The following is a 55,660-nucleotide window of genomic DNA, read 5'->3' as shown; positions in this document are numbered from 1 at the left end:
CCGTTCGAAAATTTCGAGCTCGAGCCCGAGCGCGCGGTCGCCGGCATTGGCGATCTTGGCTTCGATCTCGCCGAGTTCGGAGGTGGTGAAACGCACCTGCCCGGCCAGCGTCTGGCGGTGGATGAAGGTCGCGTTCAGCGGCGCCTGCATCAGCTTGTCGCCATGCTGCGCGGTAACCTCGACGAAATAGCCGAGTACGTTGTTGTGGCGGATCTTGAGACCCTTCACACCGGTGTCATCGGCATAGCGCGCCTGCATCGCGGCGACCACGAGACGCGAGGCGTCGCGCAGATTGCGGGTCTCGTCGAGCGCAGCTTCGAAGCCTTCACGCACGAAACCACCATCGCGCTTCAGCAGCGGAAGATCGTCGGCCAACGCCCGCGCAAAGGTCGCGGCGAGTTCGCGCGATGGCCGGCGCAGGCCGGTCATCGCGGCGGTGATATCCGCTGGCAGATTGTCGATGACGCCGAGACGATCAAGCACCTGATCGGCGGCAAGCACACCATCACGCAGACAGGCGAGATCGCGCGGACCGCCGCGACCGACCGAAAGCCGCGCCAATGCGCGCGACATATCAGGCGCAGACTTCAGGGCCGAGCGTAGATCGTCGCGCAGCCCGCTGTCCGATACGAAACTCGTGACCGCATCGAGCCGGCGGCCGATAGCGACTTCATCGGTCAGTGGCGCGGCGAGACGCTGCGCCAGCAGGCGCGAACCGGCGGCCGTCACGGTGCAGTCGATGGCATCGAGCAGCGAGCCCTTGCGCTCGCCTGATAGTGTCCGCGTCAGTTCGAGATTGGCGCGGGTCGCGGGATCAATCGCCATGGTGGTGCCGACCGCTTCGTGGGTCGGCGGCGACAGCGGCACGCGTTTGCCGACCTGCGTGCGCTCCACATAGGTGACGCACGCCGCCGCAGCGGTCGCTTCCAGCCGCGACATGGCGCTGAGGCCGTCCATAGTGGCGACGGCAAAGTAATCGCACAGCCGGCGTTCGGCGGTGGCACCATCGAACACGTCACGGGTCAGCGGCGTCACCGCCGGCAATTCGCGCAGCAACTGGCTGAGATCAGGATCGCTGTAGAGCGCGTCCGTAACCAGCACCTCGTTGGGATTGATCCGCGCCAGTGTCGCACCGAGTTCGCCTGTCGCACATTCGGTGACAATGAATTCGGCAGTCGAAATATCGATCCAGGCCAGACCGATGCGATCCGCACCGCTTGAGCCCTTGCTGCGCGCGATCGCCAGCAGATAGTTGTTCGCCCGGGCATCGAGCAGGTTTTCTTCGGTCAGCGTGCCGGGCGTCACCACGCGCACGACGTCGCGGCGGACCACGCTCTTGTTGCCGCGCTTGCGCGCCTCGGCGGGGTTTTCCATCTGCTCGCAGACGGCGACGCGGATGCCGAGCGCGATCAGACGATGCAGATAGTCGTCGGAGCGCTCCACCGGCACGCCGCACATCGGGATATCCATGCCCTGATGCTTGCCGCGTTTGGTCAGCACGATGCCCAGGGCGCGCGAGGCGACCTCCGCATCCTCGAAGAAGATCTCGTAGAAATCGCCCATCCGGTAGAACAGCAGCAGGCCGCGATTGGCGGCCTTGATCTCGAGGTACTGTTCCATCATGGGAGACACTTTTGCGGTGTCTTCCACGCGGGGAGCGGGTTCTGGGGCGGTAATGGGCTGCTGGATCGTCATGGCGCCGGACGCTAGCAAATTTTGCTCCGCCGATCCCACCCGCGGCTGTCGCAAACCATAGTTTTCCCCACCGTGGCGAGGCAGTTGACAAGTCAACTGCGATTTCATATCCGCAGTTCTCAAGGGAATTCTTTGAATTCCCAGGGACAACGCAGCCATCCAGCAGCGGCATTTGACCGGGTCAGCGGGGGTTCTTAAAACCACCGCGAAAATCCGGCAATCGAGCGCGGATGCAGTCTCCAGGGAGAGAATTGATGAGCGATGTCTTCATTTGCGACGCCGTCCGCACCCCCATCGGCCGTTTCGGCGGCTCCCTTGCCAAAGTTCGCGCCGACGACCTCGCCGCCGCCCCCATTAAAGCCCTGATCGACCGCAATCCCGGTGTGGATTGGGCTGCCGTCGAGGAAGTCTATTTCGGCTGCGCCAACCAGGCCGGTGAAGACAACCGCAACGTCGCCCGCATGGCCGCGCTGCTGGCCGGCCTCCCCGATTCCGTCCCCGGCGCGACGCTAAACCGTCTTTGCGCCTCCGGCCTCGACGCCGTCGGCGCCGGCGCCCGCGCCATCCGCGCCGGTGAAATCGATTTCGCCATTGCCGGCGGCGTCGAATCCATGACCCGTGCGCCATTCGTGCAGGGCAAGGCCACCGAAGCCTTCTCCCGTTCGGCGGAAATCTTCGACACCACCATCGGCTGGCGCTTCATCAACCCGCTGATGAAGGAAAAATACGGCGTCGACGCCATGCCTGAGACCGGCGAAAACGTCGCGCAGGATTTCCAGATCTCCCGCGCCGACCAGGATGCCTTTGCGATCCGCTCGCAGCAGAACGCCGGCAAGGCGATCGCTTCGGGCTATTTCGCCGAAGAAATCATTCCGGTGATGGTGCCCGGCGGCAAGGCCGGCCCGATCGCCGTCGACAAGGACGAGCATCCGCGCCCCGAAACCACGCTGGAAGGCCTCGCCAAGCTGCGCCCGATCGTCCGCAAGGACGGCACGGTCACCGCCGGCAACGCCTCGGGCGTCAATGACGGCGCCTGCGCCATGATCCTCGCCTCAGGCGCTGCGGTCGAGAAGCACGGCCTCAAGGCCCGCGCCCGCATCCTCGGCCTCGCCTCGGGCGGCGTCGCGCCGCGCATCATGGGCATCGGCCCCGTGCCGGCGACCAAGAAGCTGATGGAACGCCTTGGTCTTAAGATCAGCGACTTCGACCTGATCGAGCTCAACGAGGCCTTCGCATCGCAGGGTATCGCCGTACTGCGCCAGCTTGGCGTCAAGGAAGATGCTGATTTCGTGAACCCACACGGCGGCGCGATCGCGCTCGGCCACCCGCTCGGCATGAGCGGCGCGCGCCTGGCGATGACGGCCGTGCACGGCATGGAGAAGCGCGGCGGCAAGCTCGCGCTCGCCACCATGTGCGTCGGCGTCGGTCAGGGCGTCGCCATGGCGATCGAGAAGCTGAACTAAAAAACTACATCCACAAGCAAGCCGCCGCGGGATCCGCGGCGGCCAAAGGGGAAACCAGCATGACGCTAATCTATCCCGTCGAGAGCAATGCGGCGCACGCGCCGCGCCTCTCACCCGGCTACAAGAGCACCATCAAGCGTGCCCCGCAGAAGCAGCGGATATTGATGCCGCACACGCTGTCGGAGACGACGGGACCGGTCTACGGCCACGAGACCGTGCGCCCCGGCGATCATGACCTCACCACCATGCATGCGGGCGAGCCGCTCGGCGAACGCATCATCGTGCACGGCACGGTGATGGACGAGGACGGCCGCGGCGTACCGAACACGCTGGTCGAACTCTGGCAGGCCAATGCCTGCGGACGTTACGTGCATGTCTGGGACCAGCATCCTGCGCCGCTCGATCCGAACTTCACCGGCGCCGGCCGCACCGTCACCGACGCCGCGGGCAACTACAAGTTCGTCACCATCAAGCCCGGCGCCTATCCGTGGGGCAATCACCATAATGCCTGGCGCCCTGCGCACATCCACTTCTCGGTGTTCGGCCACTCCTTCGTCTCGCGCCTCGTGACGCAGATGTATTTCCCGAACGATCCGCTGTTTCCGTTCGACCCGATCTTCAACTCGGTCACCGACGAAAAGGCACGCCTGCGCATGGTGTCGGACTTCGACCTCGACGTCACCGAGCCCGGCTGGGCGCTGGCCTATCGTTTCAACATCGTGCTGCGCGGCCGCAACGCCACCCCGACGGAGAATCACTGATGCCCGGAATTACCCCGTCGCAGACCGTCGGCCCGTTCTATGCCTATGGCCTGACGCCGAACGGCAAGTACGCCTGGAACGACGCCTTCACCAGCAACCTGCTGACACCCGACGTCACCGGCGACAAGATCCGCATCGAAGGCGTGATCTATGACGGCGACGGCAAGGTTGTGCCCGACGCCGTGCTGGAAATCTGGCAGGCCGATGCGCAGGGCCGCTTCGCCGATCCGCAGGATACCCGCGGGCTGCCGAATTCGAGCTTCAAGGGTTTCGGCCGCTCCGGCACCACCGATGCCGGCGAATATTCGTTCGACACCATCAAGCCAGGCGCCGTGCCGGGCATCGATGGCAAAGAACAGGCGCCGCATATCGTGATGGCCGTGTTCGGCCGCGGCATGACGATGCAGTCGATGACGCGTATCTATTTCGAGGACGAAGCCGCGACGGCTGATGATGCGGTGATGAACCTCGTCCCGGCCGACCGCCGCGCGACGATCATCGCGAAGAAGACGGCGCCTGGCGTGTATCGGTTTGATATCCACCTGCAAGGCGACAACGAGACGGTGTTCTTCGACGTGTGATGTCTCTCTTATCCCTCCCCCAAAGCGGCGCAGCCGCGCAGGTGGGGAGGGTGGATCGACCGCGAAGCGGTCGAGACGGGTGGGGAGCCACACACGGCGTCCTCGCTTGGGGAGAGACCCCACCCCGGCCTATCGGCCGACCCTCCCCACTGCGTCCAGCTTCGCTGGACTTGAGGGAGGGAAACCATCAGCGTCTCCGCTTCAATTACTCCATCACCGCCGGATGCTCGTCCGCACCCGGCTTCGCCGCTTGCGCGCGCAAGGTCGCCTTGGACGAGCCGATGATCAGCGCCATCGGGATCGCACAGAGCGTCACCAGCATCACCATCTGATAATCCAGCCCGAAGGCGATGATCGTGGCCTGCAGCGTGACGATGGCGTCCATCATGGCGCGGCCGCTATCGGTGGCGAGGTTGATCGCGCTGGTCACATTGGGCATCTGCAGCGCGTTGTTGAACGGCGTGACGTGCTCCACCAGCACCGCATGGGCCATGCGAGTGCCGGAAGTGAGTTGCGCGATTACGATGGAAATGCCGATCGAACTCGCGACATTGCGCAGCAGCGTGAGCATTGAGGTGCCGTCGGTGCGCAGATGATTTGGCAACGTCAGGAACGCCACCGTGGACAGCGGCACGAAGACGAGACCAAGGCCAAATCCCTGCGCGATGGAGACGACGACGATCTCCGGCACGCCGGTCTGGTCGGTCCACATCGACGTAAAGAACAGCGACACCGACATCAGCGCCATTCCCACCATGATCAGTGTACGCGCCTCAACATATTTCATGATGCGCCCGACCAGCATCATCGCCACGAAGGTGCCGGAGCCACGCGTCGCCAGCAGCAGACCTGCCGTGAGGATCGGATAGCCGATCACGTTCTGCAGATAGGGCGACGACAGTGCCATGGTCGAATACAGCACCAGCCCCATGACGGCCATGAACACGCAGCCGCCGACAAAATTCTTGTCCTTGAAGATCGCGAACTGGATGAACGGCTTCGAGGTCGTGAAGGAATGCGCGAAGAAATAATAGAAGCCGATGATCGAGACGATCGCCTCGATGACAATTTCATTGGATTCGAGCCAGCCGAGCTGCTCGCCTCGGTCAAGCGCGAGCTGCATCGCACCGATGCCGATAGCCAGCGCGCCGAAACCGAACCAGTCGAATTTCAGTTCTGCATTGGTCTTGGTCTCGTCCATGAAGGCCAGCAGGCCAAACACCGTGATGATGCCGAAGGGCAGATTGACGAAGAATACCCAGTGCCAGGAATAAGTTTCGGTCAGCCAGGCGCCCAATGACGGCCCCATGATCGGGCCGAGCATCACGCCCATGCCCCAGATCGACATCGCCTTGGCGCGCTCATGCAGCGCGTAGCTGTCGAGCATCACCGCCTGCGACAGCGGCACGAGTGCCGCGCCGAACACGCCCTGCAACAGGCGAAAGCCGACCATCTGGTTGATGTCCTGCGCGAGGCCGCACAGCACCGAGGCGACAGTGAAGCCCGCCGAACAGACGATGAAGATCTTCTTGCGACCGAACCGGTTGGCGATCCAGCCGACGGGCGCAGTCATGATCGCCGCGGCAACGATATAGGAGGTCAGCACCCAGTTGACCTGATCCTGCGACGCCGACAGCGTGCCCTGCATATAGGGCAACGCAACGTTCGCAATCGTGGTGTCGAGCGCCTGCATGATAGTCGCGGTCATGGCGCAGATCGTCACCATGTTCCGGCGAAAGCCGGGGACCGCACTGGGAGATGGCGCCGACGTGCTCATGGGATCAGTCCTGAGCAGCCTTGGCCGATGACAGGCCGAGCAGGCCCGCCAGCGAACGATGGTGTTCGGTGTCGATGGTCGTGTAAGTGCTCATGCCGGCCTTCAGCCGTTTCACGAACGGATCGTTATAGTCGAGATAGATCCGCACCGGCACGCGCTGCACGACCTTGACGAAATTACCCGTGGCATTCTGCGGCGGCAGGATCGCGAATTGCGCGCCGGTGCCAGGGCTCAGCGAACCGACAGTGCCCTTGAAGGCATGGTTCGGGAACGCATCGACATCGATCTCCACGGTCTGGCCGACGGCGATGTAAGTGAAATCAGATTCCTTCAGATTGGCATCGACCCATGGCCTGTTGTCGTCGATCACCGTGAGGATCGGCGTGCCGGCCATCGCGAAGCGGCCGAGCTGGATGTTATCGACCTGCGTCGCGACGCCGGAGATCGGCGCCTTCAGCACGGTGTGGTCGAGATTGCGCTGCGCCTGATCGAGCGCCGACTGCGCCTGCGCGTAAGGCGGGAACTGAGCCAACGGCAGGTCGGGATTGCCGAGCAACTGATTCATCGAGGTCGCGAGCTGCTGCCTCAGGAGTTCGAGCTGCGCCTTCGCGGTCACCGCCGCAGTCGCCGCATTGTCGAGATCGAGCTGCGAGCCGAAGTTGCTCTTGACCAGGGTCGACTTGCGTTCGACGTCGCGCTGTTTGAAGTCGACACCCTGCTGCGCCAGATCCTGCATCTGGCCATAGATCTTCACATTGCTGACGAGGTTGTCATAGGTGGTTTTCGCCTGCGCCAGCTTGGCCCTGGCATCGTCGAGCGCCAGCCGGAACGGGACCGGATCGATCTCGAACAACACATCGCCTTCTTTGACATGCTGGCCTTCGCGCACCACGACATTGTCGACCTTGCCGGAGATATCCGGCGTGATCAGCACCTTCTGCGCACCGACATAGGCATCGTCAGTGCCGACATAGCGACCGCCCGACAGATAGAAGGCGACGCCGCCAACAAGAACGATGGCAGGCAGTACGACCAGCAGCAACGTTCGCCGATACCGCTTCAGGAAACCTTTCGCGCCCTGACGCTGCGCGGTCGCGGCGCCATCGGATCCGCCCTCGGGCGCATCCTTGTCGGGAAATTTCAGCACGGGCTCAGCCATAGACTTGTTCCTTGGTCTTTGTGGCTGCGGGGCTCAGCGCAGCGCGGATATTGTCTTTGATGGTTTCCAGATGCGCGACCAGCTGGTGCATGTCGGCCTCGCTCACGCCGCCGAACGCGACCTGCATCAGGTTGCCGCGCAGCACCGCCAGCTTTGCCGTCAGCGGGCGCGCTGCCTCGGTGAGATAGAGGCGCTTGATGCGGCGGTCGGTATCGTCATTGCGGCGTTCGATCAGGCCGCTGTCGCAGAGCTTGTCGATCAGCCGCGTCAGGCTGATCGGCGCCATTTCCATGGCGTCGGCGAGATCGGTCTGTTTTTGCCCCTCATTGCGCTCGACCTTGGCGAGCACCGCCCATTGGGCGCGGGTCATGCCGAACTGGCGCGCTTCCTTGTCGGCCAGCAGCCGCAACATGCGCTGGGTCTCGAACAAAGCGGACAGGAAATCGGTGCCGGTGTCAGGCTGGCAGGACATGGAGGCGCTCCGTAAACTTAGCTTATTATAAGCAAGCTTATGAATAACGCATCGGTGGACGATACGATGCAGCCCCGCGACAAGCGCATGGCTAGATCTCCCGGACCTCCCCAGAATGGGCGGCACAGCAAAAAGCCCGGCACGAGGCCGGGCTTGAGGTCGTCAGGAGGGTCGAAAGGGTCAGTATTTGGCCACAACAGCCGGGCTGAAGGCGTAATTGATGCCGGCGCGGAAGACGTGGTCGTGGAAGCCGACCGAGGTCTGGTTGGCTGTCCCCCCGAAATAGGTCGCCGAACCCAGATCGAGATAGAGATATTCGAGCTTGGCCGACCAGTTGGTGCCGAACTTCTTTTCCAGACCGGCGCCCAGGGTCCAGCCGACACGGGTCTGCGATTCCGACAGCAGCGTGCCGGGAATCGTCACGGCGGCGCTGGCCGGTGTCGTGCCAGCAGAGCCTGGCCCGAAGATCTGACCCGTTACTGTCGTCTGGGTGGAATATTTGACCTCACCGACAACCAGACCGCCAGTACCGTAAAGCAGCAGGTCCGGTGTCGCCAGCAGGCCGACCCGGCCGCGGAATGTGGCGAACCACGGGAAGCTCCATGAGCTGTTTGCCGAGGTCAGTGCGAGCAGATTGAAGTCACCGCCGGGCAAGGTGGTCCGCAGCGAACTCACTGGAGAGTTCGCGCTGCCACGTTCACCAGTCCCCTGGATATCGGCTTCGAGACCGACGACCCATGTGCGGTCGAGCTGCCAGTTGTAGCCGATCTGGCCGCCGCCGAGGCCGCCATTGACGTCCTGCTTGACCGGCGACGCAAAGGCGGTGCCCGGCAGGAAAGTGGCGTCGCCCTTGCCCCAGCTGTAGCCGCCGTTGAGGCCGACATAAAACCCGGTCCAGTTGATGCCGGGGTCCACCAGAACCGGCGCCTTGGCGTACATGCGGGGCGACAGATCCGCAGCGCCCGCGGTCGACGAAAACGCCATGATGGCGAGGCCTGTAGCGGCCAATACGGTACGTTTCACCATCAGTCTCCTCAACAACAGATCAACAAAGGCAGGCCCAAGGCCCTGCTTCGATGATGTGTAGTTGAATGAGACATCAGCGACTTGGAACGGACGCGACGCGGCAGGACTGGGCGAGACTGGCACCGCAATTCGCTCTGCTTGTTGCGTTCAAGCCACATGGCGCATCGCGAACTATCAAAAGAGAAACCGCCCAAAGACGCAGTAACGCGATGAATATGAACGCGATCCGTACTGGCACGACCAAGATGTAGTTCAATGCTTACAGGACTGATCCTCGTGACTTCAGGGCCCGGTCCCGAAACGCCCGATTCATTAATCGCGGCTGCTTCCGAAAATCTGCCGACACCGCAGCTCCAATTCGGGCGCCTGACATTCAACGTCGAATCCCCTCTTCCGACGGACACCCCGTTTTCAACCGATACTGCATTGCACAGGTTGCCCGGCGCGATTGTTTTTATCGGCACAGGATTTCCGGCGAACGACCGCATGCCGGATGCTGCGACTGCGTCACCGCCTGACGATGTTGTGTTTGCAGTCGTTCTGAAAGGTCGGGCTCGCGCATCGCAGCATGGCCGCGAAGAGATCATCGAGCAGAACCATGCGGTCTTGATGACAACCAGGGACGCCGGTTGGCATACGTCATCTTGTGAGACGCAGCATCTGATCGTTCAGATCGACCGTGCTGCGCTGTCGATCAAGGTGCCCAATCTCGGCGCCTGGCTCATGCGACCTGTCCTCCTGGAGGCTCGGACGTTGCGGCTAATGATGGCGCATTGTCAGGAAGCAATCGACCTCGACGGGTCCGCCCCCACCCATCTTCAGCACCATGTCGTGGCCGATCTGTGTAGCCTGATCGCACTTCTGACAATCGGTTGCGAGAACCGCTCCGAGACATCTCCACCTTCCAGCACCCGCATGCTGCGCTTGCAGGCGATCAAGGCAGCCATCGAAGCAGGCCTCGGAAATCACGACCTCTCGGCCGAAACGCTGGCGGCGGCTCAGAAAATCTCGCCGGACTATGTCCGCAAGCTGTTTCGCGAACACGGCCTCAGCCTGTCTGAATATTTGCTCGAACGGCGTCTGGCCCTTGCTCATGCATTGCTACTCGACCCATTGCGGGCCGATGAGCGGATCGGGAAGATCGCGGACGAGGCCGGCTTCAACGATTTGTCGTATTTCAACCGGACATTCCGGCGCCGATATGCCACCTCGCCATCGGATCTGCGCAGAAGCGCGACTTGATCCGGTACGGTATACTCGTTCAACCTTTGCAATCGACCGGTCGGCGCCCCATCTGGAGGGAACGCTCGTCGTTTACCGCAGGATTTGGTGTAAGATTGGGGCCCAGCGCCAAAAAGACGGGCACAATCACAGCCAACGGGTTAAGCTACCTCCATATGGCAGTTCCAAAACCAACTTTCCCTGCTCCTGGCCACGATCACGACCGCTGTACGGCGGACGCGATGCATCATGCCGAGCATGTCTGTGCGGCCCGGTCGCAAAAGCTGACCCCGATCCGCCGGCAGGTGCTTGAAGCGCTGCTCGCAAGCCATCGGCCGCTTGGGGCCTACGAGATCATCGATGAGTTGGCCAAGACCACTTCGCGTCCGGCGCCGATCACCGTGTATCGCGCACTTGATTTTCTCATGGAGAACGGCCTCGTTCACCGCATCGAGAGCCGCAACGCCTTTCTGGCCTGCGCGCACGACCACGGCACAGCCTCGATGGTCGCGTTTCTGATCTGTGACCAGTGCGGGTCGGTCGGCGAAGTGCCCGCAACGAAGGTCGCGCAGAGCCTGAATGATGCCGCACGGACGACTGGCTTCGTCCCGAAACTGTCTGTTGTCGAAATCACCGGAACCTGCGCGCACTGTCAGGCGTGACGATCCCATAACAACACGGCGACAAGCCGGGCCCGAGGCTTCATGTCTGCAGAAGTGATCATCAGTCCACCCGGCGGACGCGCACTCACCGCCGGCGCCATCGCCCTTGTGCTGATGCTGTGCCTGACCTGGGGCTTCAACCAGATCGCCATCAAGCTGGTGCTGCACGATATCCCGCCTTACACGCAGGCGATGCTGCGCTCGGCCGGCGCGCTGCTGGTGATCCTGGCCATTGCGCGCATGCGCGGCGTCAAGTTGTTCGAACGCGACGGCACGCTGAAAGCGGGCCTGTTTGCCGGCGTGCTGTTCGGCATCGAATTCGTGCTGATCTTTCACGGCCTGCAATTCACGACGGCCTCGCGCGCCGCGGTTTTCCTCTACACGATGCCGTTCTTCGTGGCCTTCGGCTCCTATCAATTCCTGGGCGAACGCCTGCGCCCGGTGCAATGGGCCGGACTCGCGGTGAGTTTTGCCGGTGTCGCCGTGGCGATCGGCGTCCCGCAGCCCGATGTCACTACTGATGTGCTGATCGGGGATCTGATGATCGTCGCCGGTGCGGGGCTATGGGCCGCGACCACGCTGGTGGTCAAAACGACCCCCTTGCTCTACGTCGCGCCTGAAAAGGCATTGGGATACCAGGTCGGGCTATCTGTCCCGATTCTGGGCCTGGCGGCGCTGCTGGCGGGCGAGACCGTGACCCGGGTTCCCGGTCCTCTGGCGCTGTCCCTGCTCTCGTTTCAGGCCTTCTGGGTGGTCGGATTCACGTTTTTGCTCTGGTTCGGGCTGATCAAGACCTATTCCGCCAGCAAATTGTCGGCTTTTACCTTCATCACCCCTTTGTTTGGCGTCGCGGCGGGCTATCTCATCATGGGCGACCATCTGACCCCCGCCTTCGGCCTCGCTGCGCTATTGGTCATCGCCGGGCTGGTTCTCGTTAACCGACCGGTCAGGGCCTAGACCACTAACGCATTGCTGGATGTCATCTAAATCTGATATTCGAGACCCCATGAACAAGATTGAAATTCCGTCTGATATCGCCGGTCCGGCGCCCCGGCACCTCACCACACAGGTCATGGTTGGCAACGTCGCTGTCGGCGGCGGCGCCCCGATCGTCGTGCAGTCGATGACCAACACCGACACCGCCGACATCCAGGGCACCATCGACCAGGTCGCAGCGCTGTCGCGCGCGGGCTCGGAAATGGTCCGCATCACCGTCGACCGCGACGAGGCCGCAGCTGCCGTTCCGCATATCCGCGAAGCACTCGACAGGCAGGGCATCACGACGCCGCTGGTCGGCGACTTCCATTACATCGGCCACAAGCTGCTCGCCGAATATCCGGCCTGCGCCGCGGCACTCGACAAATACCGCATCAATCCCGGCAATGTCGGCTTCAAGAGCAAGCGTGACAGCCAGTTCGCCGACATCATCGAGATCGCCAACAAGAACAACAAGGCCGTCCGCATCGGCGCGAACTGGGGTTCGCTCGATCAGGAACTGCTCACCAAGCTGATGGACGAGAACGCGCTGTCCGCGAATCCAAAGGACGTCCGCGCGGTGACGCGTGAAGCGATGGTGCAGTCGGCATTGCTGTCGGCGGCCCGCGCCGAAGAACTCGGCATGCCGAAGAACAAGATGATCCTCTCCGCCAAGGTCTCGGCGGTACAGGACCTCATCGCGGTGTATCAGACGCTCGCCTCGCGCTCCGACTATGCGATCCATCTTGGCCTGACCGAAGCCGGCATGGGCTCGAAGGGCATCGTCGCCTCCTCGGCCGCGCTGGGCATCCTGCTGCAGCAGGGCATCGGCGACACCATCCGCATTTCGCTCACCCCCGAGCCCGGCGGTGATCGCACGGTGGAAGTTCAGGTTGCGCAGGAACTGCTGCAGACCATGGGTTTCCGCACCTTCGTGCCGCTGGTCGCAGCCTGCCCGGGTTGCGGCCGCACCACGTCGACCACGTTCCAGGAACTGGCGCGTTCGATCCAAGATTTCATCCGCGACTCGATGCCAGGCTGGAAGACGCAGTATCCCGGCGTCGAAAACCTCAACGTTGCGGTCATGGGCTGCATCGTCAACGGCCCCGGCGAATCCAAGCACGCCAATATCGGCATCTCACTGCCCGGCACCGGCGAAAGCCCCGCCGCGCCAGTGTTCGTCGACGGCGAGAAATTCCGCACCCTGCGCGGCCCAAGCATTGCGGCCGACTTCAAGGCGCTGGTGATCGACTATATCGATCAGCGCTACGGCGCCAACGCCAAGGCACCGGAAGTCGTGACCGCGGCCGAGTAATTCAAGCAGCTGCTCCAAAATCAGCCGGCGACCGGATCATCCGTCGCCGGCTTTTTTCGCCGTATGACGGACATGAAGGATCACGACTTCATCCAAGCCTTCGTCAACTGCATAGAAGATCGAAAACGGATAGCGCACGATCGGCAGCATACGGGCCTCGTCTTCGCTCGTAGCCACACCTGTGAACGGGAATTGTTCGAGTTGTGTGCAAACCCGCTCGATACGAGCCACAACGGCACGTGCAGCCGCCTCATTGCGCTCGGATATATAAAGGAAAATCTCTTCGAATTCGATCAGGGCGGTCTTAGACCACCTGACTTTCATCAGCGAAAGCGATTGAAGAGAGCCGCAACTTCTTCTTCGCTAGCCAACTGGCCAGCTCGCATTTCAGCAAGACCGCGGAGCACGGCAGCCCGCTCTTCGTCATTCAATTGGTAGACACCGACGTGCTTTGCCTCGATCTCATTGAACGACGTCAAAAACTCTTCCTGCGCCTCTTCCGGCCAGGTGGCGACTTGTTCAAGGATGAGTTCGATATCCTGACGGGTCATCGATTATGTTTAGCACATTTTTGCTGCCATGGCGATAATTTCAATCTATAGTTTTATTTTAGGATACAGCACGCGAAGAGGCAGTCTTGCGTCTCGGCAATCGCTTATTCGGATTGGCACCCGGGCCGAACGCTACGGTCGCCGGCGCCTTTTTCTTTCTTGTCTCCTCAGCCTCTTCCAACGCTCAGATGTTTGGCCTGCCCGGCCGCTTCACGCGGCCTGACATCGCGCCATCACAGCAGACGCCGCCGGCGGCGCCCCCTCAGGTGCCGAAGCGGACCGGCAACGCTGCAGCTCACTGGGGACCACTCTTCAAAGCCCAAGTGGAGCGATGCTGGAAAAAGCCCGGTGGTGGCGGCAAGGAGCCGATCGAGGCAATCTTTGTGATCAAGCTGAATCGCGATGGCATGATCGATGAGGCGCGCCCGATATCCATCACCTCGACCACGCCCTATAGCAAGGCGTATCAGATGAGTTGCATGCGTGCGCTCGAGAACTGCCAGCCCTACAGGCTTCCCGATGCCTATTACGACGAGTGGCGCTTCTTCGAGCCGGTCTTCACCGAGCGCATCCGCTGAGCAACGCTACAGCGGAATCCACCGGAACTCGCGGTTGCTCAGCCCCGCTTCTTCCAGATCCAGATCGCGCTCGATGCGGCGGCGGCTCTCGTCGGTAATCTTGCCGTCGCGCAGTTGCGCGTGGATGAATTTGCGCTCGGCCTTGATGAGTTCGCGCACCAGATCGATGCCGACCGCCGAGACGTCGACGTCAGGATCGAGCTCGCCCGGCAACTGGTTCGAGCGGCTTTCATGGCGCGCGCGCAGCAGTTTCACGACTTCGTCCGAGAGTTCACGATCGTCGGTCATGGCATCGAGCCGCGCCAGGGCTGTCGCCAGTGCCTCGCGGCGCGTAGCGAGTTCAGCCTCGTGCTCGGCGATATATTCCTTGCGGCCGATTTTGGTCACGCCGAGCCACTTCACCACGATGGGCAGGCACAGGCCGAAGCCAACCAGCGTAATGAGAATGATGTTGAAGGAGACGAACAGGATCAGGTCGCGCGACGGAAAGCCTTCGTTCGAGACCAGCGTGAATGGCAGCGCCAGCGCTGCGGCGAGCGATACGGCACCGCGCACGCCGGTGAAGGCGACGACGAAGGTCCATTGCCAGTTCGGCGCGGGATCGCGCTTGCGCAGGTCCGCGCTGAGCCAGCGCGGCACATAAATCGCTGCATAGACCCAGACAAAACGCGCCACGATGATCACGACGGTGACGAGCACCGTGGCCCACATGATCTCTGCGAACGGAAACGCCTTCGATTTCTCGATCAGCGCCCGCATCTGGAAGCCGGTCAAAAGGAACAGCAGACCCTCGACCAGATAGATCACCAAGTCCCAGAAGAAGATGCCCTGCAGACGCGTCGCCGCCGAGATCAGCAGCGGGCCGTTCCAGGAAATGTAGAGACCGCAGGCCACAGTGGCGATGATGCCGGAGCCGCCGAAATGTTCGGGAATGAGATAGGCGACATAGGGTGTCAGCAGCGACAGCGTGATCTCGACCTGCGGATCGCGCGCGCGGTGACGCATGCGCAGGCTGATCCAGCCGATGGCGAGGCCGAAGACGAGTTCGCAGGCGAGAATGGCGACGAAGGTACCGGCCGCCTTCGGCAGCGAGAACGCCCCGGTGGTGATCGCCACCACTGCAAAGCGATACAGGATCAGCGTCGTCGCATCATTGGCGAGACCCTCGCCTTCCAGCACCACCAGAATGCGGCGCGGCAGGCCGATTTTGCGCGCAATCGCCAGCGGCGCCACCACGTCCGGCGGCGCGACGATGGCGCCGAGCAGGAAGCCGACCGACCACGGCAGCCCGATCAGAAAATGCGTCGCGGTGGCGACGAGGCACGCCGTGAAGATCACGCAGCCGACGGCCAGGAGCGTGATGATCCGCAGATTGGCGCGGAATTCGCGCCAGCTCATGGCGACGGAGGCCGAATAGATCAGCGGCGGCAGCACGCCGAGCAGCACCACATCCGGCGGCAATTCGATCGATGGCATGCCCGGCACGAAGGCCAGCGCAATGCCGGCCAGCAGCAGCAGGATCGCGGGGGCGATGCTGATGCGCTTGGCCAGCCACGCGGTGCATGCGAGGGCGGCGATCAGGACCAGGAAAATCTGAAACTTGGCTTCCACGCGGCGGCATCCTCTACACGCCTAATTTGCCCGGATGGGAAGTGAGGTCAATGTATCCGTCATTGCGAGGAGCGAAGCGACGCGGCAATCCAGAAACCACAAGCTGAGGAAGACTGGATTGCTTCGTCGCAAGAGCTCCTCGCAATGACGGCTGAGAGGTCGAGCCTAGATCGCGCTTGCCGCGATATTGACCATCAGCGCCACCAGCGCCGTGTTGAAGATGAAGGAGACGATGCCGTGGGCCGTGGCGGTGCGGCGGATGGATTTCACGGTGATGCCGACGTCGGAGACCTGCGCAGTCATGCCGATGACAAAAGAGAAATACACGAAGTCCCAATAATCGGGCTGTTCCTTCGTGTCGTCATCGCCAGACGGAAATGCCAGCCCGCCGGGCTTGGCTCCGCGATAGAATTGATGGGCATAATGCAGCGAGAACGTCGTGTGCACGGCGGCCCAGGACGAGGCGATGGTGACGATCGCCAGCGTCAATTCCCAGCCCGTGCGATGGCCCTCGCCAAGTTCGAACACGATAGCCGCGATGCTGGCGAAGGCGCCCAGGGCCGCCACCAGCAGGATGATGAAACTGCCATCGTCCTGCAAGGCGGCGTTGCGGCGGATGTGTTTCTGACCGCCGCTGCGCAGCATCATGCCGTAGACCAGCATGAGATAGAACGCGATGAACACGTCCCAGCCGATCAGCAGGCGCGTCACCAGCCGCAGCGAGGATGGCAGCACGAAGAACGCGACGATGCCGATCAGAAGCGCCAGAAACGTGCGCGGGCGGCCGTAAACGACGCGGAGCGGCGCCGGCATCTTGCGAAAACGGACAAGGAGCTCATCGAGATCCTTGCCCGTCTCCGACATGATCAGGTCTTCCTTAGTTCTTGCGCTCGGCCACGAAGCGCGCGGCGGCGCGCAGCACGTCGCCCTTGGCACCGAAGATCGACAGCGATGCGTCGGCGGTGGCGATCAGATCGGCGACACGCTTCTTGGCGCCTTCGACGCCAAGCTGCGTCACGAACGTCGTCTTGTTGAGCGCGGCATCGGCGCCTGCGGGCTTGCCGAGCGCCGCGGCGTCGCCTTCGACGTCGAGAAGATCGTCGGCGATCTGGAACGCTTCGCCGAGCGCGCGGCCGTAATCGTCGAGCGCCTTGTATTCCTTCTGCGTGGCCTGGCCGAGCAGCGCGCCGGCAATGACGCCGTAACGCAGCAGCGCACCGGTCTTCATCTGCTGCACGCGGGCGACGTCCACAGGCCCCTTGTCGCCGAAGCGGCCTTCGCCGGCGAGATCGAGCATCTGGCCGCCGACCATGCCGCCCAAACCAGCACAGCGGGCGAGAGCTCGGGTCAGCAGCAGGCGCACCGTCGCATCCGAATGAATTTCATCGCGGGTGACGATGTCGAAAGCGAGCGTCAAAAGCGCGTCACCGGCGAGGATTGCGGTGGCGTCGTCGGTGGCCTTGTGCAGGGTCGGACGGCCGCGGCGCAGGTCGCTGTTGTCCATGGCCGGCAGGTCGTCATGGATCAGCGAATAGCAGTGGATGCATTCGAGGGCGGCGCCGACCAGCAGCGCCTGCTCGCGGTGCACGCCGAATACCGCCGCACTCTCGACCACCAGGAACGGGCGCAAACGCTTGCCGCCGCCGAGCGAGGAGTAACGCATCGCATCCATCAGCCGCTTCGGCCGGGCGATTTCATCGGGTAGCACGCCATCGGCGAGCACTTTGGTCAGTACGGCTTCGGTATCGTCCGCGGTCTGGTCCAGGCGCGAGGCAAAATCTTTGGTGGAAGCACCGGTCGACATTAAGAATAGCTCCAGAACAATTTGGCCGGACAATCCTCTATGGCAAAGGCCACGTCAATTGCGCCTGCGGCGTCCCGCCGCGATTGGTCGCGGCAAGCTTAACCGGCTTGAAAAGAGCGGGGAAAGCCCGCTTTATCAGCGGCATAGCTCCGACCGGGAACGCCCCTCTTGCGCCTCATCCGCCGCCTTATCCTGATCGGGATCCTGCTCCTCGCGCTGCCCTATCTGCTGACGCCGCTTTATGCCGTCGGCCGGCCGATTTCGGCGCTGATGGCCTGGCGCTGGATCACCGGTTCCCCCGTGGAGCGGACCTGGGTCGATCTCAAGACCATGTCGCCGGCACTGCCGCGCAGCGTGGTCGCGTCCGAAGACGCCAAATTCTGCAGCCATCGCGGGATCGACTGGGATTCCCTGCAAAACGCCATTGAGGACGCCCAGGACGGCGAAGTCTCCGGCGGCGGTTCCACCATCACCCAGCAGGTGGCGAAAAACCTGTTCCTGTGGTCGGGCCGCAGCGTGATCCGCAAGGGCCTCGAAATCCCGCTGGCCATGTGGGTCGACCTGATGCTGTCCAAGCAGCGGATCCTGGAAATCTACCTGAATATCGCCGAAATGGGCCCATCCGGGCAATTTGGCGCCCAGGCCGGCGCCGAATATGCCTTCAATCGGCCGGCCTCGAGCCTGTCGGCCCGGGAAGCCGCGCTCCTGGCCGCGATCCTGCCCAATCCGGTCACCCGCAGCGCCCGGACGCCGGGGCCGGGGGTGCGGCGTCTGGCAGGAACCTATATGGCGCGGGCGCAGGCGGCGGAGCTGCAGAGGTGCTGGAACTAGGCTATCATTCCGGGGTGGGACCGGCGGCAAAGCCGACGGGCATGGGCCCGGAATCCCGACATGTGGCGATGAACATGTCGGGATTCCGGGTTCGCGTGCGGCTGGCGCCGCTCTCGCCCCGGAATGACGAGTTTGTGGCGCGAAATCCCCGAAAAATCCGACCGCCCCGCCCTAGCCATGTCGTCGTCATTCCGTTATAAGCCGGCCCTTATCAGCGATTTTGCCCGCGCGATCTGTGCTGGCCGCCTGTCACTGGGCGCCGATCGAAACCATCTGCCAAGAACCTGCAAGGACTTTTCCTATGGCCGTTCCGAGAAGAAAAACATCGCCGTCGCGGCGTGGCATGCGTCGTTCGGCTGACGCGCTCAAGACCCCGACCTATGTCGAGGACAAGGACTCCGGCGAACTGCGCCGTCCGCACCACCTCGACCTGAAGACCGGCATGTATAAGGGTCGTCAGGTTCTGAAGGTGAAGAAAGAATCCTGACCACTGGATGGAGGGCAGCGCCACGTCAGGTGGCGCCGCCTTCGCTCGTCCACGTAAGGTCCGGGTCAGGCGGGTCGAAGCGCCAGCGGGCAAGTCGAGAAAGCTGTTCAGACAATAATTCTGAACTGGTCTTCCGCCCGAATTCGCTCCAACTCTGGAGCTAATGCGTTGTCCCGGTGATGCGCGCGCGTCACCTCGGTGATGTCGTCACCTTGGTGATGTCCTGCATCGCCCACATGCGTTCTGGTTCTCTCGCTCGCAAAGAAGGCCTTCGATGGCGTCGATCGGTTTCCCGCTGCTGCTGATTCCAGTGGCGATCTGCAACATCATCGCCTTCCTGATGCCCGACCTCGCGCTGTCGGGCCCGATCCCCCTCTTCCCGATCACGCTGATGTCCAAGGACATCTGGATGGTGACGCTCAACGACCTGCTCGTTGCGCTCAGCATTCTCTTGCTGTGGCTCGAAGTGATGCGCGCCGCGCGCCCGGCGCCGAAATATTTCACCGATCATTTCCTGTCGCTGCTGGTGTTCGGCGCGGCAGCTACTGAATTCGTGATGCTGCCGAAATTCGGCAACGCGACCTTCTTCCTGATCACCCTGACGGCGATGGTGGATTTCCTCGCCGGCATCTCGCTCCGCGCTCGCCGTCCGCGCCGCGTCGCCGCGCCGGTCTATGCACCGGAGCCGGCACCGCGTTATGAGCCTGCGCCAGCGCCGGTCGCTCCGACGCCTCCGCCCGCTCACGTTCCGGCCGCGACGTCCGTCGCCGAAGCCGTGTTGACCGATCGTCCGGAGCCAAAGGTCGAGAAGCTCGAACGGATCGAGCCGAAACTTGAACCGACCCCGGTCCCGCCGGAAGTCGTGGCGCATACGTCGCCGCAGATTACATCGCCGGATTTGCAGCCGGGTGGCGTCGCGTCGCCTGACGACAAGCCGAAGACGTAAGCGGAGAGTGCCGAGTCAGGCCATACGCTGCGTGTGGTTGATCGCCGATCCCGCAACATACATATTTGCCACCGACCGGTAAGCCGCCTCCACATCCGCCACATCAGCGCGGCGCAGCACCCGCGTTTGCGGCGCCTGCTCGGCGGTCGCGATCAGATGTGCGATGAAGGACGCGTCGGGCCGTGCCACGCGCGACGACACCGGCGCACTGTGTTGAACCGGCTCAAGCCGCGTCAGCGCGACGGCCTCCACGATGATCGAATCTTTCTCGACCACGAAATCGCCGGCGCGCCGCATCGGCTGCGGCGTCGTGGCGTAAGCGCGGGTCGCGGAAATCGACATCGTTAACAGTGCTCGCGTCTCAGTACGGGACGAGGGTTGCCCCTCCACCCTCTGCGTCGCAAGGGTCGTGCCGCGGCCCTCCACAGCTCAGATCGGGGCCTCATCAGGTTTGCGAAGGCCTGCCCCGCTACACTTTCTTAAGTCTTTAGGAACTTTGACTAACGATTGTAGCGATCTGAGCCGTATTGTCGGGGGGCGAATCACCCGATGACGTCCCAAAACGAGGCGACTTTGACATCCGCTGTTTCCCAGAGCGCCGCGGGCACTTCCGAGCCGCAGGCAGCAGAGATTCTGGCCGCACTCGGCCAGGCCGCCTTCATCTGGGACATCGCCAGCGACCGGATCACCTGGACCGACCAGGCCGCCGCCATCTTCACCGACATTCCCGCCGCGACCATCGCCAGCGGCGCCGAGCTGGCGACTCTTATTGAGCCGCAGCGCGGCATTCGCACCGAGGCACTGGCCAAGGCACTCGCTTCCGGCGGCGGCACCTACCGGATCGAATACGGATTACGTGCCTCGACCACGGCCGCCGTGCTGTGGATCGAGGAGAGCGGCAATTGCCGTGCCGATGCCGCGGGCAAGGCAATACGCGTCGAAGGCGTCGTCCGCATCGACAACGAACGCCATGCCCGCGACGAACAACTGCTGAAACTGGCGCAGCACGATCCCGTCACCGGCGAACTCAATCGTGCGCATCTTCTGGCGTCGCTTGCCGAAGCCATCGAGGAAGCCACCCGCTTCCGCTCGTCCTTTGCCTTCATGCTGATCGGCATCGATCATCTGGCGCGCATCAACGACGCCTTCGGCTTCGATATCGCTGACGAGGTGATCGTCGAGATCGCCAGGCGGATTCGCGCGCGGCTGCGCGGCGGCGACGTGATGGGCCGCTTCTCCGGCAACAAGTTCGGCCTGATCCTGAAGAACTGCACTGTTGACGATGCCACCATCGCCGCCGAGCGCTTTCTGGTCGGCATCCGCGACGACGTCATCCCGACGCAATCCGGCCCGGTCTCGGTGACCGCCACCATCGGCGCCGTCAGCGTTCCCCGCTATGCGCAGAACGTCAACGAAGCCGTCAACCGCGCGCAGGAAACCCTGAACGGCGCCAAGCGCCGCCGCCACGGCAGCTTTGCTTTGTGGCGGCCGAATGTGGAGCGCGATGCGCAGCGCCGCGTCAACATCCGCGTCACCGACGAGATCGTGACTGCGCTGAACGAGCGCCGCATCGTCACGGCCTTCGAACCCGTGATGCATGCCGACAGCCGTACCCCCGCTTTCTATGAAGCGCTGGTGCGCATGAAGCAGGATGACGGTCAATTGCTGTTGGCGCCGGATATCGTGCCGGTGGCCGAGAAATTGGGGCTGATCCGGCTGGTGGATCACCGCGTGCTCGAACTGGTCGTTGCCGAGCTGGCCGCCGCGCCGGATGTGCAGCTCTCGCTGAACATCTCGCCGGATACGACGATGGATCCGGACTGGTGGACCTCCATCGAGTCGATGATGGCGGCGCATCCCGGCGTCGCGCAGCGGCTGATCGTCGAGATCACCGAGACCGTGGCCATCCAGGACCTCGACGACGTCCGCGGCTTCGTCACGCGCCTGAAGAATTTCGGCAGCCGCATCGCCATCGACGATTTCGGCGCCGGCTACACCTCATTCCGCAACCTGCGCAAGCTCGGCGTCGATATCGTCAAGATCGACGGCGCCTTCGTGCAGAACATCGCACATTCCGCCGACGACCGTGCTTTCGTGCAGACCCTGATCGACCTGTGCCACCGGCTTGGCATCAAGACCGTCGCCGAATGGGTGCAGGACGAGGAGTCCGGCCTGATGCTGCGCGACTGGGGCTGCGACTACATTCAGGGTCGCCTCACCGGCCTGGCGTCATCCGCGCGTCCGTGGCTGGACCCGGCGACGGTGCCGAAGCCGGCGGTGGGATAGTTTCGGTCCCACACTGTCATTCCGGGCTATCTACCTTCGTCATTCCGGGGCGCATTCTCAGCGAAGCTGAGAATGCGAACCTCCGCCACTCCAATGGGAGGGGCGGAGAATCTTGTTATGGTATGAACACGTCCAGATTCCGGGTTCGCGACCGCCAAGAGGCGTTCGCGCCCTCAGGCAAACCAATTGGTTTGCCGGGAATGACAGTTGGGTACTAACGGGGGGCTCTCATGAACTTCATCGGTAATCTTCTGACCGCGCTGGTCGCGGCGCTGCACATCTATTTTCTCGTGCTGGAAATGTTTCTCTGGCAGAAGCCGCAGGGCCTGAAGACCTTCAGGAACACGCCCGAGAAGGCCGAGATCACCGCGGTGCTCGCGGCCAATCAGGGCCTCTATAACGGCTTCCTCGCCGCCGGTCTGATCTGGGGTCTGCTGCATTCCGCGCCCGCCTTCGCATTCCAGATCAAGGCGTTCTTTTTGCTATGCGTGATCGTCGCCGGTGCTTATGGCGCAGCAACGGTGAGCAAGCGCATTCTCTATGTGCAGGCCGCGCCGGCGGCGCTGGCGCTGATCGTATTGTGGCTGGCAAGTTAGCCCGGAGCGCCGCGCGGCTCCTTCTCCCCGCTTGCGGGGAGAAGGGTGGGATGAGGGGCATGGCACGCAGCCGGCGACAAACGCGCGCCCTCGGATCGCACTGATCGCCCGAACCACGCCTACCGAATTTGCATCAACATCGGCGCTCCGCCCCTCACCCGCCGCGAAGACGCGGCGACCTCTCCCCACCTAGCGAAGCTTCGCTTCGCCGGGAGCGGGGAGAGGTGAAGGAAAGTGCCCATCTCCTCGCCTTGCCAACGCGAAATCCTTGCCTCACACTCCCCGATAACGACGGCGCCCACACGGGAACGACTGTCGAATGACATATCATCAGGGAGGCAACGACATGAGAACATCGCTTCTTCATCGCTTCGCCACGACGGCTAAATTTGTCGGGATGGCGGCGATTGCGCTGACGGCCACATCGGCCGCTATCAATCCGGCACTCGCGCAGAAGAAATACGATCCCGGTGCCACCGACACCGAAATCAAGATCGGCCAGACCGTGCCGTTCTCCGGCCCCGCCTCGGCCTATTCGTCGATCGCCAAGACGCAGCTCGCTTATTTCAAGATGGTCAACGACCAGGGCGGCATCAACGGCCGCAAGATCAACCTGATCCAGTATGACGACGCCTATTCGCCGCCGAAGGCCGTGGAGCAGGTGCGCAAGCTCGTCGAATCCGACGAGGTGCTGCTGACCTTCCAGATCATTGGCACGCCCTCCAATGCCGGCGTGCAGAAATATCTCAACACCAAGGGCGTGCCGCAACTGTTCGCCGCCACCGGCGCCACGCGCTTCACCGATCCGAAGAACTTCCCTTGGACCATGGGCTACAATCCCAACTACCAGACCGAAGGCCGGATCTACGCCAAATACATCCTGAAGACCTATCCGAACGCCAAGATCGCCATCCTCTGGCAGAATGACGATCTCGGCCGCGACTATCTCACCGGCATGAAGGCCGGGCTCGGCGACAAGGCCGCGACGATGATCGTCTCGGAAGCGTCCTATGAACTCGCCGACCCGACCATCGACTCGCAAATCGTCAAGCTGAAGTCCTCCGGCGCCGACCTGCTGTTCAATGCCTCGACGCCGAAATTCGCCGCCCAGGCCATCAAGAAGGTCGCGGATCTCGGCTGGAAGCCGGTCCATATCGTCGACATCAATGCGACCTCGGTGGGCGCGGTGCTGGTACCTGCGGGGCTCGACAATTCCAAGGGCCTCATCTCGACCAATTACGGCAAGGACCCGCTGGACCCGCAATGGAAGGAAGACGCCGGCATGAAGCGCTACATGGCCTTCATGGACAAATACTATCCCGACGGCGACAAGAACTCGAACTTCAACACCTATGGCTACGGCAATGCCCAACTCATGGTGGAGGTGCTGAAGCGCTGCGGCGACGACCTCACCCGCGCCAATGTGATGAAGCAGGCCACCAGCCTGTCCGGGCTCGAAACCGACCTTCACCTGCCCGGCATGCGGCTCTCCACCTCGCCCACTGACTACCGCGTCAACAAGCAGCTGCAGATGCAGCGCTTCAACGGCGAGCGCTGGGAACTGTTCGGCCCGATCATCGAGGATGACTCGGCGGGTTAGGCCGAGGGAAATCGATGAAAACTGGAACCGGCTTCCTCCTCGCAACCGCGATGTTGAGCGGCATGTGCTCATTTGCGGAAGCACAAGGAGGGGGCCGTTTCCTTAGTAGCCTAATTGCGCGTGGTGGAGCTGCCGCAGTGCGATCAAGCGCATCTGGAGGCGCGACGACCTACATAAAGACGTATGGAGCCGATGTGCTAAGCGTCGCTCAGCTCACTACTTGCATTAAGAAAGCAACCAAACTGGACAGCGACAGCGATCGCATTGAAGCCAGTCGCGCCTCGATCCAAGAGCTGCAGTTGAAGGTTCAAGCTTCCAATTCTTCGCTTGAGTCGCAGCGCAATCAACTGGACCGCCGCAGCAAATTGGCAGTGAACAAGTTCAATGCATCCATCGACCGCCACAACGAATTCGCACAATCAGCAAAGTCGGAACAGTTATCTTTTAACTCCAGCGTCGATGTCCATAATGGAGATATCGACACCTATAATGCAGAATGCGCAAAGAAGTACTATGCGGATGACTTAGCCGAGGCCCAGAAGATCGCGGCTGCTAACTGACCACCGTTGCACCGGAAACGACGGCGAAGCCGTTTTCCGGTGCAAACCATAGCCTGCGATCAGGCCGTCTTGGCAAACATCGTCAGCACGCCGTCGGCGATATTGATCGCCACCACCTGCGCCGAACTCATGCCCTTTTCCTTGAGCGCATTGGCGGCCGCCGGCGAGGCATCGATCGAGGCGCGCAGCGCCTGCATGTCCTCGGCGCTGGATTTCGACACGACCTCCTCGACCTGCGCCTTCACCGCCTCCGGCAATTGCTTGATGTCCACCACCTGGATGCTGGAGATCTTGGCGCTGGTCTGCCCGCCGGACTTGGCCGGCGCCTTTTCAGCCTGGGTCGCGGCTCCCTGTGCGAACACGAAACCCGGCGTGCCGAGCGAGAGAATGGCCGCGAGGGCCGTCGCTGTCATAATGCGCATGGTCGTTCCTTTCCGGTTGGGAAGGAGCGAAGGGGTAGCGCGGGAGTGTGCAGAAGGTCTGGAATAGGTGTGGTGGTTTGGTGAGATCAATGCGGCGACAGGATGATTCGATCTGATTAATCAATTAATCTTCACTGCCGCGCAGTTCAGCCTTAAGAAATTCACTCTGAATACGACGGCTCTCGTCTGAGCCAGCATTCTGCGCGGCACTGGAAAGTCTCTCCTTAAAGTGCGTGACGTCAATCAATTCGGAGAATGTCTTTGCATTAAAAATTCGAACCTCTGACCTAGTCGTTCCAACTGTACGATATGACGTGCTTGCAAGAACCTGAGCTAACCGCAAAACAGAATCATCAACGGCGATCTCTTTCATTAGCCACTCTCTAACTGGTTTAACACCAGCGATTGATCGCCAAATGAAGATAAGCCGGACGGGCCGAATGAGTTGAAGAAGCTGGCCATTCTCAGCGATGCCGCTAATCCTGGTTGCGATCATCTCCGCCGCATTGATAGCTTCCTCGCGTCCCATATAACAATCATCGCCGTAAGTGGCCTCGCCTCCATAAAGACCATGCTGACCCGCAAGACGGATTACAGCGTTGCTCGCAAGCGTGATCCCTCTAGGATGCGCTTGTAAAATTGAAAGCCTTTTCAGCCTCTCAGCCGCAGAGAGTGGAGTGAGGCCATGCACGGTAATAGATTCCAACCTCTGAAGATTATCCTCCACAAAGAATTCCCAGACCCTATCCTCCCTTTGGATCAGCTCATCACTAACGTCGAGAAATGTTCTTAATGTCTCCTCGGACAATAGTGGCTTCACATGCACAGTCTCGAAGACCTGCTCCAAAAAATTTGCGACAGGTGGGTTCCGCTTGCCAACTTTCCTCTGAGCGAGTTCCCTCAGAAAAATGGGGAGTCTCTCACTCACATCCACCGCCGAAAGTAACGCTTCAATATCAGCTTTGGATTGTCGGCTTGGGTCGCGCCCAAACAGAAAATAATTTCTATAGTATTGTTTAGTACATATCCGTCTGTGTTCGCGCTTTTTTAAGTAGGGAATATCGCCAATGTGCTCATTCCAACCTTTTGCAAGTGCGGGGAAGAGATAAGCGAGAGCCTTCTTCGCTGCCTGTGGATTCTTCGCATTTCTCGGCTCGAAGCCAGAGGAAAATTCTTTCTCCTCCTTGAAGGTCCAGTTTTCACCAGACAGTTCCTCGATGTTCTCGAAAATTTTCTCATACTCTCCGGGCTCGAACAATTGCAACGACGTTAGAATCACAAGATCCGTTAGATCAACGTCACCTGCAACATTCGGCCATATGATCTGCATCGCATTGTAGATACGTGATACATCCCGCGGCGTCTGAATATAGGGCTGAACCGCCTGAAAGAAAGCCATTTGCCATCTCTCGAAATCGTTCGGCTCCGTATCGCCAATGACGGAATTTAGACGCTGAAAGAAGAGGTCTCGTATCTCCGCCTGCCAAGGAGGCGGTAACTTGACCTGCACTTGTATGATCTTCTCGAGGAAATCCGGATCAACGCGATCTACTCCGGCTCCCATGGCCTGCGTCACCACACTCCTGTCGAAGGATAGAACGTAAAGAATATTCGGCAGATCACCCAGACTTTTGACGAGCGAGAAGATCGATCTCATTTCAGAGGGCATAAGCCGATCGACGTCATCAATTACAATGATGATTCTCTTCGCAGATTCTCTAAGGGCAACAGCAAGATCACGCTTTAAAGATTCAAGACTCGATGTTTTTGAAGCAAAGCTTTGAATGCCCTCACCGACGGCTCGCCCAGCTGCGCTACCAACGCCAAACGCTGCAACACCACCTGCTGCTAGCGCACTAGCACCACCAGCAACTACACCTACGCTCGGAAGGTATGCCGTTAGCTTCTTTATTGCATTCGATATTGCCCCATTTTCTGAATGACCAATGGCGGCGCCAACTTCACCGAAGAAGGCGCGCACCAAGTTCTCTTGACCGCTGAAATTCCATGGGTTGAAGCGAATTAAATGGGTCTTCCTTTTGCCGTGGAAGGCTTCCCATTCGACCTCAACGGCAGACCACTCACGTTCAACTAGGTCTGCAACTGCAATACCGCTCTCGCGCGCCAACTCGCGAATAATGATGCGACGCTCAATTAGTCTAAGCGCGCTTGTCTTACCTGCTCCCCAGGCCCCTTCGATCGATACGACAATCCCTTCGTCCGGCGCCATCTCGGTTAGTGATCGGGCTAATGCATCGGCAAACTGAGAGAATCCCAGCACGTCGTCGTCTTCACTAGCGATAGGGCGATCGCTCGATAGCATCGTACGAATCCTTCTATTTTGAGACAGAAGGTAGAACTAATACTACGCGTTGTCCCGGACAGGATTGACAACATCCGCAGCTGTGATTATATTCCATTTCGTTCTACTCACGAGGGGCGCTTCTCGAGGGCGCTTTCGAAGTGGAGTTTGGATGCGGCGCCTGCGGACGTGCCTCGCAAGCACGGACTCGGGAGGTCGGGGGTCACCGTCCGGGCCCACTACGGGGCTCTGCCGGAAACGGCTGGACGGGTGCGGGTGAAGGCAGGCGAAAGCCTGTCCGGAACGAAGGACTTTCATTAGTCCTGCCCAGTACCCGGAAGCGCGGTCCCTCGAACAGAAAAGCCGCGATGGCGCGCCGAAAGGCGATGCGCGGATCGCAAGGGCCTTCGCAAGGCCGGAGCGAAACGCGAGAACGACCCAATTGCGCCTTTCGGCGCGTCATCCCCCTCATTGTTGAGGGGGAAAACCGGTCCACCCGCTTTGCGCCACGGGCGCGATACGGACGGCGCGTGGGCGGTGAGATTTTTCCAGGGAATGGCGTGGCTGTTTGACAGGTGAAGCGGTGCGTGAGCGTGCGAGGGACAGTGCGTGTGTTGCGCAGTGCAGCCACACAATGCTCAGGTGTCATCCCCGCCTAGTGCGCCGAAGGCGCACGCGGGGCGGGGATCCATAGACACGTGCAGAGATAATCGAGACGAGGATCTCGCAACGCTTATCCTTCGGGCCAAACATGAACTCGGAGGTTATGGATCCCCGCCTTCGCGGGGATGACAGCCATGTTTGCAGAGGCTTCGCGCATACGAGCACGTACACATATAGCGGCCTGACCATGGAACCTTGTTTCCCTTACGTTAACTTCTGCGTAACCGCCCCTTAAACCGCGGCCGCTAGGCTCGCGGTATCGGGTGGCGTGGTGTTTGCGTATGGCGTGGGGCAAGAAAAAGAACGGGCGCAAGGAGCCGACCTTCGGGATCGGCGCGGCGCTGTCCGATCTGCGCCTCACGGCGGATGATCGCGTGCCCGGCGGCGGCGATGACCGACCCAAGAAAACACCCAAGCAGGCGCCGAAGCGCGAGTCCAATAGCGGCGGCGGCGACAAGCCGCGCAAATCCCGGACATCCAGCAAGGCGCGCAGCTCCGGCGGCCTCGGCAAAGGCGTCAAGCGGCTGTTCTACTGGGGCGCGGTGCTCGGCCTGTGGGCGGCGATCGCCATTGTCGGCGTCGTGATCTATGTCGGCGCGCATCTGCCGCCGATCCAGTCGCTGGAAATTCCCAAGCGCCCGCCGACGATCCAGATCGTCGGCATGGACGGCACGGTGCTGGCGACGCGCGGCGAACAGGCCGGCGCCAATGTCTCGCTGAAGGATCTGCCGCCCTATCTGCCGAAGGCGTTTATCGCCATCGAGGACCGCCGCTTCTATTCGCATTACGGCGTCGACCCGATCGGCATCGCGCGCGCGGCCGCCACCAACCTGATGCATCGCGGCGTGTCGCAGGGCGGCTCGACGCTGACACAGCAGCTCGCCAAGAACCTGTTCCTGACGCAGGAGCGCACCATGGCGCGCAAGCTGCAGGAAGTGGAGCTGGCGTTCTGGCTGGAGCGCAAACATTCCAAGGCGGAGATCCTGGAACTGTATCTCAACCGCGTCTATTTCGGCTCCGGCGCTTACGGCGTGGAAGCGGCGGCGCAGAAATATTTCGGCAAACCCGCCAAGAACGTCACGGTGGCGGAAGCGGCGATGCTGGCCGGCCTCGTGAAGTCGCCGTCGCGCCTCGCCCCGAACCGCAATCCGGAAGGCGCCGAGGCCCGCGCCAAGGTGGTGCTGGCGGCGATGCAGGACGCCGAATTCATTACGGCCGCGCAGGCCAAGGGCGCGACCGGCGTGCCGCAATACAACGTCAAGCCGGTCGGCGCCGGCACGGTGAATTATGTCGCCGACTGGATCGGCGAAGTGCTGGACGATCTCGTCGGCCAGGTCGACGAGAGCATCATTGTCGAGACCACCATCGATCCCAAGCTGCAGAGCGTCGCCGAAGCCGCCATCATCGACGAGCTGGCGGCCAAGAGCGTCAAGTTCAACGTCACGCAGGGCGCGCTGGTGGCGATGACGCCGGACGGCTCGGTGCGCGCCATGGTCGGCGGCCGGAACTACAGCGAGAGCCAGTTCAACCGCGCGGTGACCGCGAAGCGCCAGCCGGGATCAAGCTTCAAGCCGTTCGTCTATCTCACCGCCATCGAGGCGGGGCTGACCCCGGAAACCATCCGCACCGACGCGCCGATCGATATCAAGGGCTGGAAGCCCGAGAACTACACCCACGAATATTTCGGCTCGGTGACCCTGACCCAGGCGCTGTCGATGTCGCTGAACACCGTGGCCGTGCGGCTCGGCATCGAGGTCGGCCCGGCCAGCGTGGTGCGCACCGCGCATCGACTGGGCATCGCCTCCAAGCTGGAGGCCAATGCCTCGATCGCGCTCGGCACCTCGGAGGTGTCGATGACCGAACTGGTCGGCGCCTATGCGCCCTTCGCCAATGGCGGCCTCGCCGTGTCGCCCCATGTGGTGAACCGCATCCGCACGGTGGAAGGCAAGAAGACGCTGTATACGCGCCCGTCCGAGACGGCGAGCCAGGTGATCGACGCCCGCGCCGTGGCTGCCATGAACACGATGATGCAGCAGACGATCCTGTCCGGCAGCGCCAAGAAGGCCGAACTGCCGGGCTGGTACGCTGCCGGCAAGACCGGCACCAGCCAGGATTTCCGCGACGCCTGGTTCATCGGCTACACCTCGCAGCTTGTCACCGGCGTCTGGCTCGGCAATGACGACAACTCACCGACCAAGAAGGCCACCGGCGGCGGGTTGCCCGTGGAGATCTGGTCGCGCTTCATGAAGACGGCGCATCAGGGCCTGCAGCCGCAGCCCGTGCCTGGCCTGGCGCCGTCGAATTCGTTCAGCAACAATCCGATCGGCCAGGCGCTGTCGAGCCTGCTGCCCGGATCGCCCGCACCATCGCCATCAGCGCCACCGGAACGCGGCTACGTGCCAAGCGCCCCCGTCTATAACGGCTATCGCCCGCAACCGCCGGCACCGACGCAGACCAACTACCCCGCCGCGCGCCAGCAGCCACAGCAAAACGTGCGGCCGGAAGCCGCGAGCGGATTGGATGGCTGGCTGACGGAGCGACTGTTCGGGAGATAGTGAGCGAGCGTCCCGGGCACGCGATGCACAGCACCGCGGCCGGGACCAAGAGCTCAATCCTGCACGCCGAAACGATGCAGGTCGTTGCCATGGGTATCGAGCCAGGCCTTGGCGCGTTCGGTCGCGGGGCAGATGCGCCCGACCACGCGCCAGAACTTCACCGAGTGGTTCATCTCAACGAGATGCCCGACTTCATGGGCCGCGAGATAATCCAGCACGAAGGGCGGCGCGAGGATCAGACGCCACGAGAACGACAGCGAGCCCTCGGTGGTGCAGGACCCCCAGCGGCTCGACTGATCGCGGATCGAGATCCGCTTCACCTTGACGTTCAGCTGCGCCGCATAGCGGTTCGATGCCTTGACGAGATCGGCCTTGGCTTCGCGCTTGAGGAAATCATGGATACGTCGGTCGATATGCTCGACATCGCCGGCGACGCAGATGATCTTCTCGCCGTTGTCGCGGGTCTCGGTCCATACCGTCCCCCGCCCCGCACGGTGCACGATCCTATGCGGAGTTCCCCGCAGCGGAACCGTTGTGCCGTGTTCGAACGGTGCTGCCTTCGGCAAACGACCAAGACGCGCGGCGATCCAGGCGCCATGACGTTGTGCGAAGTCCTTCGCATCGGCCAATGACCCACGCGGCGGCATGGTCAGGATCGCTTCGCGCTCGCTCGGATGAATGCGCAGCGTATAACGCGTCGCACGGCGGTGCCTGCGCAGGCGTATGGCGAAGATCTGGGAGCCGTGTTTGACGGCAAGCGTGTCTGGTTCGGTGGGGCGGCGGTAGAGAAGTGCGCGGAAGGCCATGTCAGTAGTCCCGGTCGTCAGTAGATCGACCGGATTCTGCCATAACCGCCGCCACGGGAATTGCTCGGCGCAAAAACAAATCATTTGCCCAATATACGGGGTCAAAAGGCGATTTGTCCCCTACCGGATGGGGTCCGGAACAGGAATCTGGATTCAAAAGAACGTTGAATTTCGGAATCTAAGAGTGAATCGCGCACCGCTGCTAGAAATAGGCGGAAAATCCGGTTTCCATGCCTATTTTCAAGGGCTTAGAAAGCGCGCCATCGCAACTCACACGCGATCATCGCGCATTTCAACGATGTTGTTTTCGATTCATCGATGGTGATCGCGCACATGCATCGTCACCGCATGTGCGCGTGTTGAATCACTCAGCAGCAGCGGCGCGATGGCGCGCGCTTGCTGCGCTCAGCATGAAGTCAGACACGCGCGGCACGATTTCAGATTTGAATCGCGATCCATTGAACACGCCGTAGTGTCCAACGCCCTTCTGAACGTAATGCACACGACGCTCATCGGGGATCGAACTGCACAACATATGCGTAGCTTCGGTCTGACCGAGGCCGGAAATATCGTCGTTCTCGCCTTCGACGGTCATCAGCGCAACGTTGACGACCTTCGACGGATCAACAGGCTTGCCGCGATGGGTCATCTCGCCCTTCGGCAGCGCATGTTTGACGAACACGGTATCGACGGTCTGCAGGTAATACTCTGCAGTCAGATCCATCACCGCCAGATATTCGTCGTAGAACTCGCGATGCTTGTCCACGAGATCGCCATCGCCCTTCACCAGGTTCTCGAACAGCTTCCTGTGTGCTTCCACGTGGCGGTCGCGATTCATGCTAATGAAGCCGCTGAGCTGCAAAAAGCCTGGATAGACGTCGCGCATGATACCTGGATGCGGAAACGGCACCTTGGTGATCACGTTGTTGCGGAACCAATCCATGCCCTTTTCGGCAGCGAGATTGTTCACAGCGGTCGGATTGCGGCGCGTATCGATCGGGCCGCCCATCAGCGTCATCGACAGGGGCACATAGGGATCGTTCTCGGCTTCCATCACCGACACCGCAGCAAGCACCGGCACGGCGGGCTGACAGACGGCGAGAACATGGACATTGCCGCCGAGCACGTGGAACATCTCGATCACATAGTCGATGTAGTCTTCGAGATCGAAGCGGCCCGCGGCCAGAGGTACCTGACGCGCATCCGACCAGTCGGTGATGTAGACCTCATGGGTCGGCAGGAAGGCCTCGACGGTACCACGCAGCAATGTCGCGTAGTGGCCGGACATCGGCGCCACGATCAACACACGCGGCTGCGGTGCGCGCAGCGGACGCGGGTGCTTGCGATCGAAATACAACAGACGGCAGAACGGCTTTTCCCACACCGAACGGATTTCGATCGGCGTGCGCACACCATTCACGTCGGTATCGTGCAGGCCCCATTCCGGCTTGCCGTAGCGGCGCGTGGTGCGTTCGAACAATTCGCAGCCCGCCGTCACCGACTTGCCGAACTCGGTCTGCGAGAACGGATTCAGCGGATTCTGAAACAGCATCCTGGTAGCGTCTGTCATCGCGCGCGCCGGATTGAGCGACGCGTAGGCCATCTCATACATCCAGTACATCGGGGTGGTCAGAGCCGGGCTCGTCTCGGACGGCAGGGCTGGCGGCCTGCCAAATTCACCTATCGGCATCTGTCCTCACTCGTTGAGCGTCTGCTTTTGCGCTGCAGTATATACTGGTGTCTGCGTAAGAAAGCGTCAATGCGCCGCACACATGGCTTTCAGGCCATTGGCGGTAAAAACGGCGGTTATCCCTTGATAAATGGTCTTATTCGCCGCCGGAGATCAACGTTCCGGCGCGCCTGGCGCTGTTCAAAAGCCCAAGAAATATCGCGAATGAAACAATAAACAGCACGACGTTGATGGCCAGCGCAGTCAACATCAGGTCGGCGCGGAAGGTGTGATCGAACAGCAGCGCCCGCATGCCCTCGAACACATAGGTCGGTGGCAAGGCCCAGGCGACATATTGCAGCCACGTCGGCAGCACCGAGACTGGATAGTAGACGCAGGCCAGCGGCATCAGCCCGAACATCAGCGTCCAGACAATGCTCTCGGCGCCGAGGCCGTTGCGCAGTACCAGACCCGACACGAAGATACCGAGCGACCAGCTCGTGAAGATCAGGTTGCAGAAGAACGCGATCAGCGGCAGGCCGAGCGCGAACAGGTTGAATTTGAAGAACATTGCGAGAATCACCATCGGGATGATGCCGATGGCGAGGCGGATCAGGCTCATGATCATCAGCGAGATCAGAAACTCGATCGGCTTCAGCGGGCTCATCATCAGGTTACCGAGATTGCGCGCCCACATTTCCTCAAGGAAGGAGATGGAGAAGCCAAGCTGGCCGCGAAACAGGATGTCCCACAGGATCACTGCGCCGATCAGCGTGCCGCCGGCCTGGGCAAAGAACCCGGCATTCTGCGAGATGTAATTCTGCAGGAAGCCCCAGGTGATAATCTGCAGCGCCGGCCAATAGACCAGTTCCAGCATCCGCGGCCACGACGACACCAACAGATACCAGTAACGCAGCACCATTGCATTGACGCGATGCATGGCGATGCCGTGTGACCGCTCCACGAGGCTCATGGCGCCTGCTCCCGGTCACGACCGCGCGCAACGTCGAGGAACACGTCTTCCAGCGTCGTGCGGTTATAGCGCAGCAGAATCTGCTCCGGGCTGTCGTCGTCCTCGATGCGGCCCTTCTTCATGATGATGACGCGGTCGCATAGCCGCTCGACTTCCAGCATGTTGTGCGAGGCTAGGAGGATCGTGGCGTTGTTGCTCCTGCGATAGGTCTCGATATGTCGCCTGATCCAGTCGGCCGTATCCGGGTCGAGCGAGGCCGTCGGCTCATCGAGCAGCAACAATTCCGGCGCGTTGATCAGCGCCTTGGCCAGCGCGACACGGGTTTTCTGGCCTGCCGAGAGCTTGCCGCTGGCGCGGTCGAGAAAATCGGTGAGATCGAGGTCTTCGGCCAGTTGCGCGATACGGCCCTTGAGGTCCGGCACGGCATAGAGCTTTCCGAACACGGTGAGGTTTTGCCGGACCGTGAGCCGCATTGGCATGTCGACGTAAGGGCTTTCAAAATTCATCCGGCCGAGCACCTCGGCTGATTGCGCCGGCATCGCACAGCCGAGCACTGAGACCTTGCCCGAGGTCGGCAGCGTCAGCCCCATGATCATGGCAATGGTGGTGGTCTTGCCGGCGCCGTTGCCGCCCAGGAGACCGGTGATACTGCCGCGCGCGATCTTGAACGAGATGTCGTCCACGGCGCGGTTGGTCTTGTAGAATTTGACGAGATGCGCGACGTCGATCGCCGCCGAAGCATTGCGATCAACCGTCGCCGCATGACCTGACTTGGTGTCTTCAATCGTCATTGCTGCCGTTCCATGCGGCATTGTGGCGGCGAAGGCAAGCTTGGGCGCTTCAAGTGGCCGCAGCCCGCATGGGTTTGTGGTCATCGCCCGGGGCGTCTAATGTCCTGATATGACCGATATTTCCGCCTCCGACTTTCGCCAGCCGCGCCGTTATGTTCGTCTCGACACGATTCTGCGTTTGCGCTGGCTCGCTGCGCTCGGCCAGTTGGCGGCGATCTTCGTCGTGGTGCAGGGGCTCGAATACGACGTCGCCATCATTCCCTGCGTGACGATCATCGGCCTGTCGGCGACCCTCAATCTCGTGCTGCAGACGCTGTTCAATCCGGTCCACCGGCTGGAACCGCTTTTCGCAGCCGCCCTGCTCGCGCTCAATATCATCGAGCTGGCGGGCCTGCTCTACTGCACCGGCGGATTGCAGAATCCGTTCTCATTCCTGTTTCTGGCACCGGTGCTGATCTCGGCGACGGCATTGCCGACCCGGTTCACCATCGCGCTCGGCGTTCTCGCGGCAGCCTCTGCCACCGTGCTGGCGTTCTTTCATCTGCCACTACCGTGGGACTCCGCAGAACCGCTGGTGTTGCCGCAAATCTATCTGCTCGGCGTTTGGTTCTCGATCCTGACCGCCATCGGCGTAACCAGCCTCTATGCGTTTCAGGTCACCGAGGAAGCCCGCAAGCTTTCGGACGCACTCGCCGCCACCGAACTGGTGCTGACGCGCGAGCAGCATTTGACCCAGATCGACGGTCTCGCCGCCGCTGCCGCGCACGAATTGGGAACGCCGCTCTCGACCATCTTCCTGATCTCCCGCGAGCTCGAGAAGAACATCCACAACAATCCGGAACTCGCCGACGATCTGAAGACCGTCCGCGAACAGGCGCAGCGCTGCCGCGAGATTCTGTCCAAGATCACGCAGTTGAATTCGAGCGGGGCGCCATTCGACCGCATGCCGCTCTCGCAGCTGATCGAGGAAGCGGTGGCGCCGCATCGCGACTTTGGCATTGCCATCAAGATACGCATCGCCGTCGCCAACGCCCCGGAACCGGCCGGCATGCGCAATCCGGCGATCCTCTACGGCGTCGGCAATATTCTGGAGAATGCGGTCGATTTCGCGCGGGAGCAGGTCGAGGTGAACGCCTGGTGGAATGCGGAAAGTATCGTGATCTCGATCTCGGACGATGGCCCGGGCATTCCACCGGACCTGCTGAAGCGGATCGGCGAGCCCTATCTGTCGCGTCGGCGCCCCGCCGAAGAGGGCGAACATCGCGGCCTCGGCCTCGGCGTGTTCATCGCGCGCACGCTGCTGGAGCGCACCGGCGCCAGAGTCACTTTCAGCAATCGTGTATTTCCCGATCACGGCGCGGTGGTGCAAATCTCATGGCCGCGCGACGCGTTCGAGACTGCTGAGCAGTTGGCCGATGTCGACTGATACAGGTCTCACTGTCGCGTGAACGCAGCCGACAGTTCCACCTCATTGACAGCTAGACGCGTTTGAGCCAATTTTACCTTGGTTGATACGACCTGCCGGTTGCGCCCTGAACGGGACGGTGAACGTATCGCTTCCTTTGCCGACACCCTTTGTCCGAGCGACCGGGTCAGCAACGCAACCACCTGATGCCCCCTGGTTCGCTCACGCAAAGGACGAAACAGATGCGCGATTTTCGCGATGCAAAGGCTATGGCGCAGACCCTGCGCGAAAACCTCACCACCAAAGCCGTCACGATCAGTCACAGCGAAAGCCTGGAGCTGATATCGAGAATATTGGGTGTCGCTGACTGGAATACCTTGTCTGCGATGCTGCAGGTCGGTCGAACTTCGCCAGAAGTGCCGACTATCAAACTTCAAACCGGAATATCAAGCTACCCGGCCATTCCTCTGAGAGATCTCGTTCCATTCCCGACAACGACCTACCCGCTTTTTGTCGGACGGGAGAAAACAATACTCGCTCTGAAAGATGCCTTTGCGCGGCAGCGAGAGGTCGTGCTTGCTGTTCAAAAGAACGAAACTGTTGACGAACCTGGCTTCGAGGACATCTACGACATTGGCGTTCTCGCCCAGTTGCTTGAAATTCAAAGGCTTGATGACGGCACGCTCAGAGTTCTGGCACAGGGGCGTCAACGCGTCGTGATTCAGCGTTTCGTAGGCGAGACTGGCTCGTATAGAGCCGATGTTACAGGCGTGAGTGAGGGTCCTATTCCTGATGAGCCCGAACTGATCCAGCAGGCAGTCAAGCGGTTCGAGAGCTACGTTTCGGCTCACGACATGCGCGTGCCACCGATTTGGCCGCCACTGGAGAGAACCCTCGACCCCGGACGGGTTGCCGACGTCATCGCCTCGCATATCGTCCTGCCGATCAGCGAAAAGCAGAGGCTGCTGGCGACCCTCGACCCAGTGAAGAGGCTGAAAAGCGCCGATGCACTTATCGACCTGTCGACGCTGCCGCTTTCGCCCGCGCTTCACGCGACGCGGCGACGCGCAATCGAATATGCCGACCAGAGAGGTCATCAATATGCAACCTTGGAGCACCTGTTACTCGCACTGGTCGATGACGCCGATGCCGCGGCGGTGCTGCGGGATTGCAATGCCGATTTCGGCACGTTGAAAGCCGACCTGATGCGCTACCTCGACAAGGAACTGAAAAATCTGATGATCGAGACCGGCAAGAATGGCCAGCCGACGGCAGCATTTGTGCGTGTGTCTCAGCGTGCTGCGGTTCACGCGCAGGAGCTTGGCTGGTCTGAAGTGAAAGGGTCGAACACCCTGCTGGCCATCTTTCCCGAAACAAGAAGTCCGGCTGTCCGCCTGCTGAGCGGACAAGGCATCACCCAGAAATTGGTTACTGCCTCGATCACTGGAAACACAGGAACGGCCTGACGACGTCCGGACGTCCCAGAGTGTCGTTCACAAATGCCGGCTTGGGCGATGGTGATCGCCCGGCCGGCAAGTGTGTGATGCGCCTTGGTTAGACCGCCGGATCGGGAAACGCCGCAGCCTGCTGCACCGCGCGGCGCTTGATGAAACCGGCCATGACCAGCGCCACGAGCCCGAGAACGACCGGCGGGAAAACCACAGCATTGACTGTCGACCAGCCGTAATTCGCGAGCAACTGGCCGGACGAGAACGAGCCTACCGCCATCAGGCCGAACACCAGGAAGTCGTTGAAGGCCTGCACCTTGTTGCGCTCCTGGGGCCGATGGGTCTCCAGCACCAGCGCGGAAGCGCCGATGAAGCCGAAATTCCAGCCGAGGCCGAGCACGACGAGACAGACCCAGAAATGCATCGCGCTGATGCCGGCGATGCCGATCACCGCGGCGATCGCCTCCAGCGCCAGACCTGCGGCCACGACCTTCGACGCGCCAAAGCGTGCGATCAGCGATCCCGTGAAGAAGCTCGGACCGTACATCGCCACGATGTGCCACTGCAGGCCGAAATTGGAATCGCTCAGCGTCAGCCCGCAAAGCTTCATCGCCAGCGGCGCCGAGGTCATCACGAGATTCATCATCGAATACGACACCACGCCGCAAATCGCGGCTGCGATGAAGCGTGGCTGCCGCACGATCTCGAGCAACGGCCGGCCACCATGCATGTCCGCAGGCGCAGGCTTCGGCGCATCCACGGTCGAGAGCAGCGCCATCGCGATCAGGGCAACCACCGCCTGCGCCGCGAAGCTCGCAGCAAACAGATAGGGCGACCAGATATCCATGGTCCACTGCACGAGTTGCGGACCCAGCACGCCGGCGAATACGCCGCCGGCCATCACCCAGGAGACGGCTTTCGGGCGATAGGACGGGCTGGCGCCATCGGCGGCGGCGAAGCGATAGGATTGCGCGACCGCGCCGTAGAAGCCGCCGAAGAATGTCGCGCAGCAGAACAGTGCGAATGATGCTTTCAGGATCGCGATGGCGCCGAGCAGGCCGCAGATCGCACCGGCGCCACTGCCGATGATGAAGGCGACGCGGCGGCCATAGGCGCGGGAGATCATGCCGACCGGCAGCGTCCCGCAGGCAAGTCCGACGACATAGACCGAGATCGGCACCGTCGCGAGCGACACGCTCGGCGCCAGCGTCGCCCCGACAATGGCGCCGGTGGCGAAGATGACCGCCGAATTGGCGCCGCCAAGCGCCTGCGCCGCAGCCAGCCGCATCACGTTGGAACGTGCGCGCGCGTCATCGTGAATCTCTGGGGTAGCCGCGTCGATCATGGGAAAGTCCGCCCGGATGTGGCCCGGTTCGTCCCGGGGCCTTTGTTCAGCGCGACTATGACGACCGCCCTGCGGCAGATCAACACACGCCAGCGCGCACGCACCATGCGCCGATCATCCCGGCGACCTGGCAAATACAAGGATCAGATTGTTGGCGGGCATCTCGATGACCTCAGCCAGCCGAAGGCCGCCGCCCTGCGCGACGTGCTCCAGATCCTCGACATCGCGCACGCCCCAGTCAGGATTACCGTCGCGCAGGCTGGTGTCGAACACGGCATTGCTCACGGCCGTATGTTTGCCGCCGCGCTTGAACGGGCCATAGATAAAGAGATGTCCATCCGGCCGCAGATATTTTGCTGCGCCCGCGATCAAGCCTTCGGCGACGGGCCAGGGTGCGATGTGAACGACATTGGCGCAGAACACCGCGAGCAGAGCATCCGGGCCGTTGCCGTTCTCCATCTCCGGGCACCATGCCGGATCGGTCAGATCGATCCGCAGCGGCGGTCTGACATTGGTCAATTTCGCATGGGTGCGCCAGGCGGCGATGCTTTTGAGATGAGCGTCGTTGAGGTCGCTCGGCCACCAGGTAATGTCGGGCGTTTGTCCAGCGAAGTGAATGACATGCTGGCCGGTGCCGCTGCCGACTTCCACAACGTCGCCGCAAGCCTGCTGCAGGAAAGTCGCAAGAACCCGCCAGATCGCCTCGTGGTTGCGATGGAAAGCTGCGGCATCGAGCCGGCCATCATCTTCCACGCGTCGGCCATCCCGACCGAATTCGACCACATATTCCGCCATCAGGCCCTCACTGCTGCGGGCAGTATCCCGAAGTTGCCTTCACGAACAAGAGAAGAAAAAGATCGTCCAAACGCCGGTAATTGGGTTAATATTCTAGCGAATACAAGATCTGAAGAAAGATCGACCACGCAGAATTGGTGCGCCCATGATCTTCCGTCAGCTGTTCGACAGTGTGTCCGGCACATATAGCTACCTGCTTGCCAGCCGCCACGGCGGCGAGGCGCTGATCCTCGATCCTGTCCTGGAAAAGGTCGATCGCTATTGCCAGTTGCTGCGCGAGCTCGACCTGAAGCTCGTGAAGGCGGTCGATACGCATCTTCATGCGGACCACGTCACCGGCCTCGCCGAACTGCGCGACCGCACCCATTGCGTCACCATCATGGGCGATCAGAGCAAGGCCGACGTCGTCGCCATGCGCGTCAGCGACGGCGACAAGGTGACGATCGAAGGCGTCGAGCTCGATGTGATGTATACGCCCGGCCACACCGATGACTCCTACAGCTATCTGATGGGCGACCGCGTCTTCACCGGCGACACGCTGCTGATCCGCGGCACCGGCCGCACCGATTTCCAGAACGGCAGCGCACGGGCGCAATATGATTCACTGTTCAACCGCTTGCTCAAGCTGCCCGACGAGACGATGGTGTTCCCGGCGCACGACTACAAGGGCGACACTGTCAGCACCATCGGCGAAGAGAAGCGCTATAATCCACGGCTGCAGGTGAAGTCCGTCGAGGACTACATCGAGCTGATGGGCAAACTTAATCTGCCAAATCCGAAACTGATGGATGTGGTGATCCCGGCTAATATGAAGGTCGGGCTGAAGCCGGACGCGCTGAAGAAGCAAGGCCTGGCGCTGTCTCCGCGGGAGGCCATTGCTCATCTCGGCGATCCCGCCATCCTGCTGGTTGATCTGCGCGAGAGCAGCGAGCGCGCCAAGCACGGCGTGCTCGCTGGCGCGCTGCATGCGCCCTACCCGTCGATATCGGACAGCCTCAAGCCCGGCGGCATGTTGCGGGAGGTCGCCACTGCCACCAAGCGCCGCATCGTGTTCTTCTGTGCCTTTGGGGAACGCTCGGCCATGGCGGTCAGTGCCGCAAAGGATGCTGGCATCGACAATGCCGCACATCTAGACGGCGGCATCGATGCGTGGAAGAAAGCTGGCGGCCCGGTGCTGGCCGCATAATATAGCGAGCAAGGCGGACCAACCCGCCGCTCGACAGGGGGAGGACTACAATGGCGTCGACACGATCGGCTGCGCCAATGCTGCTGGCAATGGTGTTCGCACTCTCCCTGCAACCGGCCTTCGCACAAACCGCAGCACAGACCCCCGCGCCAACATCTGCCGGCCCCATCGACCCAGCGTTGATGCAGGACCTCGTGGTGGCGAACCGCGTCCTTACCGATCTCAATGTGATCGACGGATTCGGCCATGTCAGCATGCGCCACCCGACCGACCCCAATCGCTACCTGATGGGGCGCTCCGTGGCTCCGGCGCTGGTCACGGCCGACGACATCATGGAATACGACCTCGACTCCAATCCGGTCGATGCGAAGGGACGCGCCAGTTTCCTCGAACGCTTCATCCACGGCGAAATCTACAAGGCCCGGCCCGACGTCAAAGCCATCGTCCATACACATTCGCCGGGGATCATCCCCTTCAGCGTCAGCAGCACGCCGTTACGGCCGGTGTTTCACCTCGGCGCCTTCCTGTTTCCCGACGTGCCGGTGTTCGAGATCCGCGATAGCGCCGGCATGAGCAACATGCTGGTCAGCAACACGCAACTGGGCAAGGCGCTGGCCAGTACGCTCGGCGACCGCAGCGTCGCGCTGATGCGAGGCCATGGCAGTGTCGTCGTGGCAGCCACCATTCCAATGGCGGTATTTCGCGCTCATTACAGCAACGTGAATGCACAGTTGCAGTCACAGGCGCTCGCGCTCGGCGGATCGGTGAGCTATTTGCTGGGCGAGGAAAGCCAGAAAACGCTGGCTGTGATCGACCAGATCCATGGCCGGGCCTGGGATCTGTGGAAGCGCGCCGCGCTGGAAAAGATGGCACCCAAATAGCGACGCCGCATCAGGCCTCGTGAACCCGTACCTCGATGTCGTCATAGCCTTTGACGCGATAGACGATCACCGAGATCATCCAGCTCAGGATGAAAATCGCGATGATGAGATAGCCGAGCGCGCCGAAATTCTCGTTCAGCGCTTCGATGCCGTCCCAGAAGCTACCTGACAGATCGAGCTTGCGGCCAATCAGGCCGAGCGCCTCGACGCCGCCGATCACCAGCGCCACGATCACCGACACCAGCGTGATGATCATGTTGTAATACAGCTTGCGGATCGGCTTCACGAAAGCCCAGCCATAGGCGCGCACCATCAAGACCGAGTCCGTTGCATCGACCAGCGACATTCCCGCCGTGAACAGTGCGGGAAACACGAGAATCGACCACATCGACATGCCATCGGCGCTTTGCGAGGCGGAGATACCCAGCAGCGCGATTTCGGTCGCGGTGTCGAAGCCGAGGCCGAACAGGATGCCGAGCGGATACATGTGCCAGCTCTTCGAGATCACGGCGAAGACCGAACGCAGCATGCGGCCGATGACGCCGCGCTGCGAAAGCAAAACATTGAGATCTTCATCGATGAATCGCTCACCGCGCTTCACTGCCTTGAACAGCCGATACACCGATACGAGAATGAAGATATTGGCCACTGCCACGATCAGCAGGAAGAAAGCCGAGACGCTCGTGCCGATCAGGCCGCCGATTTCCTTGAAGTCCGCGAATTTCTCCTGCAGCGCTGACACTGCCAGCGCCACGAAGATGGATGCCACGACGACCACCGTGGAGTGACCGAGCGAGAAAAACAGGCCCACGGACAGCGGCCGCTTGCCGGACTGCATGAGCTTGCGCGTCACATTATCGATGGCTGCAATGTGGTCGGCGTCAACGGCGTGGCGCAGGCCGAAGGTGTAGGCGAGCAGCGCGGTGCCCAGCAGAACCGGCTGGTCGCGGAAGGCGATCAGGGCCCATATCCAGGCCAGCACATTGGCCGGGATCAGAATGGCGTAGATGGCGATGATGCGGCCGCGCAGGTTGTCGGCGCCATCGTTGAACAGTGTGCGGATCATGGAGATTCTTGCAGTCCGGATTACCACCGGATTGTCTCAGGAAGGCCTGACGGACGCAACCTGGCCTCATTCGCGTCGAATTCGCCGCATTTCCGGCACAAAGCGATTAACTGCAGCGGCCAGTTAGGTGGCAGCAGGGGTGCCGCTTCCTATATCTACGTGATAAGAATGACACAGAGTTCGCTGCGCGCCGATCGCGCGGCCTAACCCGAGGCGTTGATGGACACCGAACAGGAACAGAAGACACCCGCAGAACTGAAGGAAATCCGGCTCGCCCGCAAGGCGGCGCAGGAAGCCGAAGGCGTGAAGGCGATGGCCGACATTGCGGCCGCCGATGTCGCCATCCGCAAGCGGACCGAGGAACTACGCGCGCTTCGCCTTGCCAGGGAAGCCGAAGAACTGGCCAACCCGCCCGAACCCAAACCGAAAGCTACCAGAAAAAAGAAAACGAGCTGATGCCAACTGACGACAAAGCGACGAAATCCGAACGCGACGCCGCGGCCAAAGCGGTACTCGACAACATGGCCCGACTGAAGGCCATGCGCCTTGCCCGTGAAGCGGTATCGCCCCCCGCGCCGGCCAAGAAGAAGACCGCAACGAAATCGGGCAAGACGTCTTCGAGCAAGACATCGTCAAGCAAATCGGCGGAAAAAGCACAGGCCTTGGCAGCGTGGCTCGCCGATCAGCGCAGCGGCGGCCGCAGGACCTGACTATCGCAGGACCTGCTTTCGCAGGGTCTGATCTATCTCAGGCCGCGCTCGGCGCAGGCCATTCGATCATGGTACGGGTCTTGGTCGCAGAATCGTAGACCTGGATCTGAAGCATCTGAAACTGGTTCTTCAGCTTCATGCCGGCTTCTTCCGCTGCTTCGACCGTATCGTGATGGGATTTGAAATGGCCATCCACCACCAGTGAATAACCTTCGGTCGGCGCCCTGTCGGCGCGAATGAATTTGCGCGCCTGCGGTTCGTCGAGCTCTAACTTCGGTTTTTTCATCGTCACTCCAGAACAAGATTCGCCCGATTTCAAAGCGGGCAGGATTCGCCCCCGTTTACACGGTCATGCGGAAAAACACAGGGCAATTGCGGGATTACGGCAATATCTGCTTCAATCACGGTCAGAATGAGGTCAACACAAGCAATCCGGCGGGGAAAATGATGAGCGGACGAGTGGGCGGAGCCCGCGACGACAAACCGGCCAAGGACGACAAGCAAAAACCCGTCCCCACGCCGCCGCGGCCTGACGACGACGAGGAAGACGGCGATATCGCCACACCGAAACGCGATCGCGACGACGAAGATATCTAGCTGTACGAAGGCATCGCTACATAAGACATCGGCGCGCGACGACTGACGCGCCGATAAATTTCAGATAGCGACGAGTCGTTAAGCTGCCTTGAGGCCGACATCCGGCAGTGTCGGACGGTGACGCAGCGCCTTGGTCATGATCCCCTCCACTTCCGCCTTTTCATGCGGCAACAGCGCCAGACGTGGCGGCCGGGTTAGTGCGGTACCGCGGCCCATGATGTTTTCGCACAGCTTAATGCACTGGACGAGATCCGGGCGCGCATCGAGATGCAGCAGCGGCATGAACCACTCATAGATCGCCATCGCCTCTTGGAGCCGTCCGGCCTTGGCCAGACGGAACAGCGTCTCGCCCTCGCGCGGGAAGGCATTGGACATGCCGGACACCCAGCCGACCGCGCCCATCGCTACGCTCTCGACGATCACGTCGTCGAGGCCGGCGAACAACACGAAGCGGTCGCCGACCATGTTGCGCGTGTCGATGAAGCGGCGTGTATCGCCCGACGAATCCTTGAAGCAGACGACCGTATCGACATCGGCCAGTGTGGCGAGAATGTCGGGGGTGACATCGTTCTTGTAGATCGGCGGGTTGTTGTAGAGCATGACCGGCAGATCGGTGGCCGTGGCGACCGAACGAAAGTGCGCGGCAGTCTCGTGCGGCTTTGACGAATAAACCAAAGCGGGCATCACCATGATGCCATCGATGCCGACACGCGCAGCCTCCTTTGCGGTATCCACCGCGAAGGCCGTGGTGAACTCCGCGATACCGCACAGCACAGGCACGCGGCCCTTCGCGACCGACTTGGCCGCTTCCATGATCGCGATCTTTTCCTTGCGCTCGAGCGAGGTGTTCTCGCCGACCGATCCGCAGATGATCAGGCCGGACACGCCGTCGCGGATCAGGCCGTCCATGACCTTCGCGGTGGCGTCGATATCGAGCGACAGGTCGTCATGGAATTGAGTGGTGACTGCCGGGAAGACGCCTTCCCAGGAAATACGGGGACTCATGGCAAAACTCCGTGTGATGCCGGCGCGCATAGCGCGCCGGCTGATGAGGATGATGGGCAAGAATTAGAGGATCAGATCGTCGCGCCGACCTTGCGCAGCTCGGCGAGCACTGGCGCTTTCGGCAGCCAGATCTTGTCGAATTCGGCGATGACGGCTTCGGTATCCTTGACGGCCACCTGACGCACCGGCACCGACGTGCCCTTGAAATTCTCGATCAGTGCCGGCTCGCCAGCAGCCAATTCGTCGATCTGCGCATCGAGCGTCGATTTGACAGCCTTGGTGATCAGTTCCCTGTCGGCGGCGGGCAGCGACTGCCAGACGCGGCCGGACACGACCGCGGCCATCGGCATGAAGACGGCATTCATCTGCAGGATCGACTTCGACACCTTGTCGAAGCGCTGGTTCCAGGAGAATTCCAGATCGGCTTCAAGACCATCGACCTGGCCGTTCGACATGGCGTCGAACACCTGCGGCGTCGGAATCGGCGTCGGTGCGGCGCCGAGCGATGAGTAGAAGTCGCGATAGACCGGCGTCGGATTGATACGCAGCTTCATGCCCTTGATGTCAGCGAGCGTGTTGAGATCCCTGACCGCGAAGACCGCGCGCATGCCGGTGATGCCCCAGCCGAGGCCAATGGTGCCGGTTTCCGCAGGAAGCACGTCGAACAGTTTGACGGCCGCCGGATGACGCACGAATTTCGCCACGGCTGGCGTGGAGCGCACGATATAGGGCGCGTTGATCGCCGCGATATGCGGCACGCGCGAACCGAGTTCGGCAGCCTGGATGAAGCCCATATCGAGCGCGCCGGTCTGCAACTGCTGCATCATCGCTGCTTCGTTGCCGAGCTGGCCGGAGTGAAACACCGTCATGGTGAGACGGCCCTTGGTCTCTTCCTTGAGCTGATCGGCGAGCTTCAGCGCAGCCTTGTTCCAGGAATGGCCGTTCGGCGTGATCAGGCCGAGACGCAGCTCCTTGGCCTGCGCCAATGCGAGCGACGGCGCAAATACCGAAGCAGCTGCCGATGCGGCGAGGAAGCGACGACGTGAGATGGTCATGACGGAGGCTCCTTGATGAGTATGGGACTTACTTGATGAGGGCGAGAGACAGATACGGATAGAGCGAGAGCATCACCAACAGGATGCAGGAGATGAAGAAGAACGGCAGCGTCACCATGAACATCTTGCCGGGCTTGGCGCCTGTGACGGCGGCGGCGACGAAGAAACAGAGTCCGACCGGCGGCGACAGCAATCCGAGCACGAGATTGATCACGACGACCACGCCGAAGTGACGCGGGTCGATGTGGTAGATCTCGGTCGCCACCGGCAGCAGGATCGGCACGGTCATGATCAGGCCGGGCACGCCGTCGATCACCGTACCGATGACCAGCAGGATGACATTGCAGATCAGCATGAAGCTGATCGGATCCTTGGCAACGGTCTGGATCCAGGCCGCGGTCTCCTGCGGCACCTTGCCGAAGATCAGAACCCAGGAAAACACGGCGGCAGCGGCAACGAGAAACAGCACGATCGCCGAATAGATGCCCGAGCGCAGCATCATTTGCGGCAGTTGCGACCACTCGAATTCCTTGGTCCAGTATTTGCCGACAACAGCAGCGGCGACAGCGCCGACGGCAGCCGATTCCGTTGCGTTCGCCAGACCGCCGAGGATGGAGCCGACGATGACGATGGGAATCAAAAGGGTCGGCGAGGTGCGCAGGATGGTCATCACGCGTTGTTTTGGCGTCTGATATTCAGCGCGCGGATAGTTGTAGATGTAGCCCATCAGCGCGATGACGACGCAGAACATGCCGGTCAGGATAACGCCGGGAATGATGCCCGCGATCAACATGTCGCTGACCGACACCTGCGCCAGCACGCTGTAGACCACGAACATTACCGACGGCGGAATGATCGGGCCGAGCATGCCGCCGTAGGCGGTGAGACCGGCAGCGAAGGTCTTGTCGTAGCCTTTCTTTTCCATTTCCGGGACCATGATCTGCGCCATGATCGCAACCTGCGCGGTCGCCGAACCGAGAATGGAAGAGATGAACATGTTGGCGAGAATGTTGACGTAAGCCAGCCCGCCCTTCAGTGAGCCGACAAAGGCCATCGCCATGTCGACGATGCGCTTGGTGATGCCGCCGCCATTCATAATCTCGCCGATCAGGATAAACAGCGGGATCGCGATCAGACCGTAGCTGTCGACGCCGCCGAACAGTTGCAGCGGATAGGACTGGAACAGCACCGGATTGCCGGACGCCATGATGTAAACGAAGCCGGCGAGGCAAAGGCAAAGACCGATCGGCACGCCGACCAGCATGATCACCGTGAATGCGGCGAAGGTGATCATATTAGTTCACCCCGTCGAGTTCGGAGAGCTGGAAGCCTTTCGGCGGCACCTTGGCGACGAGGCCGAGATCCTCAAGCAGGTTGGCGATGCCATGGATGGTGATCGACACCGCAAAGATCGGCAGTGTCAGATAGAGGACCCAGGTCGGCCAGTTCAGCGTCTGGGTACGTTCGGTGTAGAGGAAATTGAAGGTCTGGCCGGCGAACTTCTTCGCGTCGAAGCCCGCCTGCGCCAGGCCTATCGGATCCATCCACAGCAGGCAGGTGACGATCAGGCCGATACCGAACACGATCACCGTGCTCGTGGCGATAATCTTGAAGATCTGCTGGCTCCTGGCCGACAGGCGCTCGGTCATCATGGTGACCGCAAAGTCGAGCCGCAGGCGAGTCATAGCGGAGGCGCCGATGAAGGTCAGCCAGACCACCGAATACACAGCCGACTCATCGATCCAGTAGATCGGGAAGTGCGAATAGCGGGTGACGACATTCACCAGGATCAGCGCCGTCAGCAGATACATCAGGCCCATCAGAGCCAGCCGCTCGAAGGCCAGCAGCCCGGCGGACGCCACCAGGATGACCCGGCGGGCCCCGATGGCCGGGGCCGTCGACATCGTCTGGTCACTCATAAACTGCCCCCGCTGTCACGATTGTGATATGATTTTTGGATCGTATAATTTATACAATTTCTCTGTCAAACGCTGATTTGCACAAATTCGCGCCTTGAGGAGTTTTTGTGCGGCAGCGAAGACGGGATGAGATCTGAGATCAATCCGGCCGAAATCCAGAGAAAAGGCTCGATAAATCAATGACCGCGCCGCTGAAGCACCGCACCCTCTCGGCCATGATCACCGATCAGCTCCGCCAGGCGATCCTCGACGGCACCCATCCGGCCGGCGCGCAGTTACGCCAGGACGCTTTGGGCGAGGCCTATGGCGTAAGCCGGATTCCGGTGCGGGAAGCCCTGTTTCAGCTTGAGGCCGAAGGGCTGGTGAAGATCGTCCCGCAAAAGGGCGCCATCGTTTCGGAACTGTCGCTCGACGAAATCAACGACGTGTTCGATCTCCGGGCCATCCTCGAGCCACGGATGCTGGCGGAGTCCGCGCCGCATTTCGTCGACGACGACTTCGCTGCACTCAACGACATCCAGCACCGCTTCGAGAAGGCGATTGCCGCCGGCAATATCAGCGAATGGGGACAGCTCAACGCCGATTTCCACATGGCGATGTATGTCCGGGCGCGGCAGCCGCGCACGCAGTCGATCGTGATGGCGCTGCTGCAAACCAGCGACCGCTACACGCGCATGCAACTCTCGACGACCACCGCGATGGGCATCGCTGAGAAAGAACACGCCGAACTCATCGCTCTGTGCCGCAGCCAGAAGATCGATGACGCCTGCCGTTTCCTTGAACGTCACATCGAGTCGGTGCGCGCAGACCTTCTGCGCGTCATCGGCCGCACCATTCCGAAGAGCGGCGCGACCTAGACAGACCGCGTCAACAGCAACGACTCGTTTTATGCGAGTTCCTGCTCCACAAGACCGGCGAGATAGCTCGCGCCGATCGGCAGGAGATCGTCGTTGAAATCGTAGCCGGGATTGTGAACGGGCACGCCGCCCTTGTCGGCGGTGCGCTGCCCGAACATCAGATAGGCACCACGGTTGCGTTCGAGCATGAACGCGAAATCTTCGCCGGCAAGAATTGGATTGCCTTCGCGCAGCACCTCGGTAACGCCCGGCACCGCCGCCGCCGCTTCTGCCGCGCGCACCGTCTCGTCGGCCGTGTTGATCGTGGCCGGATAGGCGTGGCGATACTCGATCTCCGCCATGCCGCCGCAGGCTTGCGCGGTCAGCGTCACCGCGCGCATGAAGAACTCCTCGACGCGTTCGCGCACCTCGGGCTTCAGCGTACGTACCGAGCCGCGCAACTCCACCGTCTCGGGCAGAACGATGTCCGAGGTACCGCCATGGATCTGGCCGATGCTGATGATGGCGGATTCCAGCGCATCGATCTGGCGCGACGGAATCGCGTTCAGCGCATTCACCACCTGCGCTGCCATCGCCACCGTATCGATACCCTGATGCGGATGCGCACCGTGCGAGGAACGGCCACGCAGCGTCACCTTGAAATAATCGATCGCCGCCAGCGCCGTGCCGGTCAGCGCCTTGACGGTGCCGAGCGGCATGTCCGGGCTGTTATGGATCGCATAGATGGAATCGCAGGGGAAACGCTCGAACAACCCGTCGTCCATCATCGCCTTGGCGCCAGCGAGCCCTTCCTCGGCCGGCTGAAAGATCAGATGCACCGTGCCGGCGAAATTGCGCGTCTCGGCAAGATATTTCGCAGCACCAAGCAACATCGTGGTGTGACCGTCATGGCCGCAGGCATGCATGCGGCCGGCATTCTGCGAGCGGTGGGCAAAACCGTTGCCCTCCTCCATCGGCAGCGCGTCCATATCCGCACGCAATCCAATGGCCCGGTTGCTGCCGGCTGCCTGGTGACGGCCGCGGATCACGCCGACGACGCCGGTACCGCCGAAGCCGCGATGCACCTCGATGCCCCACTCCGACAACCGCTCCGCTACCAGCGCGCTGGTGCGCTCCTCCTCGAAGCCAATCTCCGGATGCGCATGGAAATCCCTGCGCCATGCGGTCATTTCCGGGTGCAATTGGTCGAGACGTTCGCGCGGGGTCATATGCTCTCACCTTTGGGCTTGTCCTGCCCATAGGCTAGCCCGGTGATCATGCCCTCGCAACCAACCGGCCGCACACGCTGCGCGCCCCACTTACTTCGGCGCTGACCCGTGGTGACACCAAGCAGTTGGGATTAGCGGCTGCGAGATGCGCGCCACCACATGATCGACATCGTGATCGATCGGCCTGTCTGTGAATGCTGAGCGTTCTGGAAAATGGCACGCCATTCAGAATAAGACTGCGAACCCTTATGCCATTGAAACAGATGTATAATTTCGATTGAATACCTCATGCCCCCGCATGCGCTCAAATGGACAGCAGCCACTCTCGTTTGGGGAAGAAGTGTCGCGGCGCTCGCGCAGTCACCACCGACAGCGCGGGCATTCTGATTATCTCGCAAGAGAGTTGGTCATCGATAACGAATTGCAGCTGTCGGATGGGAGGCCTATGCTGAGCCTATAACCACGCAGCCGCCCATCGCACGGCGAGAGTCTGCAGACAAAGACCTTACGATGGATGGCTTGCATTTTGCCCCGGAGGTCACCCCATGACCATTGCTCCCACCCTGCAAAAATACCTGGCCGCTGAAAACATCCAATACGAGGTGATCCCGCACGAACTCCGCATGACGTCGTCTGGCACGGCTGAGGCATGCCACATCTCGGGCGATCGCCTCGCCAAGGGCATCGTGTTGCGGCGTGACGGCGAATATATACTGGCCGTCTTGCCCGCATCGCATCACCTGCGCCTGTCGGACCTGAGGACATCACTCGGCGACAATGTCCACATGGCCGATGAAACCGAGATCCATCAGCTGTTCCGCGACTGCGCACACGGTGCAGTTCCTGCCGTCGGTAAATGCTACGGGCTGGATATCATCGTCGACGACAGCATCCAGGCGCAGCCGGAGGTCTATCTGGAAGCTGGCGATCACGAGACGCTGCTTCATATGGGTCACGCGCAGTTTGCGCGCCTGATGGCCAACGCGCAGCATGGGCGCTTTAGCGCGCATGACTGAGGATTAGTCCGGCGATCCGCGGCGACCGTCGCGGACCCAAATGGAAAGATCGTGCCGCTGCTTAATTGTCGATGCAGCGGTGCGACGCCTCTTTACGTCTCATGCCCTGCATCGAAATCGTCTTCGAAACGCAAATGCTTGACGCTGCGGCCGCGGCGCCGCACAAGTTTCAAGGCCTCCACCCCGATCCTGATATGCCTTTCGACATAGTTCGCGGTCACCTCCTGATCCGACGCTTCGGTCTTCACACCCTCGGGAATCATTGGCTGATCGGACACGAGAAGCAGTGCGCCAGTCGAAATGTGATTGGCAAATCCCGCAGCAAAGATTGTTGCGGTCTCCATGTCGATCGCCATGCTCCGTGTACGACGCAATATATCCCTGAAGCGATCATCATGTTCCCAGACACGACGATTGGTCGTGTACACGGTGCCGGTCCAATAGTCGTGACCGAGATCGCGGATCATGGTCGACACCGCGCGTTGCAACTGGAACGCGGGCAGCGCAGGAACCTCCGGGGGCAAGTAATCATTTGAGGTGCCTTCGCCCCGAATAGCCGCAATCGGTAGAACCAAATCGCCAATTTTATTTTTGCGTTTCAACCCACCGCATTTGCCGAGAAACAACACGGCTTTCGGCGCGATGGCACTTAACAGATCCATCACGGTTGCAGCATTCGGGCTTCCCATGCCGAAGTTAATCAGAGTGATACCATCGGCAGTCGCATTGGGCATCGGTCGATCTGCGCCCTTTACCAAACTGCCATACGCCGTGGCGAACCATTCGACGTAGTTGTCGAAGTTGGTCAAGAGAACATACTCTCCGAACTCAGCAAGCGGCGTGCCGGTGTAACGCGGCAACCAGTTTTCTACGATATCCTTCTTCTCTTTCATTCCCGATGATCTCGCCCGGAATTGTGCAACGCCGCCGCCTGTCAAACTAGTGGATAGGACCGTTCCCTGTCCAATGAGGCACTCTTGGATTATTTGGGTTCCATTAATCCACTTGCAACCGTGAATGGTCCGGGCCTTGCGTCGAATGCGCGCTGTTCAGGAGGGTGGATTGCCACAGCGGCCGCGTTTGTCCGGTCTGATCGCGCAGGAATGATGTTTTCTTCTGCGACCTCGCACGCAATTGATTGTATAGTTGGAGGACATGGAGAGAGGCGAGACATACTGCATTGCATCAATTCACCTGAACTCTAGGAACGGAGGTTCGCCATGAAAGTCAAAGAGGTGATGCACAAAGGTGTCGACTGGGTCAGCCCCGACACCCCTGTCACCGAACTCGCGAAATTGATGCGGGGGCATGACATTGGCTGCGTTCCGGTTGGCGAGGACGACCGCCTGATCGGGATGGTGACCGACCGCGACATTGTCTGCAAAGGGCTCGCGAGGAACAGCTTCGATGCCGGCCGCGCGACGGCGCGCGATGTGATGACCGAAGGTATCCATTGTTGCCGAGAGGACGACGATCTCGCAAAGGCAATACATCACATGGAGAAACTGCGGGTCCGCAGGCTGCCGGTGATCAACAAGAGTAAACGGATGGTCGGTATCGTCAGTCTGGGCGACGTCAGCCATTCTGCGTCAGGTGATTTGTTGTCCGAATGCGTCAAGAGCGTTTCGGCCCATCACTGAAACACGGCCAGCGCTCCTCTTGCGATCCGGCGGAGGGGCGCGGCCGTCGGCACGATCGTCGAACAGTTCGATGAAAGAACTTTGCTCATCGAGCCGCGATGAAGAAGGTCGTGCCTACGCGGTCACGCCATTGTCCGCAGGCGCAGCGAGGGCGTGGATCGAAACTGCGAACTTCTTATGTCATTGAGACTGCCTGATAATATCGACGATTCTTCTCGTCTTGCGCAGCCCTCACATTCGTTTCGACAACGAGCGATGGCTCGCCAATCCCGGTCGTATTGAGATTCTGCCAGGACCTCCCACATCATCTTGATAAGGGAGTCCAGGCTGTGCAGACCGTACGGGCTACTCTTGCCGCGACAATTGCGGTTGTCGCTCTGGCTATCTCCCCCACCACGTCTGTCTCGGCGGAGGGGAGCGGAAAACTTGTGCTGACGATCGCAATCGACGGAGCGATCGGACCGGCAACCGCCAGCTACGTGAAAGACGCTCTCGCCAAGGCAAGCGAACGGCGTGCCGAAGCTGCTATTCTGCGTCTGAATACGCCGGGCGGTCTCGTCACCAGCATGCGCGAGACCATCGCCGACGTGCTGGCATCGCCCGTTCCTGTCATAGGTTATGTCGCCCCGTCGGGAGCCCATGCTGCCAGCGCCGGCACCTATATTCTCTATGCAACGCATATCGCCGCAATGGCGCCGGGCACCAACCTCGGCGCGGCAACGCCCGTGCAAATCGGCAGTCCGGTGCCGGGCCTGCCGGGCATCACCCCTGATAAAGACGGCAAGGACAAGAAAGACAGTGCCCAGCAAACGGAGCCGAAGGACGCGACGATGGCGAAGGCGACGAACGACGCCGTCGCCTTTATCCGCAGCCTGGCCGAGTTGCGAGGACGTAACGCCGATTGGGCCGAGAAGGCTGTCCGGGAGGCAGCCAGTCTTTCCGCCAGTGCTGCGTTGCAAGCGAATGTCATCGATCTCATTGCGCGCGACCCGGTCGAACTGCTCAGGCAGGTCGATGGTCGCGTCGTGGAGCTTCCCGGTGGCGACAGACGGCATCTGGCGACAAAGGATGCGACGATCGAGACGATCGACTCCGGATGGATCGCGCAATTTCTGTCTGTGATTACCAACCCCAACGTCGCCTTCATTCTTCTGCTGGTTGGCATCTACGGTCTGATTTTTGAATTCATGTCTCCTGGCGCCGTCGCGCCCGGCGTGGTCGGTACGATCTGTCTGCTGCTGGGCCTCTATGCCTTCAACCTGCTGCCGATCAACTATGCCGGCCTTGGGCTGATGATGTTGGGGATCGTGCTTCTGATTATCGAGGCCTTCAACCCGACCGTGGTTCTTGGCCTCGGCGGAGCCATTGCCCCGGTCCTTGGTGGGTTGATGTTGTTCAGGATCGACGCGCCCGGATACCGGCTGTCATGGACGCTCGTCAGCATCGTGACGGCAATGTTCATCGGACTGCTGCTCATTGTGCTCGGCTCGCTCCGGCGCGCCCGCAAAGCTCCGGCACGAATCGGCGCACAGGCCATGCGCGGCCTGCCCGCCGAAGTTCTCGACTGGAATGACATCGAAGGTCACGTCTTCACGCAGGGTGAGCGCTGGCGAGCCCGCGGCATGGAAACATTCAAGCCCGGAGAGACGGTCGAGATCGCCAGCATCACGGATCTGACGCTGATGGTGCGTCGCCGGCCGGCACTCAGCGCCGGCGAAGGAGGTGTGCGATGATGCTCGATTACATAGCCTACTCGCTGCTCGCGATCATCGTGATCGCCTTTCTCTCCTCCGCCATTCGCATCCTCCGGGAATACGAGCGCGGCATCGTCTTCACGCTCGGACGCTTCACCGGCGTGAAAGGTCCGGGCCTTATTATCCTGATTCCGTTCGTTCAGCAGATGGTGAAAGCCGATCTCAGGGTGATGGTGCAGGATGTGCCGCCGCAGGACGTCATTTCCCGCGATAACGTTTCCGTCAAGGTGAACGCCGTTCTCTATTTCCGCATCGTCGACCCGGAACGTGCGATCATCAAGGTCGGGAATTTCATGGCCGCGACCAGCCAGTTGGCACAGACCACGCTGCGCTCGGTGCTCGGCAAGCATGAGCTGGATGAAATGCTCGCAGAGCGCGACAAACTCAACGCCGACATTCAGGAGATCCTCGATCAGCAAACTGACGCGTGGGGCATCAAGGTCACCAACATTGAGATCAAGGATATCGACCTCAATGAGAACATGGTGCGTGCCATGGCCAAGCAGGCCGAAGCGGAGCGGCTGCGGCGGGCGAAAGTGATCAATGCGATAGGCGAGCAGCAAGCCGCTGAGAAGCTTGTCGAGGCCGGCCGGATCCTTGCTCAGGAGCCGCAAGCGATGCAGCTGCGCTATTTT

56 protein-coding genes (2 of these 56 only partly in view) are annotated in these 55,660 nt (G+C 61.2%); 29 read left to right on the top strand and 27 right to left on the bottom strand.

Going from position 1 to position 55,660, the window contains the following annotated elements:
* A protein-coding gene (gene mutS / locus AB8B02_RS28720; RefSeq protein WP_439065960.1) for a DNA mismatch repair protein MutS crosses the window boundary here: on the bottom strand, positions 1-1,695 show its 5' portion. Its footprint begins 1,029 nt before the window's first position; the window shows 1,695 of its 2,724 coding nt (coding positions 1-1,695); its start codon is at positions 1,693-1,695; the stop codon falls past the left edge of the window.
* A gap of 254 nt (positions 1,696-1,949) precedes the next feature.
* Between mutS and pcaF the strand changes: the two genes are divergently transcribed.
* The 3 genes from pcaF to pcaG are packed head-to-tail and all read left to right on the top strand — an operon-like array spanning position 1,950 to position 4,500.
* Entirely contained in the window at positions 1,950-3,158 is a 1,209-nt protein-coding gene (pcaF, locus tag AB8B02_RS28715; protein ID WP_089262668.1) for a 3-oxoadipyl-CoA thiolase, read from the top strand.
* Positions 3,159-3,217: 59 nt separating this feature from the next.
* On the top strand, positions 3,218-3,919 hold the full coding sequence (pcaH, locus tag AB8B02_RS28710) for a protocatechuate 3,4-dioxygenase subunit beta (RefSeq protein ID WP_068732948.1): 702 nt from the start codon (positions 3,218-3,220) through the stop codon (positions 3,917-3,919).
* Complete coding sequence (pcaG, locus tag AB8B02_RS28705) at positions 3,919-4,500, top strand: protocatechuate 3,4-dioxygenase subunit alpha (protein ID WP_089262670.1); 582 nt, start codon at positions 3,919-3,921, stop codon at positions 4,498-4,500. The genes pcaH and pcaG overlap by 1 nt, the downstream gene beginning before the upstream one ends.
* 205 nt (positions 4,501-4,705) lie before the next feature.
* On the opposite strand, the gene AB8B02_RS28700 is transcribed toward pcaG, so the two are convergent.
* The 4 genes from AB8B02_RS28700 to AB8B02_RS28685 all read right to left on the bottom strand — a co-directional run bounded on the left by AB8B02_RS28700 (position 4,706) and on the right by AB8B02_RS28685 (position 8,934).
* A complete protein-coding gene (locus AB8B02_RS28700) occupies positions 4,706-6,277 on the bottom strand; it encodes a DHA2 family efflux MFS transporter permease subunit (protein ID WP_439065828.1) in 1,572 nt (523 codons plus the stop codon).
* Positions 6,278-6,281: 4 nt separating this feature from the next.
* Positions 6,282-7,436: an HlyD family secretion protein gene (locus AB8B02_RS28695; protein ID WP_439065827.1), complete on the bottom strand. Its 1,155-nt coding sequence runs from the start codon at positions 7,434-7,436 to the stop codon at positions 6,282-6,284.
* A complete protein-coding gene (locus AB8B02_RS28690) occupies positions 7,429-7,908 on the bottom strand; it encodes a MarR family winged helix-turn-helix transcriptional regulator (RefSeq protein ID WP_093759716.1) in 480 nt (159 codons plus the stop codon). Before AB8B02_RS28690 ends, AB8B02_RS28695 begins: the two co-directional genes overlap by 8 nt.
* Before the next feature lie 180 nt (positions 7,909-8,088).
* Complete coding sequence (locus tag AB8B02_RS28685; protein WP_439065826.1) at positions 8,089-8,934, bottom strand: outer membrane protein; 846 nt, start codon at positions 8,932-8,934, stop codon at positions 8,089-8,091.
* Positions 8,935-9,420: 486 nt separating this feature from the next.
* Between AB8B02_RS28685 and AB8B02_RS28680 the strand changes: the two genes are divergently transcribed.
* The 4 genes from AB8B02_RS28680 to ispG all read left to right on the top strand — a co-directional run bounded on the left by AB8B02_RS28680 (position 9,421) and on the right by ispG (position 13,107).
* Entirely contained in the window at positions 9,421-10,176 is a 756-nt protein-coding gene (locus AB8B02_RS28680) for an AraC family transcriptional regulator (RefSeq protein WP_439065825.1), read from the top strand.
* Between the two features lie 155 nt (positions 10,177-10,331).
* A complete protein-coding gene (locus AB8B02_RS28675; protein WP_092139844.1) occupies positions 10,332-10,817 on the top strand; it encodes a Fur family transcriptional regulator in 486 nt (161 codons plus the stop codon).
* Positions 10,818-10,859: 42 nt separating this feature from the next.
* On the top strand, positions 10,860-11,774 hold the full coding sequence (locus tag AB8B02_RS28670; protein WP_439065824.1) for a DMT family transporter: 915 nt from the start codon (positions 10,860-10,862) through the stop codon (positions 11,772-11,774).
* Positions 11,775-11,823: 49 nt separating this feature from the next.
* Positions 11,824-13,107, top strand: coding sequence for a flavodoxin-dependent (E)-4-hydroxy-3-methylbut-2-enyl-diphosphate synthase (gene ispG, locus AB8B02_RS28665; RefSeq protein ID WP_439065823.1), 1,284 nt, complete (start codon positions 11,824-11,826; stop codon positions 13,105-13,107).
* A gap of 36 nt (positions 13,108-13,143) precedes the next feature.
* Here ispG and AB8B02_RS28660 read toward each other — a convergent pair whose 3' ends face one another.
* Entirely contained in the window at positions 13,144-13,431 is a 288-nt protein-coding gene (locus AB8B02_RS28660; RefSeq protein ID WP_439065822.1) for a type II toxin-antitoxin system RelE/ParE family toxin, read from the bottom strand.
* A complete protein-coding gene (locus tag AB8B02_RS28655; RefSeq protein WP_120288294.1) occupies positions 13,431-13,658 on the bottom strand; it encodes a hypothetical protein in 228 nt (75 codons plus the stop codon). Before AB8B02_RS28655 ends, AB8B02_RS28660 begins: the two co-directional genes overlap by 1 nt.
* Before the next feature lie 188 nt (positions 13,659-13,846).
* Here AB8B02_RS28655 and AB8B02_RS28650 point away from each other — a divergent pair, with 188 nt between their 5' ends.
* Entirely contained in the window at positions 13,847-14,236 is a 390-nt protein-coding gene (locus AB8B02_RS28650) for a hypothetical protein (RefSeq protein ID WP_120288293.1), read from the top strand.
* A 6-nt stretch (positions 14,237-14,242) separates the two neighbouring features.
* Here the strand turns inward: AB8B02_RS28650 and AB8B02_RS28645 are convergent, their stop codons facing one another.
* The 3 genes from AB8B02_RS28645 to AB8B02_RS28635 all read right to left on the bottom strand — a co-directional run bounded on the left by AB8B02_RS28645 (position 14,243) and on the right by AB8B02_RS28635 (position 17,651).
* Positions 14,243-15,847 carry a Na+/H+ antiporter gene (locus AB8B02_RS28645; protein ID WP_439065821.1) on the bottom strand — a complete coding sequence of 535 codons (1,605 nt, stop codon included), beginning with the start codon at positions 15,845-15,847 and terminating at the stop codon, positions 14,243-14,245.
* Positions 15,848-16,012: 165 nt separating this feature from the next.
* A complete protein-coding gene (locus AB8B02_RS28640; RefSeq protein ID WP_309947840.1) occupies positions 16,013-16,711 on the bottom strand; it encodes a DUF1345 domain-containing protein in 699 nt (232 codons plus the stop codon).
* A gap of 13 nt (positions 16,712-16,724) precedes the next feature.
* Positions 16,725-17,651, bottom strand: coding sequence for a polyprenyl synthetase family protein (locus AB8B02_RS28635; RefSeq protein ID WP_089262697.1), 927 nt, complete (start codon positions 17,649-17,651; stop codon positions 16,725-16,727).
* A gap of 168 nt (positions 17,652-17,819) precedes the next feature.
* On the opposite strand from AB8B02_RS28635, the gene mtgA reads away from it, so the two are divergent.
* The 4 genes from mtgA (at position 17,820) to AB8B02_RS28615 (ending at position 19,915) form a co-directional block, all read left to right on the top strand.
* Positions 17,820-18,482, top strand: a complete 663-nt coding sequence (gene mtgA / locus AB8B02_RS28630; protein WP_439065820.1) for a monofunctional biosynthetic peptidoglycan transglycosylase — start codon at positions 17,820-17,822, stop codon at positions 18,480-18,482.
* A 132-nt stretch (positions 18,483-18,614) separates the two neighbouring features.
* Complete coding sequence (locus tag AB8B02_RS28625) at positions 18,615-18,842, top strand: hypothetical protein (RefSeq protein WP_439065965.1); 228 nt, start codon at positions 18,615-18,617, stop codon at positions 18,840-18,842.
* Complete coding sequence (gene rpmF / locus AB8B02_RS28620) at positions 18,784-18,969, top strand: 50S ribosomal protein L32 (protein ID WP_068732923.1); 186 nt, start codon at positions 18,784-18,786, stop codon at positions 18,967-18,969. Before AB8B02_RS28625 ends, rpmF begins: the two co-directional genes overlap by 59 nt.
* 274 nt (positions 18,970-19,243) lie before the next feature.
* Entirely contained in the window at positions 19,244-19,915 is a 672-nt protein-coding gene (locus AB8B02_RS28615; RefSeq protein WP_439065819.1) for a hypothetical protein, read from the top strand.
* 15 nt (positions 19,916-19,930) lie between these two features.
* Here the strand turns inward: AB8B02_RS28615 and AB8B02_RS28610 are convergent, their stop codons facing one another.
* Entirely contained in the window at positions 19,931-20,257 is a 327-nt protein-coding gene (locus AB8B02_RS28610; protein WP_439065818.1) for a hypothetical protein, read from the bottom strand.
* 207 nt (positions 20,258-20,464) lie between these two features.
* Between AB8B02_RS28610 and AB8B02_RS28605 the strand changes: the two genes are divergently transcribed.
* The 4 genes from AB8B02_RS28605 to AB8B02_RS28590 all read left to right on the top strand — a co-directional run bounded on the left by AB8B02_RS28605 (position 20,465) and on the right by AB8B02_RS28590 (position 24,957).
* Complete coding sequence (locus AB8B02_RS28605; protein ID WP_439065817.1) at positions 20,465-22,201, top strand: EAL domain-containing protein; 1,737 nt, start codon at positions 20,465-20,467, stop codon at positions 22,199-22,201.
* Between the two features lie 230 nt (positions 22,202-22,431).
* The gene (locus AB8B02_RS28600; RefSeq protein WP_089262707.1) at positions 22,432-22,797 is read left to right on the top strand and encodes a DUF1304 domain-containing protein; all 366 of its coding nucleotides are present in this window, start codon (positions 22,432-22,434) and stop codon (positions 22,795-22,797) included.
* Between the two features lie 397 nt (positions 22,798-23,194).
* Positions 23,195-24,397 (top strand): ABC transporter substrate-binding protein, encoded by a 1,203-nt coding sequence (locus AB8B02_RS28595; RefSeq protein WP_439065959.1) that lies wholly within the window; start codon positions 23,195-23,197, stop codon positions 24,395-24,397.
* Positions 24,398-24,411: 14 nt separating this feature from the next.
* Positions 24,412-24,957 (top strand): hypothetical protein, encoded by a 546-nt coding sequence (locus AB8B02_RS28590; RefSeq protein ID WP_439065816.1) that lies wholly within the window; start codon positions 24,412-24,414, stop codon positions 24,955-24,957.
* 59 nt (positions 24,958-25,016) lie between these two features.
* On the opposite strand, the gene AB8B02_RS28585 is transcribed toward AB8B02_RS28590, so the two are convergent.
* Positions 25,017-25,379 carry a hypothetical protein gene (locus AB8B02_RS28585; RefSeq protein WP_439065815.1) on the bottom strand — a complete coding sequence of 121 codons (363 nt, stop codon included), beginning with the start codon at positions 25,377-25,379 and terminating at the stop codon, positions 25,017-25,019.
* 124 nt (positions 25,380-25,503) lie between these two features.
* A complete protein-coding gene (locus AB8B02_RS28580; RefSeq protein WP_439065814.1) occupies positions 25,504-27,702 on the bottom strand; it encodes a KAP family P-loop NTPase fold protein in 2,199 nt (732 codons plus the stop codon).
* A gap of 923 nt (positions 27,703-28,625) precedes the next feature.
* Between AB8B02_RS28580 and AB8B02_RS28575 the strand changes: the two genes are divergently transcribed.
* Positions 28,626-30,899 (top strand): transglycosylase domain-containing protein, encoded by a 2,274-nt coding sequence (locus AB8B02_RS28575; protein WP_439065813.1) that lies wholly within the window; start codon positions 28,626-28,628, stop codon positions 30,897-30,899.
* Positions 30,900-30,952: 53 nt separating this feature from the next.
* On the opposite strand, the gene AB8B02_RS28570 is transcribed toward AB8B02_RS28575, so the two are convergent.
* The 4 genes from AB8B02_RS28570 to AB8B02_RS28555 all read right to left on the bottom strand — a co-directional run bounded on the left by AB8B02_RS28570 (position 30,953) and on the right by AB8B02_RS28555 (position 35,138).
* Positions 30,953-31,789, bottom strand: coding sequence for a M48 family metallopeptidase (locus AB8B02_RS28570; RefSeq protein WP_089262719.1), 837 nt, complete (start codon positions 31,787-31,789; stop codon positions 30,953-30,955).
* Between the two features lie 280 nt (positions 31,790-32,069).
* A complete protein-coding gene (locus tag AB8B02_RS28565; protein WP_439065812.1) occupies positions 32,070-33,395 on the bottom strand; it encodes a polyhydroxyalkanoate depolymerase in 1,326 nt (441 codons plus the stop codon).
* 136 nt (positions 33,396-33,531) lie between these two features.
* A complete protein-coding gene (locus AB8B02_RS28560) occupies positions 33,532-34,347 on the bottom strand; it encodes an ABC transporter permease (protein WP_439065811.1) in 816 nt (271 codons plus the stop codon).
* On the bottom strand, positions 34,344-35,138 hold the full coding sequence (locus tag AB8B02_RS28555) for an ABC transporter ATP-binding protein (RefSeq protein ID WP_439065810.1): 795 nt from the start codon (positions 35,136-35,138) through the stop codon (positions 34,344-34,346). Before AB8B02_RS28555 ends, AB8B02_RS28560 begins: the two co-directional genes overlap by 4 nt.
* A 109-nt stretch (positions 35,139-35,247) precedes the next feature.
* Between AB8B02_RS28555 and AB8B02_RS28550 the strand changes: the two genes are divergently transcribed.
* Positions 35,248-36,564 carry an ActS/PrrB/RegB family redox-sensitive histidine kinase gene (locus tag AB8B02_RS28550; protein ID WP_439065809.1) on the top strand — a complete coding sequence of 439 codons (1,317 nt, stop codon included), beginning with the start codon at positions 35,248-35,250 and terminating at the stop codon, positions 36,562-36,564.
* Positions 36,565-36,785: 221 nt separating this feature from the next.
* Positions 36,786-38,009: an LON peptidase substrate-binding domain-containing protein gene (locus AB8B02_RS28545; RefSeq protein ID WP_439065808.1), complete on the top strand. Its 1,224-nt coding sequence runs from the start codon at positions 36,786-36,788 to the stop codon at positions 38,007-38,009.
* 88 nt (positions 38,010-38,097) lie between these two features.
* Here AB8B02_RS28545 and AB8B02_RS28540 read toward each other — a convergent pair whose 3' ends face one another.
* Positions 38,098-39,336, bottom strand: coding sequence for an MFS transporter (locus AB8B02_RS28540; RefSeq protein ID WP_175368610.1), 1,239 nt, complete (start codon positions 39,334-39,336; stop codon positions 38,098-38,100).
* 114 nt (positions 39,337-39,450) lie between these two features.
* Positions 39,451-40,131, bottom strand: coding sequence for a DUF938 domain-containing protein (locus AB8B02_RS28535; RefSeq protein ID WP_439065807.1), 681 nt, complete (start codon positions 40,129-40,131; stop codon positions 39,451-39,453).
* Between the two features lie 145 nt (positions 40,132-40,276).
* Here AB8B02_RS28535 and AB8B02_RS28530 point away from each other — a divergent pair, with 145 nt between their 5' ends.
* Positions 40,277-41,317 (top strand): MBL fold metallo-hydrolase, encoded by a 1,041-nt coding sequence (locus AB8B02_RS28530; protein WP_439065806.1) that lies wholly within the window; start codon positions 40,277-40,279, stop codon positions 41,315-41,317.
* A gap of 50 nt (positions 41,318-41,367) precedes the next feature.
* Positions 41,368-42,198, top strand: a complete 831-nt coding sequence (locus tag AB8B02_RS28525; protein WP_439065805.1) for a class II aldolase/adducin family protein — start codon at positions 41,368-41,370, stop codon at positions 42,196-42,198.
* A gap of 10 nt (positions 42,199-42,208) precedes the next feature.
* Here AB8B02_RS28525 and AB8B02_RS28520 read toward each other — a convergent pair whose 3' ends face one another.
* Positions 42,209-43,264 carry a HoxN/HupN/NixA family nickel/cobalt transporter gene (locus AB8B02_RS28520; RefSeq protein ID WP_175368607.1) on the bottom strand — a complete coding sequence of 352 codons (1,056 nt, stop codon included), beginning with the start codon at positions 43,262-43,264 and terminating at the stop codon, positions 42,209-42,211.
* 219 nt (positions 43,265-43,483) lie between these two features.
* On the opposite strand from AB8B02_RS28520, the gene AB8B02_RS28515 reads away from it, so the two are divergent.
* On the top strand, positions 43,484-43,720 hold the full coding sequence (locus AB8B02_RS28515; protein WP_068732887.1) for a hypothetical protein: 237 nt from the start codon (positions 43,484-43,486) through the stop codon (positions 43,718-43,720).
* Complete coding sequence (locus AB8B02_RS28510) at positions 43,720-43,974, top strand: hypothetical protein (RefSeq protein WP_089262737.1); 255 nt, start codon at positions 43,720-43,722, stop codon at positions 43,972-43,974. Before AB8B02_RS28515 ends, AB8B02_RS28510 begins: the two co-directional genes overlap by 1 nt.
* Positions 43,975-44,011: 37 nt before the next feature.
* Here the strand turns inward: AB8B02_RS28510 and AB8B02_RS28505 are convergent, their stop codons facing one another.
* Positions 44,012-44,260, bottom strand: coding sequence for a hypothetical protein (locus AB8B02_RS28505; RefSeq protein WP_068732883.1), 249 nt, complete (start codon positions 44,258-44,260; stop codon positions 44,012-44,014).
* A gap of 161 nt (positions 44,261-44,421) precedes the next feature.
* Here AB8B02_RS28505 and AB8B02_RS28500 point away from each other — a divergent pair, with 161 nt between their 5' ends.
* Positions 44,422-44,571, top strand: a complete 150-nt coding sequence (locus AB8B02_RS28500; RefSeq protein ID WP_170849725.1) for a hypothetical protein — start codon at positions 44,422-44,424, stop codon at positions 44,569-44,571.
* A 78-nt stretch (positions 44,572-44,649) separates the two neighbouring features.
* On the opposite strand, the gene AB8B02_RS28495 is transcribed toward AB8B02_RS28500, so the two are convergent.
* From AB8B02_RS28495 to AB8B02_RS28480, 4 genes are all read right to left on the bottom strand, one after another.
* Positions 44,650-45,576 carry a dihydrodipicolinate synthase family protein gene (locus AB8B02_RS28495; RefSeq protein ID WP_439065804.1) on the bottom strand — a complete coding sequence of 309 codons (927 nt, stop codon included), beginning with the start codon at positions 45,574-45,576 and terminating at the stop codon, positions 44,650-44,652.
* Positions 45,577-45,647: 71 nt separating this feature from the next.
* The gene (locus tag AB8B02_RS28490; protein WP_175368604.1) at positions 45,648-46,631 is read right to left on the bottom strand and encodes a TRAP transporter substrate-binding protein; all 984 of its coding nucleotides are present in this window, start codon (positions 46,629-46,631) and stop codon (positions 45,648-45,650) included.
* A 28-nt stretch (positions 46,632-46,659) separates the two neighbouring features.
* Positions 46,660-47,925: a TRAP transporter large permease gene (locus tag AB8B02_RS28485; protein ID WP_439065803.1), complete on the bottom strand. Its 1,266-nt coding sequence runs from the start codon at positions 47,923-47,925 to the stop codon at positions 46,660-46,662.
* A 1-nt stretch (position 47,926) separates the two neighbouring features.
* Positions 47,927-48,550 (bottom strand): TRAP transporter small permease, encoded by a 624-nt coding sequence (locus AB8B02_RS28480; protein WP_184513218.1) that lies wholly within the window; start codon positions 48,548-48,550, stop codon positions 47,927-47,929.
* A 179-nt stretch (positions 48,551-48,729) separates the two neighbouring features.
* On the opposite strand from AB8B02_RS28480, the gene AB8B02_RS28475 reads away from it, so the two are divergent.
* Positions 48,730-49,407: a GntR family transcriptional regulator gene (locus AB8B02_RS28475; protein ID WP_184513216.1), complete on the top strand. Its 678-nt coding sequence runs from the start codon at positions 48,730-48,732 to the stop codon at positions 49,405-49,407.
* 29 nt (positions 49,408-49,436) lie between these two features.
* Here the strand turns inward: AB8B02_RS28475 and AB8B02_RS28470 are convergent, their stop codons facing one another.
* The gene (locus AB8B02_RS28470; protein WP_184513214.1) at positions 49,437-50,615 is read right to left on the bottom strand and encodes a M20 aminoacylase family protein; all 1,179 of its coding nucleotides are present in this window, start codon (positions 50,613-50,615) and stop codon (positions 49,437-49,439) included.
* 545 nt (positions 50,616-51,160) lie between these two features.
* Here AB8B02_RS28470 and AB8B02_RS28465 point away from each other — a divergent pair.
* The gene (locus tag AB8B02_RS28465) at positions 51,161-51,631 is read left to right on the top strand and encodes an aminoacyl-tRNA deacylase (protein WP_089262750.1); all 471 of its coding nucleotides are present in this window, start codon (positions 51,161-51,163) and stop codon (positions 51,629-51,631) included.
* Between the two features lie 92 nt (positions 51,632-51,723).
* Here AB8B02_RS28465 and AB8B02_RS28460 read toward each other — a convergent pair whose 3' ends face one another.
* Positions 51,724-52,524 (bottom strand): AMP nucleosidase, encoded by an 801-nt coding sequence (locus AB8B02_RS28460; protein ID WP_089262752.1) that lies wholly within the window; start codon positions 52,522-52,524, stop codon positions 51,724-51,726.
* 327 nt (positions 52,525-52,851) lie between these two features.
* Between AB8B02_RS28460 and AB8B02_RS28455 the strand changes: the two genes are divergently transcribed.
* The 3 genes from AB8B02_RS28455 to AB8B02_RS28445 form a co-directional block, all read left to right on the top strand.
* Positions 52,852-53,271 carry a CBS domain-containing protein gene (locus AB8B02_RS28455; protein WP_120288271.1) on the top strand — a complete coding sequence of 140 codons (420 nt, stop codon included), beginning with the start codon at positions 52,852-52,854 and terminating at the stop codon, positions 53,269-53,271.
* Positions 53,272-53,600: 329 nt separating this feature from the next.
* A complete protein-coding gene (locus AB8B02_RS28450; protein ID WP_439065802.1) occupies positions 53,601-55,004 on the top strand; it encodes an NfeD family protein in 1,404 nt (467 codons plus the stop codon).
* Positions 55,001-55,660, top strand: the 5' portion of a protein-coding gene (locus tag AB8B02_RS28445; RefSeq protein ID WP_439065801.1) for a slipin family protein. 105 nt of this gene lie beyond the right edge of the window; only the first 660 of its 765 coding nucleotides appear in the window; it begins with the start codon at positions 55,001-55,003; its stop codon lies beyond the right edge, outside the window. Before AB8B02_RS28450 ends, AB8B02_RS28445 begins: the two co-directional genes overlap by 4 nt.

It is taken from the genome of Tardiphaga sp. 862_B3_N4_1 (assembly GCF_051811085.1).
Taxonomy (GTDB): Bacteria; Pseudomonadota; Alphaproteobacteria; order Rhizobiales; family Xanthobacteraceae; genus Tardiphaga; species Tardiphaga robiniae.
The sequence above is the reverse complement of the archived record's forward strand: the minus strand, read 5'-3'. Positions and strand labels throughout refer to the sequence as shown.

Bases quoted from the DNA above. Each gene is read 5' to 3' on its own strand.
- pcaF (WP_089262668.1), top strand. From the start codon at position 1,950: ATGAGCGATGTCTTCATTTGCGACGCCGTCCGCACCCCCATCGGCCGT.
- pcaH (WP_068732948.1), top strand. From the start codon at position 3,218: ATGACGCTAATCTATCCCGTCGAGAGCAATGCGGCGCACGCGCCGCGC.
- pcaG (WP_089262670.1), top strand. From the start codon at position 3,919: ATGCCCGGAATTACCCCGTCGCAGACCGTCGGCCCGTTCTATGCCTAT.
- AB8B02_RS28700 (WP_439065828.1), bottom strand. From the start codon at position 6,277: ATGAGCACGTCGGCGCCATCTCCCAGTGCGGTCCCCGGCTTTCGCCGG.
- AB8B02_RS28695 (WP_439065827.1), bottom strand. From the start codon at position 7,436: ATGGCTGAGCCCGTGCTGAAATTTCCCGACAAGGATGCGCCCGAGGGC.
- AB8B02_RS28690 (WP_093759716.1), bottom strand. From the start codon at position 7,908: ATGTCCTGCCAGCCTGACACCGGCACCGATTTCCTGTCCGCTTTGTTC.
- AB8B02_RS28685 (WP_439065826.1), bottom strand. From the start codon at position 8,934: ATGGTGAAACGTACCGTATTGGCCGCTACAGGCCTCGCCATCATGGCG.
- AB8B02_RS28680 (WP_439065825.1), top strand. From the start codon at position 9,421: ATGCCGGATGCTGCGACTGCGTCACCGCCTGACGATGTTGTGTTTGCA.
- AB8B02_RS28675 (WP_092139844.1), top strand. From the start codon at position 10,332: ATGGCAGTTCCAAAACCAACTTTCCCTGCTCCTGGCCACGATCACGAC.
- AB8B02_RS28670 (WP_439065824.1), top strand. From the start codon at position 10,860: ATGTCTGCAGAAGTGATCATCAGTCCACCCGGCGGACGCGCACTCACC.
- ispG (WP_439065823.1), top strand. From the start codon at position 11,824: ATGAACAAGATTGAAATTCCGTCTGATATCGCCGGTCCGGCGCCCCGG.
- AB8B02_RS28660 (WP_439065822.1), bottom strand. From the start codon at position 13,431: ATGAAAGTCAGGTGGTCTAAGACCGCCCTGATCGAATTCGAAGAGATT.
- AB8B02_RS28655 (WP_120288294.1), bottom strand. From the start codon at position 13,658: ATGACCCGTCAGGATATCGAACTCATCCTTGAACAAGTCGCCACCTGG.
- AB8B02_RS28650 (WP_120288293.1), top strand. From the start codon at position 13,847: ATGTTTGGCCTGCCCGGCCGCTTCACGCGGCCTGACATCGCGCCATCA.
- AB8B02_RS28640 (WP_309947840.1), bottom strand. From the start codon at position 16,711: ATGTCGGAGACGGGCAAGGATCTCGATGAGCTCCTTGTCCGTTTTCGC.
- AB8B02_RS28635 (WP_089262697.1), bottom strand. From the start codon at position 17,651: ATGTCGACCGGTGCTTCCACCAAAGATTTTGCCTCGCGCCTGGACCAG.
- rpmF (WP_068732923.1), top strand. From the start codon at position 18,784: ATGGCCGTTCCGAGAAGAAAAACATCGCCGTCGCGGCGTGGCATGCGT.
- AB8B02_RS28615 (WP_439065819.1), top strand. From the start codon at position 19,244: ATGGCGTCGATCGGTTTCCCGCTGCTGCTGATTCCAGTGGCGATCTGC.
- AB8B02_RS28610 (WP_439065818.1), bottom strand. From the start codon at position 20,257: ATGTCGATTTCCGCGACCCGCGCTTACGCCACGACGCCGCAGCCGATG.
- AB8B02_RS28605 (WP_439065817.1), top strand. From the start codon at position 20,465: ATGACGTCCCAAAACGAGGCGACTTTGACATCCGCTGTTTCCCAGAGC.
- AB8B02_RS28600 (WP_089262707.1), top strand. From the start codon at position 22,432: ATGAACTTCATCGGTAATCTTCTGACCGCGCTGGTCGCGGCGCTGCAC.
- AB8B02_RS28595 (WP_439065959.1), top strand. From the start codon at position 23,195: ATGGCGGCGATTGCGCTGACGGCCACATCGGCCGCTATCAATCCGGCA.
- AB8B02_RS28590 (WP_439065816.1), top strand. From the start codon at position 24,412: ATGAAAACTGGAACCGGCTTCCTCCTCGCAACCGCGATGTTGAGCGGC.
- AB8B02_RS28585 (WP_439065815.1), bottom strand. From the start codon at position 25,379: ATGCGCATTATGACAGCGACGGCCCTCGCGGCCATTCTCTCGCTCGGC.
- AB8B02_RS28580 (WP_439065814.1), bottom strand. From the start codon at position 27,702: ATGCTATCGAGCGATCGCCCTATCGCTAGTGAAGACGACGACGTGCTG.
- AB8B02_RS28575 (WP_439065813.1), top strand. From the start codon at position 28,626: ATGGCGTGGGGCAAGAAAAAGAACGGGCGCAAGGAGCCGACCTTCGGG.
- AB8B02_RS28570 (WP_089262719.1), bottom strand. From the start codon at position 31,789: ATGATTTGTTTTTGCGCCGAGCAATTCCCGTGGCGGCGGTTATGGCAG.
- AB8B02_RS28565 (WP_439065812.1), bottom strand. From the start codon at position 33,395: ATGCCGATAGGTGAATTTGGCAGGCCGCCAGCCCTGCCGTCCGAGACG.
- AB8B02_RS28560 (WP_439065811.1), bottom strand. From the start codon at position 34,347: ATGAGCCTCGTGGAGCGGTCACACGGCATCGCCATGCATCGCGTCAAT.
- AB8B02_RS28555 (WP_439065810.1), bottom strand. From the start codon at position 35,138: ATGACGATTGAAGACACCAAGTCAGGTCATGCGGCGACGGTTGATCGC.
- AB8B02_RS28550 (WP_439065809.1), top strand. From the start codon at position 35,248: ATGACCGATATTTCCGCCTCCGACTTTCGCCAGCCGCGCCGTTATGTT.
- AB8B02_RS28545 (WP_439065808.1), top strand. From the start codon at position 36,786: ATGCGCGATTTTCGCGATGCAAAGGCTATGGCGCAGACCCTGCGCGAA.
- AB8B02_RS28540 (WP_175368610.1), bottom strand. From the start codon at position 39,336: ATGATCGACGCGGCTACCCCAGAGATTCACGATGACGCGCGCGCACGT.
- AB8B02_RS28535 (WP_439065807.1), bottom strand. From the start codon at position 40,131: ATGGCGGAATATGTGGTCGAATTCGGTCGGGATGGCCGACGCGTGGAA.
- AB8B02_RS28530 (WP_439065806.1), top strand. From the start codon at position 40,277: ATGATCTTCCGTCAGCTGTTCGACAGTGTGTCCGGCACATATAGCTAC.
- AB8B02_RS28525 (WP_439065805.1), top strand. From the start codon at position 41,368: ATGGCGTCGACACGATCGGCTGCGCCAATGCTGCTGGCAATGGTGTTC.
- AB8B02_RS28520 (WP_175368607.1), bottom strand. From the start codon at position 43,264: ATGATCCGCACACTGTTCAACGATGGCGCCGACAACCTGCGCGGCCGC.
- AB8B02_RS28515 (WP_068732887.1), top strand. From the start codon at position 43,484: ATGGACACCGAACAGGAACAGAAGACACCCGCAGAACTGAAGGAAATC.
- AB8B02_RS28510 (WP_089262737.1), top strand. From the start codon at position 43,720: ATGCCAACTGACGACAAAGCGACGAAATCCGAACGCGACGCCGCGGCC.
- AB8B02_RS28505 (WP_068732883.1), bottom strand. From the start codon at position 44,260: ATGAAAAAACCGAAGTTAGAGCTCGACGAACCGCAGGCGCGCAAATTC.
- AB8B02_RS28500 (WP_170849725.1), top strand. From the start codon at position 44,422: ATGAGCGGACGAGTGGGCGGAGCCCGCGACGACAAACCGGCCAAGGAC.
- AB8B02_RS28495 (WP_439065804.1), bottom strand. From the start codon at position 45,576: ATGAGTCCCCGTATTTCCTGGGAAGGCGTCTTCCCGGCAGTCACCACT.
- AB8B02_RS28490 (WP_175368604.1), bottom strand. From the start codon at position 46,631: ATGACCATCTCACGTCGTCGCTTCCTCGCCGCATCGGCAGCTGCTTCG.
- AB8B02_RS28485 (WP_439065803.1), bottom strand. From the start codon at position 47,925: ATGATCACCTTCGCCGCATTCACGGTGATCATGCTGGTCGGCGTGCCG.
- AB8B02_RS28480 (WP_184513218.1), bottom strand. From the start codon at position 48,550: ATGAGTGACCAGACGATGTCGACGGCCCCGGCCATCGGGGCCCGCCGG.
- AB8B02_RS28475 (WP_184513216.1), top strand. From the start codon at position 48,730: ATGACCGCGCCGCTGAAGCACCGCACCCTCTCGGCCATGATCACCGAT.
- AB8B02_RS28470 (WP_184513214.1), bottom strand. From the start codon at position 50,615: ATGACCCCGCGCGAACGTCTCGACCAATTGCACCCGGAAATGACCGCA.
- AB8B02_RS28465 (WP_089262750.1), top strand. From the start codon at position 51,161: ATGACCATTGCTCCCACCCTGCAAAAATACCTGGCCGCTGAAAACATC.
- AB8B02_RS28460 (WP_089262752.1), bottom strand. From the start codon at position 52,524: ATGAAAGAGAAGAAGGATATCGTAGAAAACTGGTTGCCGCGTTACACC.
- AB8B02_RS28455 (WP_120288271.1), top strand. From the start codon at position 52,852: ATGAAAGTCAAAGAGGTGATGCACAAAGGTGTCGACTGGGTCAGCCCC.